55 protein-coding genes and 1 pseudogene (1 of these 56 only partly in view) are annotated in these 55,343 nt (G+C 71.9%); 18 read left to right on the top strand and 38 right to left on the bottom strand.

Annotated features, from left to right (window positions below; translation table 11 throughout):
* Positions 1–223: 223 nt before the first annotated feature.
* The 7 genes from cobT to H305_RS0117665 form a co-directional block, all read right to left on the bottom strand.
* Positions 224–3,955, bottom strand: coding sequence for a nicotinate-nucleotide--dimethylbenzimidazole phosphoribosyltransferase (gene cobT / locus H305_RS0117635; protein ID WP_028801523.1), 3,732 nt, complete (start codon positions 3,953–3,955; stop codon positions 224–226).
* 345 nt (positions 3,956–4,300) lie between these two features.
* Positions 4,301–5,512, bottom strand: a complete 1,212-nt coding sequence (cbiE, locus tag H305_RS0117640; RefSeq protein ID WP_028801524.1) for a precorrin-6y C5,15-methyltransferase (decarboxylating) subunit CbiE — start codon at positions 5,510–5,512, stop codon at positions 4,301–4,303.
* Positions 5,513–5,648: 136 nt separating this feature from the next.
* The gene (locus tag H305_RS0117645; RefSeq protein ID WP_028801525.1) at positions 5,649–6,284 is read right to left on the bottom strand and encodes a GNAT family N-acetyltransferase; all 636 of its coding nucleotides are present in this window, start codon (positions 6,282–6,284) and stop codon (positions 5,649–5,651) included.
* Between the two features lie 201 nt (positions 6,285–6,485).
* Positions 6,486–7,316 carry a MetQ/NlpA family ABC transporter substrate-binding protein gene (locus H305_RS0117650; protein WP_028801526.1) on the bottom strand — a complete coding sequence of 277 codons (831 nt, stop codon included), beginning with the start codon at positions 7,314–7,316 and terminating at the stop codon, positions 6,486–6,488.
* Positions 7,317–7,436: 120 nt separating this feature from the next.
* Positions 7,437–8,183 (bottom strand): methionine ABC transporter permease, encoded by a 747-nt coding sequence (locus H305_RS0117655; protein WP_028801527.1) that lies wholly within the window; start codon positions 8,181–8,183, stop codon positions 7,437–7,439.
* Positions 8,180–9,214 carry a methionine ABC transporter ATP-binding protein gene (locus tag H305_RS0117660; protein ID WP_028801528.1) on the bottom strand — a complete coding sequence of 345 codons (1,035 nt, stop codon included), beginning with the start codon at positions 9,212–9,214 and terminating at the stop codon, positions 8,180–8,182. The genes H305_RS0117655 and H305_RS0117660 overlap by 4 nt, the downstream gene beginning before the upstream one ends.
* Positions 9,215–9,585: 371 nt before the next feature.
* Entirely contained in the window at positions 9,586–10,227 is a 642-nt protein-coding gene (locus H305_RS0117665) for an HAD family hydrolase (RefSeq protein ID WP_028801529.1), read from the bottom strand.
* Between the two features lie 69 nt (positions 10,228–10,296).
* Here H305_RS0117665 and H305_RS0117670 point away from each other — a divergent pair, with 69 nt between their 5' ends.
* Together H305_RS0117670 and H305_RS0117675 are read left to right on the top strand one after the other, a co-directional pair.
* Complete coding sequence (locus H305_RS0117670; protein ID WP_028801530.1) at positions 10,297–10,656, top strand: hypothetical protein; 360 nt, start codon at positions 10,297–10,299, stop codon at positions 10,654–10,656.
* Between the two features lie 97 nt (positions 10,657–10,753).
* Positions 10,754–11,128 carry a hypothetical protein gene (locus H305_RS0117675; protein WP_107440055.1) on the top strand — a complete coding sequence of 125 codons (375 nt, stop codon included), beginning with the start codon at positions 10,754–10,756 and terminating at the stop codon, positions 11,126–11,128.
* A gap of 176 nt (positions 11,129–11,304) precedes the next feature.
* On the opposite strand, the gene H305_RS0117680 is transcribed toward H305_RS0117675, so the two are convergent.
* The 3 genes from H305_RS0117680 to H305_RS0117690 all read right to left on the bottom strand — a co-directional run bounded on the left by H305_RS0117680 (position 11,305) and on the right by H305_RS0117690 (position 13,599).
* Entirely contained in the window at positions 11,305–11,808 is a 504-nt protein-coding gene (locus H305_RS0117680; RefSeq protein WP_028801532.1) for a GNAT family N-acetyltransferase, read from the bottom strand.
* Positions 11,809–11,866: 58 nt separating this feature from the next.
* On the bottom strand, positions 11,867–12,361 hold the full coding sequence (locus H305_RS0117685) for a sigma-70 family RNA polymerase sigma factor (RefSeq protein ID WP_028801533.1): 495 nt from the start codon (positions 12,359–12,361) through the stop codon (positions 11,867–11,869).
* Between the two features lie 74 nt (positions 12,362–12,435).
* Positions 12,436–13,599: a glycerophosphodiester phosphodiesterase gene (locus H305_RS0117690; RefSeq protein ID WP_028801534.1), complete on the bottom strand. Its 1,164-nt coding sequence runs from the start codon at positions 13,597–13,599 to the stop codon at positions 12,436–12,438.
* 392 nt (positions 13,600–13,991) lie between these two features.
* On the opposite strand from H305_RS0117690, the gene H305_RS0117695 reads away from it, so the two are divergent.
* Positions 13,992–14,681 (top strand): lysophospholipid acyltransferase family protein, encoded by a 690-nt coding sequence (locus H305_RS0117695; RefSeq protein ID WP_078629110.1) that lies wholly within the window; start codon positions 13,992–13,994, stop codon positions 14,679–14,681.
* 80 nt (positions 14,682–14,761) lie between these two features.
* Here the strand turns inward: H305_RS0117695 and H305_RS0117700 are convergent, their stop codons facing one another.
* From H305_RS0117700 to H305_RS0117720, 5 genes are all read right to left on the bottom strand, one after another.
* Positions 14,762–16,279: an MFS transporter gene (locus H305_RS0117700; RefSeq protein ID WP_028801536.1), complete on the bottom strand. Its 1,518-nt coding sequence runs from the start codon at positions 16,277–16,279 to the stop codon at positions 14,762–14,764.
* Positions 16,276–16,827, bottom strand: coding sequence for a TetR/AcrR family transcriptional regulator (locus H305_RS0117705; protein ID WP_028801537.1), 552 nt, complete (start codon positions 16,825–16,827; stop codon positions 16,276–16,278). The genes H305_RS0117700 and H305_RS0117705 overlap by 4 nt, the downstream gene beginning before the upstream one ends.
* Positions 16,828–16,913: 86 nt before the next feature.
* Positions 16,914–17,885, bottom strand: a complete 972-nt coding sequence (locus H305_RS0117710; protein ID WP_028801538.1) for an aldo/keto reductase — start codon at positions 17,883–17,885, stop codon at positions 16,914–16,916.
* Positions 17,886–18,265: 380 nt separating this feature from the next.
* A complete protein-coding gene (argH, locus tag H305_RS0117715; RefSeq protein ID WP_028801539.1) occupies positions 18,266–19,705 on the bottom strand; it encodes an argininosuccinate lyase in 1,440 nt (479 codons plus the stop codon).
* 109 nt (positions 19,706–19,814) lie between these two features.
* A complete protein-coding gene (locus tag H305_RS0117720) occupies positions 19,815–21,008 on the bottom strand; it encodes an argininosuccinate synthase (protein WP_028801540.1) in 1,194 nt (397 codons plus the stop codon).
* A gap of 402 nt (positions 21,009–21,410) precedes the next feature.
* Here H305_RS0117720 and H305_RS0117725 point away from each other — a divergent pair, with 402 nt between their 5' ends.
* The 5 genes from H305_RS0117725 to H305_RS0117745 all read left to right on the top strand — a co-directional run bounded on the left by H305_RS0117725 (position 21,411) and on the right by H305_RS0117745 (position 25,803).
* Positions 21,411–21,998: a pyridoxamine 5'-phosphate oxidase family protein gene (locus tag H305_RS0117725; protein ID WP_028801541.1), complete on the top strand. Its 588-nt coding sequence runs from the start codon at positions 21,411–21,413 to the stop codon at positions 21,996–21,998.
* A gap of 3 nt (positions 21,999–22,001) precedes the next feature.
* Positions 22,002–22,691, top strand: coding sequence for a L,D-transpeptidase family protein (locus H305_RS0117730; protein WP_028801542.1), 690 nt, complete (start codon positions 22,002–22,004; stop codon positions 22,689–22,691).
* Positions 22,692–22,885: 194 nt separating this feature from the next.
* Positions 22,886–24,223, top strand: a complete 1,338-nt coding sequence (locus H305_RS0117735) for a ferric reductase-like transmembrane domain-containing protein (RefSeq protein WP_051370715.1) — start codon at positions 22,886–22,888, stop codon at positions 24,221–24,223.
* 19 nt (positions 24,224–24,242) lie between these two features.
* On the top strand, positions 24,243–25,022 hold the full coding sequence (locus H305_RS0117740) for an FMN-binding protein (RefSeq protein WP_028801544.1): 780 nt from the start codon (positions 24,243–24,245) through the stop codon (positions 25,020–25,022).
* On the top strand, positions 25,015–25,803 hold the full coding sequence (locus H305_RS0117745; RefSeq protein ID WP_028801545.1) for an FAD:protein FMN transferase: 789 nt from the start codon (positions 25,015–25,017) through the stop codon (positions 25,801–25,803). Before H305_RS0117740 ends, H305_RS0117745 begins: the two co-directional genes overlap by 8 nt.
* A gap of 125 nt (positions 25,804–25,928) precedes the next feature.
* On the opposite strand, the gene H305_RS0117750 is transcribed toward H305_RS0117745, so the two are convergent.
* From H305_RS0117750 to H305_RS0117775, 6 genes are all read right to left on the bottom strand, one after another.
* Positions 25,929–26,471: an arginine repressor gene (locus H305_RS0117750; protein ID WP_028801546.1), complete on the bottom strand. Its 543-nt coding sequence runs from the start codon at positions 26,469–26,471 to the stop codon at positions 25,929–25,931.
* A 17-nt stretch (positions 26,472–26,488) separates the two neighbouring features.
* Entirely contained in the window at positions 26,489–27,688 is a 1,200-nt protein-coding gene (locus tag H305_RS0117755) for an acetylornithine transaminase (protein ID WP_028801547.1), read from the bottom strand.
* Positions 27,685–28,593 (bottom strand): acetylglutamate kinase, encoded by a 909-nt coding sequence (argB, locus tag H305_RS0117760; RefSeq protein ID WP_028801548.1) that lies wholly within the window; start codon positions 28,591–28,593, stop codon positions 27,685–27,687. The genes H305_RS0117755 and argB overlap by 4 nt, the downstream gene beginning before the upstream one ends.
* On the bottom strand, positions 28,590–29,759 hold the full coding sequence (gene argJ / locus H305_RS0117765) for a bifunctional glutamate N-acetyltransferase/amino-acid acetyltransferase ArgJ (RefSeq protein ID WP_028801549.1): 1,170 nt from the start codon (positions 29,757–29,759) through the stop codon (positions 28,590–28,592). Before argJ ends, argB begins: the two co-directional genes overlap by 4 nt.
* Positions 29,756–30,784 (bottom strand): N-acetyl-gamma-glutamyl-phosphate reductase, encoded by a 1,029-nt coding sequence (gene argC / locus H305_RS0117770; protein WP_028801550.1) that lies wholly within the window; start codon positions 30,782–30,784, stop codon positions 29,756–29,758. The genes argJ and argC overlap by 4 nt, the downstream gene beginning before the upstream one ends.
* A 204-nt stretch (positions 30,785–30,988) precedes the next feature.
* Entirely contained in the window at positions 30,989–31,402 is a 414-nt protein-coding gene (locus H305_RS0117775; RefSeq protein WP_028801551.1) for a DUF5997 family protein, read from the bottom strand.
* 85 nt (positions 31,403–31,487) lie between these two features.
* Between H305_RS0117775 and H305_RS0117780 the strand changes: the two genes are divergently transcribed.
* From H305_RS0117780 to H305_RS46340, 3 genes are all read left to right on the top strand, one after another.
* Positions 31,488–32,294 (top strand): LysR family transcriptional regulator substrate-binding protein, encoded by an 807-nt coding sequence (locus H305_RS0117780; RefSeq protein ID WP_028801552.1) that lies wholly within the window; start codon positions 31,488–31,490, stop codon positions 32,292–32,294.
* A 130-nt stretch (positions 32,295–32,424) separates the two neighbouring features.
* A complete protein-coding gene (locus tag H305_RS0117785; RefSeq protein ID WP_028801553.1) occupies positions 32,425–32,844 on the top strand; it encodes a MerR family transcriptional regulator in 420 nt (139 codons plus the stop codon).
* Positions 32,841–33,278, top strand: coding sequence for a carboxymuconolactone decarboxylase family protein (locus H305_RS46340; protein ID WP_037764434.1), 438 nt, complete (start codon positions 32,841–32,843; stop codon positions 33,276–33,278). The genes H305_RS0117785 and H305_RS46340 overlap by 4 nt, the downstream gene beginning before the upstream one ends.
* On the opposite strand, the pseudogene H305_RS54855 reads toward H305_RS46340, so the two are convergent.
* Positions 33,268–33,513 (bottom strand): annotated as a pseudogene (locus tag H305_RS54855) (hypothetical protein); the annotation flags it as partial. The gene H305_RS46340 and the pseudogene H305_RS54855 overlap by 11 nt on opposite strands.
* Before the next feature lie 150 nt (positions 33,514–33,663).
* On the opposite strand from H305_RS54855, the gene H305_RS0117795 reads away from it, so the two are divergent.
* Positions 33,664–34,116, top strand: a complete 453-nt coding sequence (locus tag H305_RS0117795) for a DUF6314 family protein (protein ID WP_028801554.1) — start codon at positions 33,664–33,666, stop codon at positions 34,114–34,116.
* A 104-nt stretch (positions 34,117–34,220) separates the two neighbouring features.
* On the opposite strand, the gene H305_RS0117800 is transcribed toward H305_RS0117795, so the two are convergent.
* The 3 genes from H305_RS0117800 to H305_RS0117810 form a co-directional block, all read right to left on the bottom strand.
* Positions 34,221–34,805, bottom strand: coding sequence for a histidine phosphatase family protein (locus H305_RS0117800; RefSeq protein ID WP_028801555.1), 585 nt, complete (start codon positions 34,803–34,805; stop codon positions 34,221–34,223).
* A gap of 62 nt (positions 34,806–34,867) precedes the next feature.
* Positions 34,868–35,305 carry a GNAT family N-acetyltransferase gene (locus H305_RS0117805; protein ID WP_028801556.1) on the bottom strand — a complete coding sequence of 146 codons (438 nt, stop codon included), beginning with the start codon at positions 35,303–35,305 and terminating at the stop codon, positions 34,868–34,870.
* 117 nt (positions 35,306–35,422) lie between these two features.
* The gene (locus tag H305_RS0117810; protein WP_028801557.1) at positions 35,423–36,859 is read right to left on the bottom strand and encodes a PLP-dependent aminotransferase family protein; all 1,437 of its coding nucleotides are present in this window, start codon (positions 36,857–36,859) and stop codon (positions 35,423–35,425) included.
* Between H305_RS0117810 and H305_RS0117815 the strand changes: the two genes are divergently transcribed.
* Positions 36,858–38,021 (top strand): DMT family transporter, encoded by a 1,164-nt coding sequence (locus tag H305_RS0117815; protein WP_028801558.1) that lies wholly within the window; start codon positions 36,858–36,860, stop codon positions 38,019–38,021. The genes H305_RS0117810 and H305_RS0117815 overlap by 2 nt on opposite strands.
* A gap of 93 nt (positions 38,022–38,114) precedes the next feature.
* Positions 38,115–38,312 (top strand): DUF1918 domain-containing protein, encoded by a 198-nt coding sequence (locus H305_RS0117820; RefSeq protein ID WP_028801559.1) that lies wholly within the window; start codon positions 38,115–38,117, stop codon positions 38,310–38,312.
* A 10-nt stretch (positions 38,313–38,322) separates the two neighbouring features.
* On the opposite strand, the gene H305_RS0117825 is transcribed toward H305_RS0117820, so the two are convergent.
* On the bottom strand, positions 38,323–39,603 hold the full coding sequence (locus H305_RS0117825) for a glycoside hydrolase family 10 protein (protein WP_028801560.1): 1,281 nt from the start codon (positions 39,601–39,603) through the stop codon (positions 38,323–38,325).
* 145 nt (positions 39,604–39,748) lie between these two features.
* Here H305_RS0117825 and H305_RS0117830 point away from each other — a divergent pair, with 145 nt between their 5' ends.
* Both H305_RS0117830 and H305_RS0117835 read left to right on the top strand, forming a co-directional pair.
* The gene (locus H305_RS0117830; RefSeq protein ID WP_037764438.1) at positions 39,749–40,633 is read left to right on the top strand and encodes a 3-hydroxybutyryl-CoA dehydrogenase; all 885 of its coding nucleotides are present in this window, start codon (positions 39,749–39,751) and stop codon (positions 40,631–40,633) included.
* 239 nt (positions 40,634–40,872) lie between these two features.
* Complete coding sequence (locus tag H305_RS0117835) at positions 40,873–41,130, top strand: hypothetical protein (protein WP_028801562.1); 258 nt, start codon at positions 40,873–40,875, stop codon at positions 41,128–41,130.
* A gap of 26 nt (positions 41,131–41,156) precedes the next feature.
* Here the strand turns inward: H305_RS0117835 and H305_RS0117840 are convergent, their stop codons facing one another.
* The 9 genes from H305_RS0117840 to infC all read right to left on the bottom strand — a co-directional run bounded on the left by H305_RS0117840 (position 41,157) and on the right by infC (position 51,091).
* A complete protein-coding gene (locus H305_RS0117840) occupies positions 41,157–41,702 on the bottom strand; it encodes an NUDIX hydrolase (protein ID WP_028801563.1) in 546 nt (181 codons plus the stop codon).
* Between the two features lie 117 nt (positions 41,703–41,819).
* Positions 41,820–43,160 (bottom strand): hypothetical protein, encoded by a 1,341-nt coding sequence (locus H305_RS0117845; RefSeq protein ID WP_028801564.1) that lies wholly within the window; start codon positions 43,158–43,160, stop codon positions 41,820–41,822.
* A 342-nt stretch (positions 43,161–43,502) separates the two neighbouring features.
* Positions 43,503–46,007: a phenylalanine--tRNA ligase subunit beta gene (gene pheT / locus H305_RS0117850; RefSeq protein WP_028801565.1), complete on the bottom strand. Its 2,505-nt coding sequence runs from the start codon at positions 46,005–46,007 to the stop codon at positions 43,503–43,505.
* A complete protein-coding gene (gene pheS, locus H305_RS0117855) occupies positions 46,007–47,131 on the bottom strand; it encodes a phenylalanine--tRNA ligase subunit alpha (RefSeq protein ID WP_028801566.1) in 1,125 nt (374 codons plus the stop codon). Before pheS ends, pheT begins: the two co-directional genes overlap by 1 nt.
* 180 nt (positions 47,132–47,311) lie before the next feature.
* The gene (locus H305_RS0117860; protein WP_028801567.1) at positions 47,312–48,481 is read right to left on the bottom strand and encodes a sensor histidine kinase; all 1,170 of its coding nucleotides are present in this window, start codon (positions 48,479–48,481) and stop codon (positions 47,312–47,314) included.
* 51 nt (positions 48,482–48,532) lie between these two features.
* Positions 48,533–49,393: a TrmH family RNA methyltransferase gene (locus tag H305_RS0117865; protein ID WP_028801568.1), complete on the bottom strand. Its 861-nt coding sequence runs from the start codon at positions 49,391–49,393 to the stop codon at positions 48,533–48,535.
* Positions 49,394–49,589: 196 nt separating this feature from the next.
* Positions 49,590–49,973 (bottom strand): 50S ribosomal protein L20, encoded by a 384-nt coding sequence (gene rplT, locus H305_RS0117870; RefSeq protein WP_006141703.1) that lies wholly within the window; start codon positions 49,971–49,973, stop codon positions 49,590–49,592.
* A gap of 97 nt (positions 49,974–50,070) precedes the next feature.
* Positions 50,071–50,265, bottom strand: a complete 195-nt coding sequence (gene rpmI / locus H305_RS0117875) for a 50S ribosomal protein L35 (RefSeq protein ID WP_007829094.1) — start codon at positions 50,263–50,265, stop codon at positions 50,071–50,073.
* 151 nt (positions 50,266–50,416) lie between these two features.
* Entirely contained in the window at positions 50,417–51,091 is a 675-nt protein-coding gene (gene infC / locus H305_RS0117880) for a translation initiation factor IF-3 (RefSeq protein ID WP_078629111.1), read from the bottom strand.
* Between the two features lie 369 nt (positions 51,092–51,460).
* Between infC and H305_RS0117885 the strand changes: the two genes are divergently transcribed.
* The gene (locus tag H305_RS0117885; RefSeq protein WP_028801570.1) at positions 51,461–51,817 is read left to right on the top strand and encodes a DUF1844 domain-containing protein; all 357 of its coding nucleotides are present in this window, start codon (positions 51,461–51,463) and stop codon (positions 51,815–51,817) included.
* Positions 51,818–51,824: 7 nt separating this feature from the next.
* Here H305_RS0117885 and H305_RS0117890 read toward each other — a convergent pair whose 3' ends face one another.
* On the bottom strand, positions 51,825–52,556 hold the full coding sequence (locus tag H305_RS0117890; protein ID WP_028801571.1) for an SseB family protein: 732 nt from the start codon (positions 52,554–52,556) through the stop codon (positions 51,825–51,827).
* Between the two features lie 148 nt (positions 52,557–52,704).
* Between H305_RS0117890 and H305_RS0117895 the strand changes: the two genes are divergently transcribed.
* Entirely contained in the window at positions 52,705–53,673 is a 969-nt protein-coding gene (locus H305_RS0117895) for a serine hydrolase (protein ID WP_028801572.1), read from the top strand.
* Between the two features lie 301 nt (positions 53,674–53,974).
* Here the strand turns inward: H305_RS0117895 and mycP are convergent, their stop codons facing one another.
* Complete coding sequence (gene mycP, locus H305_RS46345) at positions 53,975–55,201, bottom strand: type VII secretion-associated serine protease mycosin (RefSeq protein WP_051370708.1); 1,227 nt, start codon at positions 55,199–55,201, stop codon at positions 53,975–53,977.
* Positions 55,198–55,343 carry the 3' end of a hypothetical protein gene (locus H305_RS54860; protein WP_234020942.1) on the bottom strand. The gene runs 1,651 nt beyond the window's last position, so the window shows 146 of its 1,797 coding nt (coding positions 1,652–1,797); the start codon falls outside the window, past its right edge; its stop codon occupies positions 55,198–55,200. Before H305_RS54860 ends, mycP begins: the two co-directional genes overlap by 4 nt.

Raw genomic sequence — 55,343 nt, forward strand, 5'->3', positions numbered from 1 at the left:
CGTGCAGGGCGTGCGGGGTGAGGCCGCTGCGGCGTTGGAGTGGCCCCTGACGTGCGGATTTTATGGTGCGGGCCGGTGAGCGGCGGGGCCGGGTGGGATTTTTCACGCGCCGGACCGTCCCTCCCGGACCGCGGGACCGCGCCCGGGGCTCCGCAGGTGCGGACGGGCGCGTGGTGCTGTCCGGGCGCTTCGCGCGAAGCGCCCGGACAGCACCGCCGATCGCCTACTTCTCAGTTACTCCCGCGGAGTCGAACGTCGCCACTTCGTGCATCGCGCGCGCCGCGCTCTGCACGACCGGCAGGGCGAGCAGGGCGCCGGTGCCCTCGCCGAGGCGCAGATCCAGGTCGACCAGCGGGCGCAGGCCCAGCTTGTTCAGGGCGGCCACATGGCCCGGCTCGGCGCTGCGGTGACCCGCGATGCAGGCGGCGAGGACCTCGGGGGCGACGGCGCGGGCCACCAGGGCGGCGGCGCCGGCGCTGACGCCGTCCAGGATCACCGGCGTGCGCAGGGACGCGCCGCCGAGGAGCAGCCCGACCATCGCGGCGTGTTCGAGGCCGCCGAGGGCCGCGAGCACACCGATGGGGTCGGCCGGGTCCGGCTGATGGAGCTCGATGGCGCGGCGCACGACCTCGGTCTTGCGGGCCAGGGTCTCGTCGTTGATGCCGGTGCCGCGGCCGGTCACCTCGGAGGGGTCGGTGTCCGTGAACACCGAGATGAGGGCGGCGGACGCGGTGGTGTTGGCGATGCCCATCTCACCGGTGAGCAGCGCCTTGTTGCCGGCCGCCACCAGGTCGCGGGCCGTCTCGATACCCACCTCGATGGCGGCGACGACCTCCTCGCGGGTCATCGCCGGGCCCGTCGTCATGTCGGCGGTGCCGGCACGGACCTTGCGGGGCAGCAGGCCCGGCGTGGCCGGCAGGTCGGAGGCGACGCCCACGTCGATGACGCAGACCTCGGCGCCCACCTGGTTGGCGAACGCGTTGCAGACGGCTCCGCCACCCAGGAAGTTGGCCACCATCTGCCCCGTGACCTCCTGCGGCCAGGGGGTGACGCCCTGGGCGTGCACGCCGTGGTCGCCCGCGAAGATGGCGACGGCGGCCGGCTCCGGGATGGGCGGCGGGCACATCCGGGACAGGCCCGACAGCTGCGCGGAGATGATCTCCAGCATGCCGAGCGCACCCGCGGGCTTGGTCATCCGCTTCTGGCGCTCCCACGCCTCGCCGAGCGCCTTGGCGTCCAGGGGGCGGATGTTGGAGACGGTCTCGGCGAGCAGGTCGTGCGGCTCCTCGCCGGGCAGCGCGCGACGGCCGTAGGTCTCCTCGTGCACGACCCAGGACAGCGGGCGGCGCTTGGACCATCCGGCCTGCATCAGCTCGGGCTCGTCCGGGAACTCGTCGACGTAGCCGACGCACAGGTAGGCGACGACTTCGAGGTGCTCCGGCAGGCCGAGGGCGCGGACCATCTCACGCTCGTCGAAGAAGCTGACCCAGCCGACGCCGAGGCCCTCGGCGCGGGCGGCGAGCCAGAGGTTCTCGACCGCGAGCGCGGAGGAGTACGGGGCCATCTGCGGCTGCGTGTGGCGGCCCAGGGTGTGGCGGCCGCCGCGGGTCGGGTCGGCGGTGACGACGATGTTCACCGGGGTGTCGAGGATGGCCTCGATCTTGAGTTCCTTGAACTGCTTGGCGCGCCCCTTGGGCAGCGACTTCGCGTACGCCTCGCGCTGACGGGCCGCCAGTTCGTGCATCGCGCGCCGGGTGTCCGCGGAGCGGATGACGACGAAGTCCCACGGCTGGGAGTGGCCGACGGAGGGTGCGGTGTGCGCGGCCTCCAGGACGCGCAGCAGCACGTCGTGCGGGATGGGGTCGCTGCGGAAGCCGTTGCGGATGTCGCGGCGTTCGCGCATCACGCGGAGCACCGCCTCGCGCTCGGCGTCGTCGTAGCCGGGGGCCGCCGGGCCGGTGGACTCTCGTACGTCTTCCACTGCGGCCGTGCTCTCTTCCTGATCGGCGACCTGCGTGTCCAGGTCATCCGCTTGCTGTGCGACTACGGGCTCCGGGTCCGCGGCGAGCGGCTCGGGTTCGGCGGCGGGCGCCTCGGCCGGGGCGTCGGCCCCGGTCTCGGGTTCGCCCTCGCGGGGCGCGGGGACGACGACCGGAGCGACGGTCTCCGGCTCGACGGCGGTGGCCTCGGCGGGGTCTGCGGCGGATTCCTCCACCGGCGTGGGCGCGGGCGCGACCACGATCATCTCGTCGGCCGGTTCCTCGGCCGCGGGCTGCTCCTCCTCGGGGAGCGGCGGCACGGTCATGGCGTGCGGCGGGGTCGGGGCCAGGTGCGGGGTCGTCGGCACGGTGCCCTCCACGGGCACGAACTGGCCGAGCGTGTGGTCCTCCTGGGCCTCCGGCGGGGTGCCGACCGGGAGACCGGCGCCACCGGCGCTCTCGCCGGAGAGGTACGGCTCTCCCTGCGGCCGGCCGGCCGACGCCCGGGGGATCTGCCCGTGGGCGGCCACACCCACCGGGACGCCGTGCAGCGACTCGGCGGGCTCGGCCTGCGCGAAAGCGGCGGGGTCCTCGAACCGCTGGGCCGCGACGGCTTCGAGGCCGGGGACCGGCTGCCCGTGCGAGGTGTCGGCGGAGAGCGCGTGCTGCACGGCCTCGGGGGCGTGCGCGACAGCCGCCGGGAACGTCTGCGCGGCCTCGGCGTGGGCGACGTCCGCGTACTGGACGGCCTGTTCCGGGTCGTGAAGTGCGGGAGCCCCCGGCTGGTCGGCCTGGGCCACCGGCTCGGCCACCGGAGCCTGGTCCTGGTCCTGCGGCGACGCCTGGTGCACCGCGTCGGCGGGTGCGAAGTCCTGGACGGGGGCGCCCTGGGCGGGGGTGAAGTGCTCGCCCTCGGACGGAAGCACGCCGTGCACGGCGATGTGGACGCCCGCGGTGTGCCCCGTCTCCTGCGGCACCGGCGGGAGGAGCGGAGCGTCCGTGAAGGTCATCGGCTCGGGAGCCTGCGCGACACGCGGGTCGTGGGCGACACGCGGGTCCTGCGGGGCCGAGGCGTCCTCGGCGTGGTGCGTCTCCGGGGCCGGCGGCGGCATGTGCGGGTCCTGCGGCCCGTCGGCGGCGGGTCCCTGCGCGTCCGGCAGGTTCTGGGCGACCGGCGCACCGTCCGCGGCCTGGACGACGTCCGGGTCCTGGATCCGGACGGGCACCTCGACGGCGTCCGGCACGGGAGCCTCGGCGGCCTCCGGGACCTGGTCCTGAGCCGGGATCCGGACCTCGGGGGCCTGGTCGAACCCTGGCGCCGGGATGCCTTCTGCGGCCTGCGGGGCCTGGGGCGTCCCGGTGCCCGGCACGGACTCCGGGAACGGCATCCGCGCCGCCTCCGGGACGGCCGTTTCAGCGGCACCCGCCTCCGGGGCCACCGGCGGAGCGCCCCACGGCACCGCGCCCTGCGGCGGGGTCTCGCCCAATTGCGGGACGTCGAGGTACTCGGGCCCGGCCGTCGGCGGACCGGCGTGCCGGACGGGCGGCGCGGGAGCGGAGGCGGCCATGGGGTTCACCGGCGAACCCGCGGGGCCGCGGTCGGCCAGCGAGCGCACCGGGCTCGCGGAGACGTCCGGGGTGGGTGGTCCGAGGTGCAGCGGGCGGCGCGGGGTCACCGGCTGCGGGGCGGACCCCGGCTCCTGCGCGCGGACGGCCCCGAGGTCGACCGCGCCGCTGTCCCGGCCGGAGGCCTCGTGCGGGCCGGGTTCGTGAACGAAGGGCATCGGCGCCGGGGGCGCCACTTCGTTGCCCCACGCGCCCTGCGCTCCCGGCATCAGGAGCAGGTCGTCGTCCTCGGCGGGGGTCTCGGAGGGGTCGAGGTAGGTGTACGCGCCCGGCGCGGAGACGCCCGGCTGCTCCACCATGCCTGCGCTCTCCGGCAGCCCGTCGCCCGGGACCTGGCCGGTGTCGGTCATGCGTACCCCTCGCCCATCGGTTAGTGCTTCCAAGTCCAGCTCGCCCGGAACGGCGCACCGACCGCCCCACAGTGAAGAACGAGCGTGCGTGCCCAGCGGCACGAACGACCGGCCAACAAAGACGACAAAGCCATTAACTGGCATTGTCCCGGTCGTTCCGCCCTCGCGACAGCGTGATCCGCGAGTGCCCGCTGTGGACTGCGCCACGTTGCGCGCCCTCCGGCTCTGCCGTACCACACACGCCTCAAAACGGGCGCGTTTTCCGGACATTGGCCTACGAAAGGCTGATCACCCGGGAGCGGTACAACGATCGGCCAGCCTACCGCGCGCAGTACGACAACAGGATCACGGGGCGCGATCCGGCAGACGGCCGCTGAGCAGGAACGCGACGCTCCGTTCCTTCTCCGTCCAGGCCCTCGTGTCGAGTTCGACGGACTGGATGAGCGCGCACTCGACCTCGTATCCGTGTTCGGTCAGATTCCGGCCGACGAGTTCGGCGTCGTCACGGGTCGCGGCGTGCGTCACGATGCACTGGGGACGCCGGTCGGCGACCGCCGAGACGACCGCCGCTCCCCCGCCACCGACGCGTACTACGTCGGGTTCGGGAAGGTTCTCCAGGACGTGCGGGGCGGTCCCGTGCACGATCTGCATCTGGACGCCGAAACGGCGGGCGGAACCCTCGGTGCGCGCGCAGGCGCCCGGACTGCGGTCGACCGCGATGACGGCGGCGCCGGTGCGCGCGGCCTCGGTGGCGAAGGCTCCGCTGCCGGAGCCGATGTCCCAGACGAGGTCGCCGACGCGCGGTCCCAGACGGGCGAGTTGGGCGGCACGGAGCAGATCCGTTTCGCCTTCGCCGAGCGCGCCGCCGTACGCCGCGGCGGGCAGTCCCCAGCCGCGCAGTCCCTGGGCGGGGTCGCGTCCGGCGATCCAGCCGCCGTCCTCGGCCGCGGCCACGAAGCCGCCGATGACGATGACGACATTGGGGTCGCGCCAGGTGTGGTCGGCGGCCTTGTCCGAGGTCAGGATCGTCACCTGTTCGCGGGCGGTGCCGAGTTCCTCGCAGATGACGAAGGTGCGGTGCACTCCTTCGAGGAGCAGGCCGAGTTCGGCGGGCCCGGCGCCCGGCGAGGTGAGTACGGCGACCTTGGTGTGGGCTCGACACACATTCACCGCGCGTCGCAGGGTGCGAGGGTGTGCGACGACCACCTGAGCGTCGTCCCAGGGCATGCCGGCCCGCGCGAATGCGGCGGCCACCGAGGAGACGGCGGGCACCACTTCGACCTCCAGGCCGAACTCGGGGGCCCGCAGGGTCCGTACGACGCCGAAGAAGCCCGGGTCGCCGTCGGCGAGGACCACGGCGGTGCCCCGGTGGTTCGCGATCCGGCGGGCGGCCAGGGCGACGCTGCCGAGGCGGATGCGCTCGGCGGCCCCGGGGACTTCGGGCAGCGCCAGATGGTGGGCCGCGCCGGCCACCAGCGTCGCGGCGCCGAGGGCGGAGCGCGCCGCGGCTGTCAGCGGCGAGCCGTCCCAGCCGATCACCGTGACCCGGTCGGCCATCGTCGTCAGTCTCCAGAGGGTCTTCGCAGGCAGTCGGGCAGCCCGAGGGCGGGCTCCGTGAGAGTACCTGGTGCTCCTCCGCCGGCGCCGCGAGGGTCCGGGCCGGTGGGAGCGGTCCCGCGGTCCGGGGCCGGTGTCAGTTCCAGTCGGAGAACGACGTGAATCCGTCGGCGTCGGCGAGCTGATCGGCCACGCCTTCGAGGTCCTCCGGCAGCAGGCTCCACACGATGAAGTCGCTACGGACGTCGGCCCAGCCGTCGTCCGTCCGCACGTGCACTATGCAGGCGTTGCGCAGGACGCCCTCGCTGATGCAGCCGATCTTCTGGGCGACCTGCTGGGAGGCGGTGTTGTCGGCCGCGGTGCGGATCTCGATGCGCTCGAACTTCTGGTCGCTGAACAGCCATTGGGCGGTGGCGAGCGCCGCCTCGGAGGCGTAGCCCTCGCCGCGGGCCCAGGGGGCGATGATGTACGACAGCTCGGTGGAGCGGATGTGCCAGTTCGTCTTGCCGAGCTGGACTAGTCCGACGAGGCGCTGGGTGAGGAACTCGGTGACGGCGAGGTCGAGGCCACGGCCCGCGGCGCGCTCGTCCGGCGCGTACTCGGTGACCCAGTTGCGGGCCCCGTCCTCACTGAAGGGCTGTGGCACGTCGGTCCAGGCCGCGACCTGCTCGTCGTTCATCATCTCGGCCAGCGCGGGGACGTCGTCCTCGTCGAGGGGACGCAGCACCAACCGCTCCGTGCTGATGGAGATGCTGGGGAAGGTGCTCGTCATGCGCCGCTCCGTAACCGTCGGGAACTTCGGGCCTTCAAAACCGCCGGGCCTGCTGAACTGCCCAGCATGCAGCATGAAAGCACCGAACCGCACCACGGGGTCCACCCCGGGCGGGGAGCGGACCCCGTGCGGTGACGGAGGTGCCGGACGACGGGGACGGCTCAGGGGCCGTCCCCGTGGCTCGGTGGCCGTGCGGGACGACTAGAACGACGGCAGGACGGAACCGGCGTACTTGTCCTCGATGAACTTCTTGACCTCGGGCGAGGTGAGGAGCCTGGCCAGCTTCTCGACGCGCGGGTCCTTCTCGTTGCCCTGCTTCACGGCGAGGACGTTGTTGTACGCGTTGTTCTTCGTGGACTCCAGGACGAGGGCGTCCTTGGCGGGCGAGAGACCGGCGCCGATGGCGTAGTTGCCGTTGATCACCGCGGCGTCGACGTCCTTCAGGGAGCGCGGCGTCTGGGCCGCCTCGATCTCCTTGAACTGAAGGTCCTTCGGGTTCTTCGCGATGTCCTGCGGGGTCGCGGTGCCCTCCGAGCCGCTCTTGAGCGTGATGATGCCGCCGGCCGCGAGGAAGCGGAGGGCTCGCGCTTCGTTGTCGGCGTCGTTCGGGAGGGCGACGGTGCCGCCCTTCTTCAGGTCGCCGGCCTTCTCGACCTTCTCGGAGTAGAGGCCGAGGGGCTCCAGGTGGACCGTGGCGACCGAGGCGAGGTGCGTGCCGTTCTTCTTGTTGAAGTCTTCCAGGTACGGCTGGGTCTGGAAGTAGTTGGCGTCCACTGACCCGTCCTCGGTCGCCGTGTTCGGCGTGACGTAGTCGGTGAACTCCTTGACCTCCAGCTTGAGGCCGGCCTTCTTCGCCAGGTGGTCCTTGACGTACTCGAGGATCTCGGCGTGCGGCACGGGGGTGGCCGCGACGACGAGGGGATCGGACGCCTTGGCCTTGGTGTCGGCCTTGTCCGAGCCGCAGGCGGTCAGGCCCAGGGTGAGGGCGCCGGTGGCGAGGACAGCCGCGGTGATCTTGGTGATGTTACGCACGAAAAGTGCCTTTCTCCATGGGTGGTGCAACCCGCCGGGTGGGACGGGGAGTCGGGGTTTCGGCGGCTCCTGGCCGGGATGCGCCGGCCGGGCCGCCGGGTGGGGCGGGAAGCCGCGTGCTCAGCGGGTCTTGGTGGGAGTGGCGCCGGCCGGGCCGCCGGGCAGGAATCCGGCGAGGACGCGGAAGCGGAGCGGCTCGCCGCCCTTGCCCGCGCGGCGGTGCAGGACGCGCGCGCCGGAGTCGCCGGCGAACTGGATGACGGCGATGACGACGGCGAGGACGGCCACGATGAGCCACATCAGTTCGGACTCGAAGCGCTGGTAGCCGTAGCGGATCGCGAGGTCGCCGAGGCCGCCCGCGCCGACGGTGCCGGCCATCGCGGAGTAGCCGATGATGGCGACGACCGTGGTCGTGGTGGCGGAGATCAGCGACGGCAGGGACTCGGGAACGAGCACCTTGCGGACGACGGTCCAGGTGTTGCCGCCCATCGACTGCACGGCTTCGACCAGACCGCCGTCGACCTCACGCACGGACGTCTCGACGAGCCGCGCGAAGAACGGGACGGCGCCGACGGCGAGCGGCACGATGGCGGCCTCGCGGCCGATGGTCGTACCGACGATCCAGCGGGTGAAGGACATCAGAGCGACCATCAGGATGATGAAGGGCATCGAGCGGACGATGTTCACGACCTGCCCGATGACCTTGTTCACCACGGTGTTCTGCACCAGGCCGCCGCGGTCCGTGAGGACCAGCAGGACACCCAGCGGAAGGCCGGCGAGGACGGCGATCAGCGTGGACCAGCCGACCATGTAGAGCGTGTCCCAGCACGCCTGGGACAGCAGCGGCTGCATCTCGGACCAGGTCACTTGGCACCTTCCTCGACCAGTACGGGCTCCTGGCCCAGGACGTCGATCTGCAGGCCCTGCTCGCGGAGGAAGCCGATCGGTACGACGTTGTCCTCGTAGCGGCCGGGCAGTTCGATGCGCATGCGGCCGACCTGCTTGCCGCCGACGGTGTCCATCGCGGCGCCGAGGATCGAGATGTCGATGTTGTACGTGCGGGCGAGCTGCGAGACGACGGGCTGGGTGGCCGACTCGCCGTGGAACGTGACGTCGACGACGGTGCGGTCGTCGCCGGAGGCGTCGCCGCTGACCGGGAAGAGCGCGGAGGCGAGCTCGGAGCCGGGCGTGGCGAGCAGTTCGCCGACGGTCCCGGACTCGACGATCCTGCCCTTGTCCATGAGCGCGGCGGAGTCGCAGATGCTCTTGACGACGTCCATCTCGTGGGTGATGAGCAGGACGGTCAGACCCAGCTGCCGGTTCAGGTCGCGCAGCAACTGGAGGATGGAGCGGGTGGTCTCCGGGTCGAGGGCGCTGGTCGCCTCGTCGGACAGGAGCACCTTGGGGTCGCCGGCGAGGGCACGGGCGATGCCGACGCGCTGTTTCTGGCCGCCGGAGAGCTGCGCCGGGTAGGCCTTGGCCTTGTCGGAGAGGCCGACCAGGTCGAGGAGTTCGAGGGCCTTGCGGCTGCGTTCCCTGCCGAAGACGCCGAGGATCTCGAGCGGCAGCTCGATGTTGTCCTGGACGGTGCGCGAGGACAGCAGGTTGAAGTGCTGGAAGACCATGCCGATGCCGCTGCGGGCCTGGCGCAGTTCCTTGCCGGCGCGGGGGCCGCGGCCGGCGAGTGCGGTGAGGTCCTGTCCGGCGACGGTGACCGTGCCGGAGGTGGGGCGCTCCAGGAGGTTGACGCAGCGGATGAGCGAGGACTTTCCGGCGCCGGACTGGCCGATGACGCCGTACACCTCGCCTTCGCGGACGTGCAGATCGACGCCGTCGACGGCGATGACCTCTCGGCCGCGCGATCGGTAGACCTTGGTGAGGCCCGTTGTCGTGATCACTGGGTTTCCGTCACTGTCGAGTGCAGGGCGTGGGTGTGCGCCGGGCACGGGTGCATGCGGTCGGGAACGCGGCACGGTTCTCGCGATGGCGAAGGAACCGGAAGGAGAACGTGTGCGCGGGGCAGCCGGAGTCACGTACGCGGTACGGACAGGGCGCGGCGGTCTCGCTTCGGGGCGCGAGACCAGGCGGTGGTGCGGGGGCCCTCTAGAAGGCGCACATTCGACACATACGACGAGCACCGGGCGTCATGGTCGCCTCGGTCGCAAGGATGCGGCTGCTCGTCGTGGTCATGGGTGCAAGTAAAGCAGACCCACAGGCGGGGCCTGCCACCGCTGTCCGAATAGCGGACAGCGGTGGACACGCTGTCGTGTCAGGCGGAGATCTCCACGCCGTGGTCGGTGACCAGTACGGACAAGGCGGAGAGGTCCCCGACCACCAGGTCGGCGTCCAGCTCGTGGCGGTGGTGCGTTGTGGTCAATGCCACTGTGGTCATTCCGGCCGCGCGGCCTGCCTGGAGACCGGCCGGGGCGTCCTCGAGGACGACGCAGCGCGCCGGGTCGACGCCCAGCTCACGGGCCGCGAGGAGGTAGGGCTCGGGGTCGGGCTTGCCGCGGGTGATGTCGTCGGCGGCGATCATCGTCTTGGGGCGGATGCCGACCTCTTCGAGCCGGGCCTCGGCCAGCCGGCGGGTGGCCGAGGTGACCACGGCCCAGCGCTCGGCGGGCAGCGCGTCGAGCAGCGCGAGGGTGCCGGGCAGCGCCACGACCCCGCCGGGCACGTCCTCGACCTCCAGCTGTTCGATGCGCGCGAGGGCCTCGGGCACGATGTCGGCGGGCAGCAGGTCGGCGACTATCTCGACGGCGGGGCGACCGTGCAGCTCGATCCGGGCGAAGTCGTCAGCCGTGATGCCGTACTCCGTCGCCCATCGCGTCCAGCAGCGGTTCACCGACTCGAGGGATGAGACGAGCGTTCCGTCGTTGTCGAACAGGAGGGCATCTGCATGGATCTTCATGCCGTCGACCCTACGGGGCACCCCGGGGGCGAGCGCATCGGGCCTTTTGGCCCGTAATAGGGTCACGGCATGCTTGATGCCCTGACGGTCGCCACCGCCGTCGCCGCGCTCGCGCTCGCCGCCTGGTGCGGCTGGGCCGCCTACCGTGATCAGCCCACCAAGGACTGGCACTTCATCGGCATGGCCGTGGTGTCACTGCTCGCCGTGGCCCAGCTGGTGATCGGCATCGTCCAGCTGGCACGCGGCGAGAAGCCGGAGCAGGGCACGACGATCTTCGTGGCGTACCTGCTCGGCGCCTTCGCGTGCATTCCGGCCACGGGCTTCATGTCGCTCGCCGAGCGCACCCGCTGGGGTTCGGTCACGGTGGCGGCCGGCGGAGTGGTCCTCGCCGTCCTCGAGGTGCGGCTCTATGACATCTGGGGAGGCTGAGATGACGGCCACGGACGAGAACGGCATCGTGCCCGGCGGGACAGGCGTGCCGGACGGGACGCCGAAGAAGCGGACACGGCTCATCAGCGGCCCCGGGATGCTGCTTTTGTGGCTGTACGCAGTGATGGTCGTCGGCGCCGTCTCGCGGTCCGCCGTGCAGATCTCCACGGAGTTCGACAAGGCTCCGCTCGCCTACTCGCTGTCCGCGGTGGCGGGTGTCGTGTACGGCTTCATCACGTACTCGCTGGTGCGCGGTGGCGAGACGGCCCGCAGGGCGGCGCTGGTGTGCTGCGCCGCCGAGCTCGCGGGCGTGCTGATCGTGGGGACCTGGACGCTGGTGGAACCCTCCGCCTTCCCCGACGCCACGGTGTGGTCGGACTACGGGATGGGCTACCTGTTCATCCCGGTGCTGCTGCCGCTCTCGGCGATGTACTGGCTGCGCAAGGCCCGCGCGACGGCACGGCCGGCCTGACCGCCGAACAGGCCTGACCGCTGGACCGGCAGGCCACCGAGTCCGACAGGCCGCCCCACGGCGGGAGTCGGGCGCACCGGAGAGCCGGCCTCTCGCCGGCCCGAGTCGCGGTGACACCCATCCGTCCGCGGGTCGGGCCGCGATGGCCCCGGTCGGCGACCGGGGCCCGGAGCCGGTCAGGCGCTGGTCGCGTACGCGCTCGCGTCGGCGCCTTTCGCCAGTGTCACCAGCGTGAGCCGCTCGTCGACGCGCTCTGTGGAGACGGGCGCGTAACCGTGCTTGCGGTACAGGCGCAGATTGCGGTCGCTGCGGTGCCCGGTGAAGAGCTGGAAGGACTTGGCCGTGCCGTCCGCGCCGAGCTGTGCCTCGATCGCGGCGAGCAGCCGTCCGCCGAGCCCGTGCCGCTGCATGCGCGGGTGGACGATGAGCTTGTTGATGCGGGCCGTGCCGTCCTCGTCCACCGCGCCGCGGACCGAGGCCACCACCTCCGCCCCGAGCCGCGCCACGAGGACGGTGCCACTGCCGAGTTCCGCCCTGAGGGAGTCGAGCGGCTGGGTGAGCGGCTCGATTCCGTAGTCGCCGTAGAGCTCGGCCTCGCTCTGGTAGCAGAGGTACTGCAGCTTGAGGATCTGTTCGGCGTCCTCTTCGGTCGCCGCCGAGATGGTCACGCTCATGCCCATGTGTGCATGCCTCCCGCTCACCTGTTCCACCGGTAGTCCCTCACTCCTATCCCCGCCGTCAGCGACCCGCAACCTCCACCGTCAGCAATCGCCGCAGACATCCCAGGCATCTGGAACGTTCCGGCCCCAGACTGCCCTGTGAGATACCCAACTCCCCCGCGATCTCCCGGTATGTGAGGTCTTTCGGCGAGAGCAGCGCCGCCATGAGCCCCGGGCAGCGGCCCGGCAGCCGGCGCACGGCGTCGTGCAGCGCGCGCCGCCGTTCGGACGTCATCGCCTGCTGCTCGGGCCCGGGCCCGCCGAGGTCCGCGGGCTCGGCGGCGTAGGGCTGTTCGACACGGGCGGTGCGGCGGCTGCGGCGGGCCTCGGAGCGCACGGCGCGGCGCAGCCAGCCCTGCGGGTCCTCGGGCGGACCGCCCGCGTCGAGGCGCTCCAGCAGGCGGAGCCAGACGGCCTGTTCGAGGTCTCCCTGCTCGGCGCCACAGGCGTACGCCTCGGCCGAGGCCTCGGCGGCGAGGAGCGGGCGCAGGGTGGAAACCATCTCGTGGGTCATGTGCGGCACGACGCGGCCGCCCCGGCGTCAAGTTGCCGGGGCGGCCGTCTGTCACCCCATCCGGGGTGGCCGGGTCATCCGTTGACGAAGTCGGCGCGGGCCAGCAGCGCGGTGTCCGCGTTGTCGGAGAAGACGCCGTCGATGCCCGTCTCGAAGTACGTCCTGAAGGCCCCGAACGCGTCGCCGTAGGCGGTCGGGTCGGTGCCCTTCCGGAAGCTCGCGGGGAGGAAGGGGTTCTCGTTGCGCATGGTGTAGGGGTGCAGGATCAGGCCCGCCTCGTGCGCGTCGGCGACGAGCGTGGTCGGCGTGGTGAGGTTGCCGCTCGCGTCCTTGGGGATGACCAGGTCGAGCGTGGGGCCGATGCCCTGCGCGTACGAGGCGATCCACTTCAGGCCCTCGGGCCTGACCAGGTCGGCGACCGTGCGCGGGTCGCCCGCCTCGACGAAGTCCCAGGGACGGCTGCTCGCGCCGGACAGCAGCACGACGAGCGGGTTGTCCACCAGCTTGTTCAGCCGCTGCATGCTGCTCGGCTCGAAGGACTGGAGGATGACCGGCGCGTTCCTCCCGTCCTTGCCGTACTTGCGCAGCAGCTTGGCGACCCGCTCCTCCAGCCCGAGACCGAGTTTGCGGAAGTAGGTGGGGTGCTTGGTCTCGGGGTAGATCCAGACCTGCTTGCCGCGCTTGCGGGTCTGCTCGTCCTGCCAGCGGAGCACCTCCTCGAAGGTCGGTATCTCCCAGCGGCCGTCGTAGAGCGTGTTGTGCGGACGGTTGGCGGGAATGCGCTCGACGGCCCGCAGCGTCTTCAGCTCGGCGAGGGTGAAGTCCTCGGTGAACCAGCCGGTGGTGGCGACGCCGTCGAGCGTCTTCGTGGTCCTGCGGCCGGCGAACTCGGGGTGTGCCGCGACGTCCGTGGTCCCGCCGATCTCCGGTTCGTGCCGGCACACCAGGTGGCCGTCCTTGGTGGGCACCAGGTCGCCCGCCTCGACGACGTCGGCTCCCATGTCGAGGGCCAGCTGGTACGAGCCGAAGGTGTGCTCCGGCCGGTAACCACTCGCCCCGCGATGTCCGATGACGGTCGGTTTGGGCAGGCTACGGTAGCCGCCCGAGCCCTGCCGCCCGTCCGCTCTCGCCGTTCCCGTCGCACCGAGGACGGCTCCACCCGCCCCGAGCACCGCCGCACCGAGCAGCGCGCGCCGCGCCGTGCCCCGTCCCTGTCCGTCCGACTCCTGCGCCACCATGAGCGCTCCTCCCGCTGTAGGGCCCCCGCCTGTCGAAAGCGGGACGATCGTAGGTGCCGCGGTGTGACCGGAGGGAGGCCTGCGGTCGAACACGTGGGTGACCCTGGATGTCGTACGGGATGCGGAAGATGACGGTCCGTCGGCTTCATCGCGGCAGCGGTGGGTAGGCGGGAAGGCAGTGGCGGAGGACGGCCGACCGCGACACGTTCACTCGTTCGCCGCCGCGACGCGCGATGTCCGTCACATCATGTCGACCGCGTGACAGCCGCCCGTTGAGGCGGCACCGCAGGTAAACAGGCGTCAACAGTGCGTATCCACTCGGTGAACCCGATGTGCAATCACCGGGGGGCCGCGAGTATCGTCCTCACCTGCACAGACTTCATACCGATCCCTTGACACCGGAGGGCCCGTTGTCCCGCTTCGCGCTCATCAAGGCAGTGCTCGGACCGATCATGCGCCTGATGTTCCGCCCACGGGTGGAAGGCGTGGAGAACATCCCGGGCGACGGCCCCGTGATCCTGGCCGGCAACCACCTCACGTTCATCGACTCGATGATCATGCCGCTGTTCTGCGACCGCCAGGTCTTCTTCATCGGCAAGGACGAGTACGTCACCGGCAAGGGCATCAAGGGCAAGGTGATGGCCTGGTTCTTCACCGGCGTCGGCATGATCCCGGTCGACCGGGACGGTGGCCGCGGCGGTGTGGCGGCGCTGATGACCGGCCGCCGCGTGCTGGAGGAGGGCAAGGTCTTCAGCATCTACCCGGAGGGCACCCGCTCCCCCGACGGTCGGCTCTACCGGGGACGCACGGGCATCGCACGTCTGACCCTGATGACCGGTGCTCCCGTCGTCCCCTTCGCCATCATCGGCACCGACAAGATCCAGCCGGGCGGCGCCGGCATCCCGCGCCCCGGACGGGTCACGGTCCGCTTCGGCGAGGCCATGGAGTTCTCCCGGTACGAGGGCATGGACCGCGACCGCTACGTCCTGCGGGCGGTGACCGACTCCGTGATGACCGAGGTCATGCGGCTGTCCGGCCAGGAGTACGTGGACATGTACGCCACGAAGGCGAAGGCCGCCTGACGCCTCGCACGAGGCACCGCGATTCTCACGGGTGAGCCCCGACCGGCGACTGCCGGGCGGGGCTCACCCGTTTCGTACGGTCACGCCTCCAGCTTCTGCCCGCGCAGCAGGAACCACGCGGCCACCGCCGTGGCGAGCAGCACCAGCGCTCCGGCGCCCGCCGCGATCGCGAGGCCGTCGACGAACGCGGTACGGGCCGAGTCCATCAGTGCCGCCGCGGCGTCGGCCGGCAGCTCCGCGGCCGACTCGACGGCGCCGCCGAGCGATTCGTGAGCCGCGGCCGGTGTGCCCGCGGGACCCGCGAAGCCGGCGTAGACGCTCGTCACGATGGAGCCGAGCAGGGCGATGCCCAGTGCGGCGCCGAGCTCGTACGCCGTCTCGGAGACCGCGGAGGCGGCACCCGCCTCCTCCTTCGGGACGCTGGAGAGGATGACGTCGGCGGTGACGGTGAAGGAGAAGCCCGCACCGACTCCGACCACCAGCAGGGCGGCGCCCAGCAGCGGATAGCCGGTCCACTGGCTCAGCAGGGTCAGCGAGCCCAGCGCGAGGCCCACCGCGGCGAGACCGCCGGAGACCACCGCGCGCACCGAGAAGCGCCGGGCGACGCTGCCCGCGACCAGACCGGCCGCGACCGCGCCCACGGCGGCCGGGATCTCGGCGAGCCCGGCCTCGAACGGACCCCTGCCCTGCACGAGTTGCAGGTACTGGGAGAGGAAGAAGACGAGCCCCGACATGCCGAGGACGGTCAGCAGGTCGGCGAGCACGGCTCCCGAGAAGCCGCGGTTGCGGAACAGCCTGACGTCCAGCAGCGGTGTGGGCAACGTGAGCTGGCGGCGCACGAACCGGTGGAGGGCGGCGGCGCCCAGCAGGCCCGCGGCGGCCGACTCCGTGGACAGCCCGTGCGCGGCGGCCTCCTTGACGGCGTAGACGACGCCGATCACGCCGACGAGCGAGAGGACGACGCTGGACAGGTCCCAGGGCCCGTGGTCCGGGTTCCTCGACTCGGGCAGCAGCTTGATGCCGACGAGGACGAGGACGACCATCACCGGCAGGTTGATGAGGAAGACGGAGCCCCACCAGAAGTGTTCGAGCAGGAACCCGCCGACGACGGGGCCGACCGCCGTACCGGCGGAGGCCGTCGCGCCCCAGATGCCGACGGCGAGGCTGCGCTCGCGCGGGTCGTGGAAGAGGTTGCGGATCAGGGCCAGCGTGGCGGGCATCAGGGTCGCGCCGGCGACTCCGAGGAGCGCCCGCGCCAGGATCATCGTCTCCGGTGTCGTGGCGTAGGCGTTGAGCACCGATATCAGGCCGAACACCGTGGCACCGACGAGCAGCAGCCTCTTGCGGCCGATGCGGTCGCCCAGGCTGCCCATGGAGACGAGCAGTCCGGCGATGACGAAGGAGTAGACGTCGCCGATCCACAGGAGCTGGGTGCCCGAGGGCCTCAGGTCCTCGCTGATGTACGGGGTGGCCAGGCCGAGGACGGTCGCGTCGACGGCCACCAGCAGCACGGCCAGGACGAGGACGCAGAGCGCGAGCCAGCGGCCCGGACGCTTCTCCGCCTCCGCCGTGCACGCCGGCTGCAGGGTGCTGGTCATGGTTCCTCTCTCCGTAGGGCGCCGCCGAGCAGCAGCTCGGCGATCATGTGGTGGAAGTCCTTGGCGGCGACCCGGCCCTCGGCCACGGCCCAGGCCGCCGAGGCCATGAGTCCGTAGAGCGCCTCGGTGAGCCAGGCCGGGGTGAGGTCGATGCGGAACTCGCCGCTGTCCTGGCCGCGCCGGAACAGCGCGGCGATCCGGGCGTCGAGCCGGGCCCAGCCCTCGTTCTGTCCGTCGCCCTCGAAGAGCTGGTTCTCGGTGTAGAGGAAGGCGAGCAGGCCTGCCGCCGTCTCGAGCTCCTTGACCAGGCGGCTCACGGCCTCCTGAGCGGTGCCCTCGTCGAGACGCGCGGCGTCCAGAGCCGCCTCGCACTCGGCGATGCCGAGTGACTCCAGCGCGCGCACGAGCGCGTCCCGGCCCGCGAACTGGCGGTGCAGGGTGGCGCGGCTGATCCCGGCCGCCTTGGCGACCTCGTCCATGGTGGCGGTGGATTTGCGGGTGAGCAGGGCGGCTGCGCTGCGCAGCACGTGTTCACGGTCGACGGCCATGAGACAAGAGTAACGCACATGAGACACAGCCGTCTCATCAGATATGCGAACGTCTCACCGATGTGTGCGAGTGGGACGCCCGCCGCTCAGTGCCAGGGCAGCCGGCCGCGCCGCTCCCAGTAGGCCTGCGGGCCCTCGACGAGGCCCTCGAGGCGGGCGAGCTGGTCGTCGTCGAGGTCGACGACCGCGGCGTGCAGGTTCGACGCGAGCTGGTTCGCGGTGACCGCGCCGGAGAGGACGACCCCGGCCCAGGGCTGCCGCAGGACCCAGGCGAGGGCGACGGCGTCCGTGCCCAGGGAGGCCTCGGCGGCGACGGACTTCAGCTCCTCCGGCGCGTTCGGGTCGGCCAGCCGGCCGTTCCCCAGGCCTTCCTTGACGATCACCGTCAGCCCCGCGTCGTGGGCCTCGGCGAGCGCGGGGGCGGCGGAGGTCTCCAGGAGGTTGTACGTCGACTGGACGGTACGGAAGAGGGGCTCGCCGTCGACCGTCACGGCGAGAGCGGCGCGGATGGCGTCCGCCTGGGCGGGCCCGCTGGTGGAGAAGCCGACGGTGACGCCCGCCGCGGCGGCCTCGGCCAGCCTGGCGTGCAGTTCCTTGTCGGTGAGGGCCGGACTGTCCGGGGTCACCGAATGGATCTGGTAGAGGTCGAGCCGGTCGCCGAGCAGCTCGGCGGTCTCCGCGCGCTGGCGCTCGTACGTCGCCGCGCTGTGGTCCTTCACCTCGTGGTGCTCGGCCTCGATGGTCCAGCCCGCAGTGTAGGTGTAGCCCCATTTGCTGCCGACCACCACGTCGTCGATGTCCGGCCGCTCGTTCAGCCACTCGGCGAGGAACTCCTCCGAACGGCCGTAGGAGCGGGCGACGTCGAAATAGCGCACGCCCTGCGCGTAGGCGGCGTCGAGGAGCTCGTGGGTGCGGGCGCGCAGGACGTCGACGCTGCGCACGGAGGGCAGGTCGGCCTCGCGGCCGAGGTTGATGTAGCCGGGGCGGCCCACGGCGGCGAGCCCCAGACCGATGTGACAGGTGGGAGTCGTCGCAGTGGCGAGACGGGCGAAGGGCATCGCTGGCTCCGTTTCGGTCGGCTCCGGTACGGCTCATGACCAACGTAACCGCGATGACGGCGCTTCACGCGTGGGTCCGGCCCGCGAATGCCGTGCGGCTGCCCACGACGGCACCCGGCGGGCGCCCGCCCCACGGCCGGCACGCGCGTGCGGTCCGCGGCGGGCACGCGCGCGTGCGGTCCGCTGTGGGCACGCGTGCGGTCCGCGACCGGCGCACGCGCACGGGGTCACCGAAGGGAACGTCTCGTGCGGCCCGCGAACACCCACCCGTACGGGTCCGGCGAGCGGCATGCGCTCATGGGGTCCGCGAACACCCGTACGAGCAAGGCGAACGGCACGCGCGAGGGGCCCGTGAACCGCACGCGCGCGTGCCGACCGTCTCAGCCCTGCTTCGCGTCCTTCGCCGTGGCCCACGCGTGCTGGGCCGCCACGTCCGTCTTGAGCTCGGCGAGCTGGACGGCGACCGCCTCGGGTGCCGTACCACCTCGGCCGTTGCGCGAGGCGAGGGCGCCCGGCACGTTCAGGACGGAGCGCACCTCGGGGGTGAGGTGGGCGGAGATCTTCGCGAACTGCTCGTCGGTCAGGCCGTCCAGCTCCTTGCCCTCGGCCTCGGCGACCTTCACGCACTCGCCGGCGACCTCGTGCGCGACCCGGAAGGGCACGCCCTGCTTGACCAGCCACTCGGCGATGTCGGTGGCGAGCGAGAAGCCGGCCGGGGCCAGCTCCTCCATGCGCTCGCGGTGGACGGTGAGCGTGGCCATCATGCCGGTGAAGGCCGGGAGCAGGACCTCCAGCTGGTCGCAGGAGTCGAAGACCGGCTCCTTGTCCTCCTGGAGATCGCGGTTGTACGCGAGCGGGAGTGCCTTGAGGGTCGCCATCAGGCCGGTCAGATTGCCGATCAGACGGCCGGACTTGCCGCGCGCCAGTTCGGCGATGTCCGGGTTCTTCTTCTGCGGCATGATCGACGAGCCGGTCGAGAACGCGTCGTGGAGGGTGACGAAGGAGAACTCCTTCGTGTTCCAGATGATGACCTCCTCGGCGAGCCGGGAGAGGTTCACGCCGATCATCGCGGTGATGAACGCGAACTCGGCCACGAAGTCGCGGGAGGCCGTGCCGTCGATGGAGTTGGCGGCGCTGCCGTGCTCGAAGCCGAGGTCCTTCGCCACCGCCTCCGGGTCCAGGCCGAGGGAGGAGCCGGCCAGGGCGCCCGAGCCATAGGGCGACACGGCCGTCCGCTCGTCCCACTGGCGCAGCCGCTCCGCGTCCCGGGACAGGGACTGGACGTGGGCGAGGACGTGGTGCGCGAAGAGGACCGGCTGGGCGTGCTGGAGGTGGGTGCGGCCCGGCATGGCCACGTCCGGGTGGGCTTCCGCCAGGCCGATCAGCGCGTCCTGGAGCTCGGCGACGAGTCCGCCGATGGTCCGGGCGTGGTCGCGCAGATACATACGGAAGAGGGTCGCTACCTGGTCGTTGCGGGAGCGGCCGGCGCGCAGCTTGCCGCCGAGATCGGGGCCGAGGCGCTCCAGCAGGCCGCGCTCCAGGGCGGTGTGCACGTCCTCGTCGGCGATGGTGCCGACGAAGGAGCCGTCGGCGACGTCGGCCTCGAGCCGGTCGAGTCCCGCGATCATGCGCGTGAGCTCGTCCTCGGTGAGCAGACCCGCCTGGTTCAGCACGCGCGCGTGGGCACGCGAACCGGCGATGTCGTACGGCGCCAGACGCCAGTCGAAGTGGACCGACGCGGACAGCTTGGCCAGGGCCTCGGCGGGACCGTCGGCGAAACGGCCGCCCCAGAGCCGTACGTCACCGCTGTTGCTGCTCACTTGCGTTGCTCCTAGGAAGGTCTGGATGTGCCGCCGCCTCCCCACCCAGGAGTGAGGAGGCGGTTGTCAGGCTAGTGCGTGTGAGGTGTCTCGCAGGCCGTGCCGGGCCCTAGCCGAGGTCCCGCTTCGCGGCGATCTTCGACGACAGGCTGTAGATGTCGATGAAGCCCTTGGCCGCGGCCTGGTCGAAGGTGTCACCCGTGTCGTACGTCGCGAGGTTGAAGTCGTAGAGCGACGACTCGGAACGCCGGCCGGTGACGACGGCGCGACCGCCGTGCAGGGTCATCCGGACGTCGCCGTCGACGTGCTGGTTGGCCTCGTCGATGAAGCCGTCCAGGGCGCGCTTGAGCGGGGAGAACCACTGGCCGTCGTAGACCAGTTCGCCCCAGCGCTGCTCGACCTGCCGCTTGTAGCGGGCCAGTTCGCGCTCGACGGTGACGTTCTCCAGCTCCTGGTGGGCGGTGATCAGCGCGATCGCGCCCGGAGCCTCGTACACCTCGCGGGACTTGATGCCCACGAGCCGGTCCTCGACCATGTCGATCCGGCCGATGCCCTGGGCGCCGGCACGCTCGTTGAGCTGCTGGATGGCCTGCAGGACGCTGACGGCCTTGCCGTCGATGGCGACCGGGACGCCGTGCTTGAAGGTGATGATCACCTCGTCGGCCTCACGGAGTTCGGCCGGGTTCGAGGTGTACTCGTAGATGTCCTCGATCGGGGCGTTCCAGATGTCCTCCAGGAAGCCCGTCTCGACGGCACGCCCGAAGACGTTCTGGTCGATGGAGTACGGGGACTTCTTGGTGGTGGCGATCGGGAGCTGCTTCTCCTCGCAGAAGGCGATCGCCTTGTCCCGGGTCATCGCGTAGTCACGGACCGGGGCGATGCACTTGAGGTCGGGGGCGAGGGCGACGATGCCGGCCTCGAAGCGGACCTGGTCGTTGCCCTTGCCGGTGCAGCCGTGGGCGACCGTGCTGGCACCGTGCTTCTGGGCGGCGGCGACCAGATGCTTGACGATGGTCGGCCGCGACAGGGCGGAGACGAGCGGGTAGCGGTCCATGTAGAGGGCGTTGGCCTTGATCGCCGGGAGGCAGTACTCGTCGGCGAACTCGTCCTTGGCGTCGGCGACCTCGGCCTCGACGGCACCGCAGGCGAGCGCGCGCTTGCGGATGACGTCCAGGTCCTCGCCGCCCTGGCCGACATCCACGGCGACGGCGATGACCTCGGCGCCCGTCTCCTCGGCGATCCAGCCGATGGCGACGGAGGTGTCCAGGCCGCCCGAGTAGGCGAGTACGACGCGCTCGGTCACGGGTTTCTCCTCACAGTGCATTCGCTGACATGCATGAGTATGCAGGTGTCTGCATGGTTCGTCAATCCGGGCGGGTCGGACGCACCGGTCCGGACGGCGGAGGCAATCCGCGAGGGATGCCGGAAGGCCAGGTCAGGCGGGCATGCGCGGGCCGACGACCCCACGGCGAGGGCGCGGCGGGATGCGCCGCACGGGTGACGGCCCGGACGCACCGGACCCGCCGCCCGGGCACCGGCTCGACGGCCGGGCCGGCGCCTCGCCCCCGCGCCGCCCGCACACTCACGAAGCGACTGCGCCGGGCACCGTGGCCGCCCCGCGGAGCGCCGGTCGGGGCGGCCTCGGACCATCGGAACGCGCAATTCCCTTAGACAGACGAAAGACTTTCCCCGATAATCGTTAGACATGGGAAAGACCTATGAGCGCATAGACGGCCGCCTGCGCACCTTCATCGAGGCGCAGCCCCTCTTCTTCACCGCGACCGCACCCCTGTCCGGGGACGGCACGATCAATCTCTCCCCCAAGGGACTCAGCGGATCGTTCGCCGTCCTCGACGAGCTGACCGTGGCCTATCTGGACTTCGCGGGCAGCAACGCCGAGACCATCGCGCACCTGCGCGAGAACGGCCGTATCACCCTCATGTGGTGCGCCTTCCAGGGGCCGCCGAACATCGTCCGGGTGCACGGCCACGGCGAACCGGTCTTCCGCGACGACCCGCGCTTCGGCGAACTGCTCGGGCACTTCCCGGACATCGACCCGGCCTCGCACGGCCTGCGCGCGATCATCGTCGTGAGCGCCGAGCTCGTCCGGGACACCTGCGGCTACGCGGTGCCCTTCATGGCGTACGAGTCGGACCGCGATCTGCACGGGAAGCGCTTCGCCCGCGAGGACGACGCCTCGCTGAGCGCCTACTTCACCAAGAAGGAGCACATCGCGAGCAGCCTCGACGGCCTTCCCGGGCTGCCGTTGCCGCTGCCGCCCAGTACGTTCTGAATCATGCGCCTCGGAGCCGTCGCCCTCGCGTCCGTGTCCTTACTCTCCATGGCTCCGGGCGGTCCGCCGCTCCTTCCCGAGCGGATGGCGGACACGGGCGGCGGCACCCAGCTGATCACCGCCGAGGCGTCCCGCGCCGACGCCACGTCGGGCACGGTCACCTGGTGGGACCTGCGGGACCGGCACTGGGTGAAGTCCGGTTCGGCGGCGGCCCGCTTCGGCGCGAAGGGGCTGACCGAGGGCGGATCACGCCGCCAGGGCACGAACACCACCCCCACGGGGCTGTACGACCTCCCGTACGCCTTCGGCGTCGGGCCCGCGCCGGACGGGACGCGGGCCTCGTACCGCCCGGTGCACCAGGACTCCTGGTGGTGCCAGGACAACGACTCCCACTCGTACAACCGCTGGACCGAGCCCCGGCCCGCCGACTGCCGCGCCGCCGAGTCCGAGCACCTGATCGCGTACCCGACGCAGTACGAGCACGCCTTCGTGATCGGCTTCAACTACGCGCGGCCCGTGCACGGGCGCGGCGCCGGAATCTTCCTGCACGTGGGCGGGCGCGACGCGACGGCCGGTTGCGTGTCGGTGTCCCGGGATGCGATGCGGCGCGTACTCGCGTGGGCCGATCCGGCGCGCGACCCGCACATCGCGATCGGAACGGCGGACGGCCCCACGGCGATCACCAAGTACTAGCCCCGCGCGGCACCGACACCGACACCGGCGGCACGGGGCTCCGGTCGGCAGGTCCTCGGCGGTCCGCTGAACACACGGCGGTCGTGGGCCGTATCTCTGGGCCAGGGGGCCACTCCCCTCGCCCCGTCCCCACGGACGCACACGGAGGAACCGTGTCCACGATCGCCGGTGGTCGCGCCGCGCGGCGCCAGACCATGCGCCGAATCCGCCCACGTCGCTCGCCCGCCGTCCCCTTGCTCGTCGCCGTCTGGGCGGGTGCTGCAGGAGTCGTCTGGCTGTGGTGGAACAACACCCCGTCCATCGCGGACGACAACAGCAGGATCCTGAACGCGGGCCGGATCACCGGGCTGCTCGCCGGCTATCTGATGGCGCTGGTGGTGCTCCAGATGGCGCGGGTGCCCGCCCTGGAACGGCGGGTGGGCTCGGACCGGGTCGCCCGCTGGCACGCCATGAGCGGCCGGTACACGATCTGCCTGGTCCTCGCCCACCTCTTCCTGACGATGTGGGGCTACGCCCTGCAGTCCGGCAAGGGACTCGGCGGGATCGTGCAGCAGACGGTCGACTCCGTCAACCAGTTGCCCGACATGGGCAAGGCGGCGATCGGCACGGGCCTGCTGGTGCTCATCGCGTTCATCTCGATCGGCGGTGTCCGCCGCCTGATCCCGTACGACACCTGGTACCACGTCCACCTGCTGACGTACGCGGCCGTGTTCCTGACGTTCTGGCACCAGCTGTCCACCGGGAACGACTTCGCCGTCGAGCCGGCCGCCAAGACCGTCTGGTACGGGCTGTACGGATCGGTGACCGCGCTCGTGTTCTGGTACCGGATCCTGGCGCCGATCCGCCTCAACCTGAAGCACCGGCTGCGGGTCGAGGCGGTGATCGAGGAGACGCCCGGGATCGTGTCGGTGCTGATCAGCGGGCGCAAACTGCACCGGATGGGCGCGGAGGCGGGACAGTTCTTCCGCTGGCGCTTCCTGGCGCCCGGGATGCGGCTGAGCTCCCACCCGTACTCGCTGTCCGCGGCGCCCCGGCCCACCATGCTGCGGATCACCGTCAAGGCCATCGGCGACCACAGCGAGGCGCTGCGCGACCTGGAGCCCGGCACCCGGGTGTGGGCCGAGGGCCCGTACGGGGCGCTGACGGCGTCCAGGCGCAGCCGCGGCAAGGTGCTCCTGGTGGCGGGCGGCGTCGGCATCACGCCGATGCGGGCGCTGTTCGAGACGCTGCCCGGCGCGTCCGGCGACCTGACACTCCTGTACCGGGCCAACAGCACGCAGGACCTGGCCCTGTGGGACGAGCTGGCCGCCATCGCCAAGGAGCGCGGGGCCCGCCTCATGTACGCGGTGAACAGTCCCGAGGGTGAGCGTCCGGACATCTCGCCCGACAGCCTCCGCCGCAAACTGCCGGACATCGAGCGCCACGACGTGTTCCTGTGCGGGCCGCCCGGCTTCGCACAGCAGGTCTACGAAGCACTGCGCGGGGCGGGCGTTCCCGCCCGCCGCATCCATCACGAGTCGTTCGAGATGTGAGCGACGGGAGTCAGGAGCGATGAAGAAGAGCCACCCCATTCGGCGCGTCGTGCTCGCCACCGCCGCCACCGTGTCCGGGATCGTCCTGCTGCTGTCGCTGAAGCCCGCGTCCGACCCGGCGTCCGCGTCGGCGGCGGGCGGGGCGGCACCGCAGCAGAGCGCCGCGGCCCAGGAATCGCCCCAGGGAGGCGCCTCGAACGCACAGTCCGGCAGCGTCACCGGAGACGTGGTGAAGACGCAGTACGGGCCCGTCCAGGTCCGCATCACCATGAGCGGCGGGAAGATCACCAAGGCCGAGGCCGTGCAGGCGCCGAGCGGCGGGACCAGCGACCAGAAGACCGAGCTGGCCGTGCCCAGGCTCAACCGGGCGGCGGTGACGGCACAGAGCGCGGACATCGACGCGGTCTCGGGAGCCACCTACACCAGCGGCGGCTACAAGCAGTCCCTCCAGTCCGCCCTGGACAAGGCCGGGGCGGCGGGCGGCAAAGCGCCGTCCTCCCCCGCGGGCGGCGGTGCCGCGGCGCAGGCGAGGACGGTCACCGGAGACGTGGCGAGAACCCAGTACGGGCCCGTCCAGGTCCGCATCACCATGAGCGGCGGGAAGATCACCAAGTCGGAGGCCGTGCAGGCCCCGAGCGGCGGACGCAGCAGCGAGGTGACGAACAATGCCGTACCGAAGCTCGACCAGGAGGCCGTCGCCGCCGGCAGCGCGGACATCGACGCGGTCTCCGGAGCCACCTACACCAGCGGCGGCTACAAGCAGTCCCTCCAGTCCGCCCTGGACAAAGCCGGTGGCTGAGCCGGCCGGGGCGCCGCCCGCCCTGCGCCACGCCGAGGAGGTCATGGGCACGGTCTTCTCCTTCGACGTACGGGGAGGCGAGCCGCAGGCCGTGCGGACGGCGCTGGAGGAGGCGGTCGCCGGACTCCACCGGGTGGACGAGGTGTTCAGCACCTACCGCGACGACAGCCAGATCACCCGGCTCGTACGCGGTGAGCTGGGCGTCGAGGAGTGCGACCCGGAGGTGGCCGAGGTGCTCCGCCTCGGCGCCGAGGCGGAGCGGCTGAGCGACGGCTGGTTCAGCACGACGTACGAGGGACGGCTGGATCCGACGGGGATCGTCAAGGGCTGGGCCACCGAGCGTGCGGCGGAGCGTCTCGTCGCGGCCGGGGCGAGCGGGGTGAGTGTCAACGGCGGCGGTGACGTCCAGCTGTTCGGCGTTCCCGGGCCGCACCGCCCGTGGCGGGTCGGGGTGTCGGACCCGTTGCGGCCCGGGTCGCTCGCCGCGGTGGTCTCCGCGGCCGGCGTCGCCGAGCTGGCCGTGGCCACGTCCGGGACCGCCGAGCGCGGCGCCCACATCGTCGACCCGCGCACCGGCAGGTCCGCCGTCACCGATCTCGTCGCGGTGACCGTGGTGGGCCCCCGGCTCACCTGGGTGGACGCCTGGGCCACGGCGGCCTTCGCGATGGGCTCGCGGCAGGCTCTGGACTGGCTGGAATCGCTCCCCGACGTCGAGGCGCTGCTCATCACGGCGGGCGACGAGGTCAGGTGCACGGGCGGTCTCGCCCACCGCCTGGGGTGACCACAGGAGCCCGCAGGCCGTGCGGCCCGGCGCCGCGTGGGCGCCGACGGCCCGCGGCCGGGATCACGAACGCGGGAGGCGGAGGGGTGCCCCCTGTCCGGGGGCGCCCCTCCGCCTCTCGCGGATCAGTGCCCGTTGCCGTTCTGGGCCAGCCGCAGCAGGTGGTCGGCCAGTGCCTGACCGCCCGTGGGATCGCGGCTGATCAGGAGCAGCGTGTCGTCACCGGCGATGGTGCCGAGGATGTCGTGCAGTTCGGCCTGGTCGATCGCGGAGGCCAGGAACTGCGCGGCCCCTGGCGGGGTGCGCAGGACCACGAGGTTCGCGGACGCCTCGGCGGAGATCAGCAGCTCCGCGGAGAGGCGCCGCATCCGCTCCTCCTTCGCCGACTCGCCCAGCGGGGCGCGCGGGGTGCGGAAACCGCCCTCGCTCGGCACCGCGTAGATGAGGTCGCCGTCGTTGTTGCGGATCTTCACCGCGTTCAGCTCGTCCAGGTCCCGGGAGAGCGTCGCCTGGGTGACGCTCAGTCCGTCGTCGGCGAGGAGTTTCGCCAACTGGCTCTGGGAGCGCACCGGTTGCCGGTTGAGGATGTCCACGATCCGGCGGTGGCGTGCGGTGCGGGTCTGCGGCACGGCAGGCCCGACGGGCTCGTGGTCGTGCGCCTGACTCATCGTCGTCGTCCCATTTCTCAGGATCCGTCCCCGTTGGCTGCGTCGAGGACGCCGGGAAGGACCTGGAGAAACGCGTCCACCTCGTCGTCGCCGAGGTTCAGCGGTGGCATCAGCCGTACGACATCGGGGGCGGGCGCGTTCACCAGGAAACCGGCGTCCTGAGCCGCCTGCTGCACCTGGGGCGCGAGCGGCTCGGTGAGCACGATACCCAGGAGCAGCCCCGCACCCCGGACATGGTCGACCAACGGGTGGCCGAGGGACTCGATCGAGCCGCGCAGCTTCTCGCTCTGCCGCTTCACGTTGTCGAGCAGGCCCTCGCCCGCGATCGTGTCGAGCACGGCGAGCCCGGCGGCGCAGACGACCGGGTTGCCGCCGAAGGTCGTGCCGTGGTGGCCGGGCTTGAGCAGGGCGGCGGCCCGGCCGAAGGCGACGGTGGCGCCCAGGGGCAGCCCGCCGCCGAGGCCCTTGGCGAGCGTGACGACGTCGGGCAGGACGCCCTCGTGTGCCTGGTACTCGAACCAGTGGCCGGTCCGTCCGATGCCGGTCTGCACCTCGTCGAGGACGAGGAGGGCTCCGGTGGCGGCGGTGATCGCGCGGGCGGCCTTGAGGTAGCCGGCCGGCGGCACGACGACGCCGTTCTCACCCTGGACGGGCTCGATGATCACCAGCGCGGTGTCCTCGGTGACCGCTTCGGCGAGTGCCTGCGCGTCGCCGTAGGGGACGTGCGTGACGTCGCCGGGCAGCGGCAGGAACGGCTCCTGCTTGGCCGGCTGCCCGGTGAGCGCGAGGGCGCCCATCGTCCGGCCGTGGAAGCCGCCCGTGGTGGCGACCATGTGGGTGCGGCCGGTGAGCCGGCCGATCTTGAAGGCGCCCTCGTTGGCCTCGGCGCCCGAGTTGCAGAAGTAGACCTTGCCGTCGCGGCCGAAGAGCTGGAGGAGCCGTTCGGCGAGGGCGACGGGCGGTTCGGCGATGAACAGGTTGGAGACGTGGCCGAGGGAGGCGATCTGCCTGCCGACGGCCTCGACGACCGCGGGGTGGGCGTGGCCGAGCGCGTTGACCGCGATGCCGCCGACGAAGTCGACGTACTGCTTGCCGTCGGCGTCCCAGAGCTTCGCGCCCTCGCCGCGCACCAGGGGCAGCCGCGGAGTGCCGTAGTTGTCCATCAGCGCGCCCTGCCACCGCTGGGTGAGTTCGGCGTTCGTCGCGTCGCCGGTCATACGGCGTCCCCCTCTGCGTCGGGCACGACCATCGTGCCGATGCCCTCGTCGGTGAAGATCTCCAGCAGGATCGAGTGCTGGACCCGGCCGTCGATGACGCGGGCCGTGGTGACGCCGTTGCGGACGGCGTGCAGACAGCCCTGCATCTTCGGCACCATGCCGCTGGCCAGCTCGGGCAGCAGCTTCTCCAGCTGGGAGGCGGTGAGGCGGCTGATCACCTCGTCGCTGTCGGGCCAGTCCTCGTAGAGACCCTCGACGTCCGTGAGGACCATGAGGGTTTCGGCGCCAAGTGCCGCAGCGAGAGCCGCAGCCGCCGTATCAGCATTGACGTTGTAGACATGTCCGTCGTCCTGGGAGCGGGCGATCGAGGAGACGACCGGGATCCGGCCGTCGGCGAGCAGGGCCTCGATGGCGCCGGTGTCGATGTCGGTGATCTCGCCGACCCGTCCGATGTCGACGCGTTCGCCGTCGATCTCGGGCCGGTGCTTGGTGGCGGTGATGGTGTGGGCGTCCTCGCCGGTCAGTCCGACCGCGAGCGGTCCGTGCTGGTTGAGCAGTCCGACGAGCTCCCGCTGCACCCGTCCGGCGAGCACCATCCGTACGACGTCCATGGCGTCCTCGGTGGTGACGCGCAGGCCGGCCTTGAACTCGCTCACGATGCCGTGCCGGTCGAGGGCTGCGCTGATCTGCGGGCCGCCGCCGTGCACCACGACGGGCTTGAGGCCCGCGTGCCGCAGGAAGACGACGTCCTGGGCGAAGGCGGCCTTCAGCTCGTCGTCGACCATGGCGTTGCCGCCGAACTTGATGACGACGGTCTTGCCGTGGTGCCGGGTCAGCCAGGGCAGCGCCTCGATGAGGGTCTGCGCCTTGGGCAGGGCGGTGTGCTTCCGGGTCACGTTCGTCATGAGGAGTACGCGCTGTTCTCGTGGACGTAGTCAGCGGTGAGGTCGTTGGTCCAGATCGTGGCGGTCTCGGCGCCCGCGGCGAGGTCGGCGACGATGTGGACCTCGCGGTAGCGCATGTCGACGAGTTCGCGGTCCTCGCCCACGCCGCCGTTCTTGCAGACCCAGACGCCGTTGATGGCGACGTTCAGCTGCTCGGGTTCGAATGCGGCGCCGGTGGTGCCGATCGCGGAGAGCACCCGGCCCCAGTTGGGGTCCTCGCCGTGGATCGCGCACTTGAGGAGGTTGTTGCGGGCGATCGAGCGGCCCACCTCGACGGCGTCGGCCTCGCTCGCCGCGTTGACCACCTCGACCCTGATGTCCTTGCTGGCCCCTTCCGCGTCGTGGATGAGCTGCCGGCCGAGGTCGTCGCAGACGGTGCGCACGGCCTCGGCGAACTCCGCGTGGCCGGGGGTGACGCCGGAGGCGCCGGAGGCGAGCAGCAGCACCGTGTCGTTGGTGGACATGCAGCCGTCGGAGTCGATCCGGTCGAAGGTGACCCGGGTCGCGTCGCGCAGCACCTGGTCCAGGGTCGGGCTGTCGACGTCGGCGTCCGTGGTGAGGACGACGAGCATGGTGGCGAGTCCGGGGGCGAGCATGCCCGCGCCCTTGGCCATGCCGCCCACCGTCCAGCCGTCCTTCGTCACCACGGACGTCTTGTGGACGGTGTCGGTGGTCTTGATGGCGATGGCGGCCTTCTCGCCGCCGTGCGCGCTGAGGTGGGCGACGGCCCGGTCGACGCCCGGCAGGAGCTTGTCCATGGGCAGCAGGACGCCGATCAGGCCGGTCGAGCACACGGCGACCGTGCCCGCGCCCACCTCGCCGGTGCCCGCGGCGGTGAGGGACTCGGCGACCTTCTCGGCGGTGGCGTGCGTGTCCTGGAAGCCCTTCGGTCCGGTGCACGCGTTGGCGCCCCCGGAGTTGAGGACGACGGCGGTCAGCTCGCCGCCCCCGAGGACCTGCTGCGACCAGAGCACCGGCGCGGCCTTCACGCGGTTCGAGGTGAAGACGCCCGCGGCGGCGCGGCGCGGACCGTCGTTGACCACGAGGGCCAGGTCCGGGTTGCCGTTCTCCTTGATCCCGGCGGCGATGCCCGCCGCCTGGAATCCCTTGGCTGCCGTGACGCTCACGGTGCGACTCCGATCGTGGAAAGCCCTGTGGTCTCGTCGAGACCGAGGGCGATGTTCATGCTCTGGACGGCACCGCCCGCGGTGCCCTTGGTCAGGTTGTCGATGGCGCTGATCGCGATGATGCGGTGCGCGGCGGCGTCGTACGCGACCTGGACCTGAACGGCGTTGGAACCGTGGACGGACGCCGTGGCGGGCCACTGTCCCTCGGGCAGCAGGTGCACGAACGGCTCGTCGGCGAACGCCTTCTCGTACGCGGTCCGCACGGACTCGGCGGTGACGCCGTCCCGCGCCTTGGCGCTGCACGTGGCGAGGATGCCGCGGGGCATCGGCGCCAGGGTGGGCGTGAAGGACACGGTGACCGGCTCGCCGGCCGTCCCGCCGAGGTTCTGGATCATCTCGGGGGTGTGCCGGTGGACGCCGCCGACGCCGTACGGCGACATGGAGCCCATGACCTCGCTGCCGAGGAGGTGCGCCTTGGGTGCCTTGCCGGCACCGGACGTGCCGGACGCGGCGACGATCACGGCCTCGGGCTCGGCGAGCCCGGCCGCGTACGCCGGGAAGAGTGCGAGCGTGGCGGCCGTGGGGTAGCAACCGGGCACCGCGATGCGCTTGGACCCCTCCAGCGCAGCGCGGGCACCCGGCAGTTCGGGGAGGCCGTAGGGCCAGGTCCCGGCGTGCGCGGAGCCGTAGAACCGTTCCCAGTCGGCCGGATCCTTCAGCCGGAAGTCGGCACCCATGTCGACCACGAGGACGTCCGGGCCGAGCTGCTCGGCGACGGCGGCGGACTGTCCGTGCGGGAGGGCGAGGAACACGACGTCGTGACCGCCGAGCACGTCGGTGATGGTCTCCTGCAGCACGCGGTCCGCGAGCGGCAGCAGGTGCGGCTGGAGCGCGCCCAGACGCTGGCCCGCGTTGGAGTTGCCGGTCAGGGCGCCGATCTCGATGCCGGGGTGGACGAGGAGCAGGCGCAGCAGCTCTCCGCCCGCGTACCCGCTCGCTCCCGCCACTGCCGCTCGTACCGTCATGGAACCCTCCTCCTGGATGGCATGACTATACGTTTCGGCGCACGTTTATGCAATCCGCTGCATGGATACGCAGGAGCCTTATTCATGTCCATGACAATCATGGGACCTGGAGGTCCGCCTCCCACTCGGGGCACGGCGGCGCGGGGCGTGCTCGGACGACGGGACGGGGCGCGCGGGCGCCGACGCCCCGTCGACGGCAACGGATCAGGAACGCGAGTCGCCGGATCCCGCGGCGCGGGCCACCTGCTCCGCCTTCTTCTCCTTGATCCGGGCGGCCTCCTTGCGGACGTCCGCCTGCGTGGCGCGCTCGCGCCGCAGCCACTCCGGGTCCTGTGCCTTCAGCGCCTCGATCTGCTCGGTGGTGAGCGCCTCGGTGACCCCGCCCCGGGCGAGACCGGCGATGGAGACGCCCAGCCTGGACGCGACCACCGGCCGCGGGTGCGGGCCGTCCCGGCGCAGGTCTCGCAGCCATTGCGGCGGGTCGGACTGCAGCGCACTCAGCTCGGCACGCGAGACGACACCCTCCCGGAACTCGGCGGGGGTGGCCTCGAGGTACACACCCAGCTTCTTGGCCGCGGTGGCGGGCTTCATCGTCTGGGTGGTCTGGTGCGACGTCATGCGTCAAGGGTAACGAGCGTGCGAGGCGCCGCCGACCAGAACCGCTGCCCGCCGCCACGGTCCTCACGACCGGTAACCTGACCAGGTGACTGGCTCCGAAGCACCCCCCTCGTTCCGGCTCGCCTACGTTCCGGGGGTCACACCCGCCAAGTGGGTGCGGATCTGGAACGAGCGGCTTCCCGACATCCCCCTGACCCTGGTCGCGGTGACCGCCGCCGATGCGTTCGGGCTGCTACGCGACAGGGGCGCCGACGCGGGCCTCGTCCGCCTGCCGGTCGACCGGACCGACCTCAGCGCGATCCCCCTCTACACCGAGACCACGGTGGTCGTGGTCCCCAAGGACCACGTCGTGGCGGCCGTCGACGAGGTCACCACGGAGGATCTCGCCGACGACATCGTGCTGCACCCCCTGGACGACACCCTCGAATGGGAGCGTCTGCCGGGGAAGCCCGCCTTCGAGCGGCCGGCCACCACGGCGGACGCCGTCGAACTGGTGGCGGCGGGCATCGGCGTCCTCGTCGTGCCGCAGTCGCTCGCCCGTCTCCACCACCGCAAGGACCTCACCTACCGGCCGGTCACGGACGCGCCGGAGTCCCGCGTCGCCCTGTCCTGGCCGGCGGACGAGACCACCGACATGGTGGAGGACTTCATCGGGATCGTCCGCGGCCGCACCGTGAACAGCTCGCGCGGGCGTACTCCGGCCGCCGCCCGGTCGAAGGCCGAGTCCGCCGCCAGGACGTCGGCCAAGCGGTCCGGCACCGGTGGCGGCACTCGGCAGAAGTCCACCGGCGGCACGGCGGGCGGGCAGGGCCGGCGCGGCGGCAGCGCCAAGGGTGGGGCCGGCGGCGCGAAGGGCGGAGCACGGCGGGGCAAGCCGCGTCGCCGCTCCTGACCCGGGCGGTCGCGAAGAGGGCCGGCGCCCAGCACGCGCCCGCCCGTTCGGGAGCCTTGCGACCGGCCCGCCGGAAGTGATCCCCGACGGCGCTTGACCTGGAGCGCGCTCCAGGTTCTACGGTCTTGTCATGACCAGCGGACAGCCTCTCCCGGGCGGCCAGGAGCCGACGCTCACGATCTCCGAGGTCGTGGAGCGCACCGGCCTCTCGCACGACACGCTGCGGTACTACGAGAAGGCCGGCCTCATCGAACGGGTCGGCCGGACGACCGGGAACCAGCGGCGCTACGCGGCGGCCGACCTGGCGTGGCTGGAATTCCTGATCCGGCTGCGCGAAACGGGCATGTCGATCGCGGACATGCAGCGGTTCGCCGAGCTGCGCTCGCGGGGCGGGATCAGCGTCCCCGACCGGCTGGCGATGCTCCGCGCGCACCGCGCCGACCTCGCGGACCGCATGCGCGCGCTGCGCCGCAACGCGACCGCCCTCGACGACAAGATCGACCACTACGAACGGCTGCTCGGTCAGCCGGGAACGGACGACGAGACATGAGCGACGCCACCACCCGCGAAGAGCGTTTCGAGCACGGCATGGACGTCCTGAAGCGGGTCGACGGCGAGGTCGGGCAGCGGGTCGTCGACTCGCTCAGCGACATCAGCCCCGAACTCGGCCACCAGATCGTCGCGTGGGCCTTCGGCGACATCTACGACCGGCCCGGACTCGTCGCGCGTGACCGCCAGTTGGTGACGCTCGGCATGCTCACCGCCCTGGGCGGCTGCGAGCCCCAGCTCGAAGTGCACGTCAACGCGGCGTTGAACGTGGGGCTTTCGCCCGAGCAGATCGTCGAGGCGATGCTGCACTCGGTGGTGTACTGCGGGATACCGAAGGCGATGAACGCGACGCTGGTCGCGAAGAAGGTGTTCGCCGAGCGTGGGCTGCTGCCCGACGGGCGGCAGCCCACGCCGGCCGCCGCTGCCTCCGCCTGATCCGCAGGAAGGTGACGGAGTTCGCCGGGAAGGTGCACGTGAACCTGTCGGCGACCCCTTGGAGGGTGGACGGCATCGGAGCCACCGGTGCGGCCGTCTCGGTGTTCACCGGCTCGGGCGCGGCCGCAAGAGTGGTCACCCGGGCCTTGGGGGCGGACTTCGTGCCACCGAGGTCGATCGCCGTACGGACCGCCCGCGCCTGGGCGTTGACCACTCTCACGACGAGGTCGCCGCTGTTCACGCGATCACCGTCCACCCCGAGCGGTCCGGCGCGAAGATCGACGACACCATGTACGGCGTCCTCTTCGACCACGGCGGCGTACGACGAGGGCAGGAGCGCGTCGATGGGGCGCGCGACATCGCACGGGACGGAGAGCGGGACACCATGGGCGAGTTCTGGCCAGTGCCGGATGTGCTCTCGTACCTGGCCGGGAGCTGGCGGGTGAGCCGCACCGTGCGCGACCTCGCGAGCGGCGCGGAGGGGCACTTCACCGGTACGACGGTCTTCGCACCGCCGCAGGGTGCGGAGCAAACGGGGCTGCTGCACCACGAGTCGGGCACGTTCACCTGGCAGGGCGTCACCCGGCCCGCCGAGCGGACACTGCGGTTCCTGCCGGGGGCGGTCCCGGCTGCCGCCCTCGTGCAGTTCTCCGACGGCCGTCCCTTCCACGACCTGGATCTGACGACCGGCCGGCACATCGCCGACCATCCCTGCTCGGCCGACCTCTACCGGGGCGAGTTCTCGGTGTACGCGCAGGACCGCTGGCGCACGGTGTGGCGGGTCGGGGGGCCGGCCAAGAATCTGGTCCTGACCACGGACTACGGGCGCGGGGACTGACCGGCCGGGGTCGGGGCGCCGGGCTTCGGCGAACCGACAGGGCCGACGGCCCCGCGGGCACACGAGAACGCGGGGGTCTCCCCGGCCGGGGGGCGGTGCGAGCGCTACACGCGTTGCTCCGCCGACTCCAGCCGCAGGTTCCAGCGACGGTTGTTGCCGGTGAGGGTGACGGTCGACAGGGGGCGCACGTCGATGTTCCAGTACGTCGACGGCTGGGCCCTGAGCGCGTAGACGAGGGCGGCGCGCACCACCGACGGCTCCGCCACGGCGACGATGCGGCTCCCGTCGTCGACGGGCCGGGTGTCGAGCCATCCGCCGACGCGCTGGATGAAGCCCAGCAGGGACTCGCCGCCGTGCGGGGCGGAGCGCGGGTCGGCGAGCCAGGCGTCCACGGCGTCGGGCTCGCGGGCCATCGCCTCGCCGAGCGTGAAGCCGCGCCACCGGCCCATGTCGCAGTCGCGCAGCGCGAGCTGCACGAGGGGCGCGTAGCCGAGGGCGTCGCCGGTGGCCCTGCTGCGGGGGGTCGGCGAGCAGTAGCGCAGCTCGGACGCCGCCAGCGGGACCAGTCCGGCGGCCGAGCGCTGCACCTCGTCCCAGCCCGCCTGGTCCAACGGCCTGTCGTCCTCGAAGCGCTCCGCGAGCAGCGAGGAGCTGCGCGCGGCGGCGACGAACGTGACCCGAAGATGCATGGGCAGATCGTGGAACGCGGGACTCCGCAGGTCAAGGGGCGTTACGCAAGGTATACCCGGACTTACCGAAGCATCAGCGCCATCCACTGGTCCGGCCGGTCGAGCGGCGTGAAACCCAGCTTCTCGTAAACGCCGTGCGCGTCGTGCGTGGCGAGCAGGACGCGGCGCAGCCCGAGCGGGCCGAGGTGGTCGCGGACCGCGGCGACCAGCGCGGTGCCCAGTCCCCTGCCGCGCGCCGAGGGGGCGACGTAGACGTCGCAGAGCCACGCGAAGGTGGCCTCGTCGGTCACCACCCGGGCGTAGGCGACCTGCTCGCCGGACGCCTCCTCGTACCCACCGAAGTTGAGCGACCCCGCGATCGCGCGGTCCTGCTTCTCACGGGGGCGGCCGAGCGCCCAGTACGCGTCCGCGGACAGCCACCGGTGAACACGGTCGACGTCGATCCGGGCGGTGTCGGCGGATATCTCGTAGCCCTCGGGGAGGGGGTGCACATCGCTCATGACGGGGAGGGTCGCAGTCACGGGCCCGGGGCGTCGAGGCGTTTTCGCCTCCCGACCGGATGCCCGCAGACCCCCGAGGCTCCGTTCCACCCGGTCGGCGCGGGCCCGCGCGGGCCGTCAGCCGAGCACCTCGTCGCAGGCGGCCCGCAGCCTGCGCACGCCCTCGGCGATCTCCTCCGCGTTCGCGACCGCCGCGAAGCTCAACCGGAGGTGCGCGGCCGGAGGTTCGGCGCTGAAGTACGGACGGCCGGGCGTGAGCGCCACGCCGCTGCGCAGGGCCGCGGCCACCAGCGTGGCCTCGTCCATGCCGTCGGGCAGCCGCAGCCAGAGGTGGTAGCCGCCGGACGGGACATGGGGCAGCGCTAGTTCGGGCAGTCGCAGCCGCAGCGCGGCTGTCATCGTGTCGCGGCGCGCCTTCAACTCGGCCGACAGGGAGCGCAGATGACGCGGCCAGGCGGGCGAGCCGACGAGTTCGAGCGCGGCCTCCTGGAACGGGCGCGGCACGAAGAAGCTGTCGACGATCTGGATGGCGCGCAACCGCTCCAGGACCGGGCCGCGCGCCACGAGCGCGGCGACCCGGAAGCTCGGCGAGGTCGCCTTGGTCAGGGACCCGACGTGCACGACGACCCCGTCGGGGTCCTCGGCTGCCATCGGGCGCGGCAGCGGACCGCTGTCCGCGTGCACCAGGCGCCGCACGAAGTCGTCCTCGACGACGAAGGCGCCCGCGTCGCGCGCGATGCGCACCACCTCGCCCCGGCGCTCGGGGGCGAGGACGGCTCCGGTCGGGTTCTGGAACAGCGGCTGGCAGACGAAGACCCGCGCGCCGGTCGCGGCGAAGGCGTCGGCGAGCAGGGTGGGCTTCACGCCGTCCGCGTCGACGGGCACCGGCACGGGCCGCAGCCCGGCCGCGCGGGCGATCGCCAGCATGCCCGGATAGGTGGGTGACTCGACGAGCACGGGCGCGCCGGGCGGTGCGAGCGCGCGCAGGGCGGTGGTCAGCGCCGACTGGCCGCCGGCGGTGACGAGCACCTCGGCCGCGGTGATCGCGCCGCCGATGCCCCGCGCGAACCATTCACGCAGGTCCGCGAGTCCCTCCATGGGCGGCCTCGACCAGGCGCCGGGGCGGCGCCCCGCCCGGGACAGGGCCGCGCCCATCGCCCGCTCGGGCTGGAGCGAGGGGTGCAGATAGCCGCCGTTGAACTCGACGACGCCGGGCGCCGGGGCGTCCAGGGAGACCAGTACGCCGGACGCGTCCACCGTGCGCGGTACGAGTTCGGCGGCGGCGTCGGCGCTGAGCGCCACCTCCTGCCAGGAGGTGTCCCCGGCGGGCTCTGCGGCGACGCGCGGCCGGGCGCGGAACGCCCCCGCGCCGGGGCGGGTGACGACGAGCCCTTCGACGGCGAGCTGTGCCAGTGCCCGTGAGACGGTCACCGGGCTGACGCGGAACCGCTCGACGAGTGCGCGACTCGACGGCAGCTTTCCACCTGGCGAGTAGCGGTCGAGTTCTCGCCGCAGCTGATTCGCCAGCTCGGCCACACTGCTACGCTCTTGCATGAGAGCACAGGATAGCGCTACTGACGGAACCCCGATAGCGGTCAGCACCGCCGGGACCGGCGCCACCGGAGACGGCCCCCAGCCCCTGGACAGCGGCGCAGCGACCGCCCGCGACGACCGCCGCGCCGGTCTCGTCGCCACGGCACGCACCACCGCCGACGCCGGGAGCGCGTCCGTCGCCACCGCCACCGCCGGGAGCGCGTCCGTCGCCGAGGGCCGAACCCAGGGGCCGGACGGAACCGACGCGCGCCGCACGCCCACGGACCGCGGCGCACCCCCCGCAGGCGGCGGAGCCGGCCGCGCGGCCCGCCGCGCGGGCACCCTCCAGGCCGCCCTCGGCGTCACCGCCTTCTCCCTCACCTTTCCGGCCACCGCCTGGGGCCTGGAGGGCTTCGGCCCCTGGTCCCTGGTGGCCGTCCGCAGCGTGCTGGCGGCGGCGATCGCCGGCGGCTGCCTGGCGGCACTGCGGGTGCCGGTGCCGGGCCGCCGCCACTGGGCGGGGCTCGCCGTCGTGGCCGCGGGCGTCGTGCTCGGCTTCCCCCTGCTGACGACCCTCGCCCTGGAGACCTCGACCACCGCGCACGCCGCGGTGGTGGTGGGGCTGCTGCCGCTGACGACGGCGCTGTTCTCCACGCTGCGCACCGGCGCACGGCCCTCGCGGATGTTCTGGTTCGCGGCCCTCGCGGGAGCGGCGGCGGTGATCGCGTTCACCGTGCAGCAGAGCGGCGGCGCCCTGACCGGTGCGGACGCCTATCTCTTCGGCGCGCTGCTGGTCTGCGCGGCGGGCTACACGGAGGGCGGCCGGCTCTCCCGGGCCATGCCGGGCTGGCAGGTCGTCGGCTGGGCGCTGGTCCTGTGCCTGCCGCTCACCGTGCCGGGCATGCTGGTCGCGCTGTCCCACGAGCCGGTCCGGCTGACCGCGCACAGCGTGACGGGTCTGCTGTGGGTGGCGGCCGGTTCGCAGTTCCTCGGCCTGGTCGTCTGGTACCGGGGCATGGCGTCCATCGGCATTCCGAAGGCCAGCCAGTTGCAGCTGGCGCAGCCGCTGCTCACACTGGTGTGGTCGGTACTGCTCCTGGGCGAGCAGCTCACACCGGCCGCACCCCTGACGGCCGCCGCCGTTCTGGTCTGCATCGCGCTCACCCAGCGGGCGCGCGGCTGACCGGCACGCACGGGCCGGTCCAACCGGCGCCACCAGCCGTAGACTTGCGGCCACGGACCGCACACTCCCGTACACGACGAGGAGACCGTTCAGATGCGTGCAAACAAGGGCGACCAGCTTGTGCAGCACGGCAGGGTTGTCGGTCAGCACGACAAGGTCGCGGAGATCACCGAGGTGATGGGGGCGCAGGGCGCTCCACCGTACCGCGTGCGATTCGAGGACGGGCACGAGGCCGTGTGCTCACCGGGCCCCGACTCCGAGATCCGCCACAAGGACATGAGGCAGCAGTGACCATCGGCTCTCACGCTCGGCGCGCTCGGCGCGGAGGTGTCGCCGGCCGCTGGTAGTGGTCGGCGACGACCCGCGCCATCGCGCCGATGCGGTCGGAGCCGGCCTCCGTCGCCGAGAAGAAGGCATGCCCGCGCACCTCGGCGCAGTCGCCGGCGAGGGTGAGGTGACGGGAGAGTTCGGCCGGGTCCCGCCAGGCTTCGGGCTGCCCCGGTGCGCCGGCCTTGTACAGCGCCTCCCCGACGTAGAGCCGCACGCGCGTGTCCCGGGTGACGTCCGCCCACCAGGGCAGCAGTTCGGCGTAGTCCGCGTCGGCGAAGCCGATGTTCCAGTAGAGCTGCGGACAGATGTAGTCGATCCACTGCTCCCTGACCCACTTCCTGGTGTCGGCGTGCAGGTCGTCGTACGTCTGGACGTGGGCCGCCGTCGCCGATCCGAGCGGGTCGGTCGCCGTGTTGCGCCACACCCCGAAGGGGCTGATCCCGAAAGACGCGGCGGGCCGGGTGCGCGCGAGGGCCTGCGACATCTCCAGCACCAGCCGGTCGATGTTGTGCCGCCGCCAGGAGGCCCGGTCCGGGAAGCCGGCACCGTGTTCCTCGTAGGCCGCGTCGTCGTCGAAGGCCTCGCCGTCGACGGGATACGGGTAGAAGTAGTCGTCCCAGTGGACGGCGTCGACCGGATACCTGCGCACCGCGTCGAGCATCGCGTCCTGCACGAAGGCCCGGACCTGCGGCAGTCCGGGGTTGTAATAGAGCCGTCCGCCGTACGGCACGATCCAGTCGGGGTGTCTGCGGGCCGGGTGCGCGGGGGCCAGCCGGGCGGGGTCGGTGTGATTCGCGACGCGGTACGGGTTGAACCAGGCGTGCAGCTCCAGTCCGCGTGCGTGCGCCTCGCGGACCGCGGTGTCCAGCGGGTCCCAGCCGGGGTCCTGGCCCTGGACGCCGGTGAGCACCTCGGACCACGGCTCGTACGGCGAGGGCCACAGAGCGTCGGCAGCGGGGCGCACCTGGAACATCACCGTGTTCAGTCTCAGCCGTACGGCCGTGTCGAGACGGTCGAGGAGCTCGGCGCGCTGCCGGTCGGGGCTCAGTCCGCCGCGCGAGGGCCAGTCGCGGCAGGAGACCGTGGCCAGCCACATGCCGCGGAACTCGCCCGCCGTCCGGTGAGGCCGCGCCGGAGCCGGCGCAGGGTCCGGGGCCGGGTCCGCGCCCGCCCCGGCGTCGCCCTGGGCGGCCAGTCCCGACAGGGCCGCCACCGCGGTCGCAGCGAACGTCCGGCGTGACAGCAGCCCCATCTCCGCGTCCCTTCACGCACCCGGTCCGCGCCGTCACGGACCGCCATTTCGCCCCAGGATGCCGGACCCCGGCGATCGATCATCGATACTTGGCGGTAACGTGCACGTTCGGAGCAGGCACCGAAACACGGAGGTCCTGCCGGCCGTGCAGATCAGCGAAGGGGACGATGTGACCGACATCGAGCGCGTCGGAGTGGTGGGCTGCGGGCAGATGGGTGCGGGCATTGCCGAGGTGTGCGCCCGCGCCGGTCTGGACGTCAAGGTCGCCGAGACCACCGGCGAAGCCCTGGAGATCGGCCGTACCCGGCTCTTCAACTCCCTCTCCAAGGCCGCCGAGCGCGGGAAGATCTCCGAGGAGGAGCTCAAGGTCACCCAGGACCGGCTCAGCTTCACCACGGACCTCGGCGAGTTCGCCGACCGCGACCTGGTGATCGAGGCCGTCGTCGAGAACGAGCAGGTCAAGACCGAGATCTTCCAGGTCCTCGACCAGGTGGTGACACGGCCCGACGCGATCCTGGCCTCCAACACCTCCTCGATTCCGCTGGTCAAGCTCGCGGTCGCCACCTCGCGGCCCGACCAGGTCATCGGCATCCACTTCTTCAACCCGGCGCCGGTCCAGAAGCTCGTCGAGCTGATCCCGGCGCTGACCACCTCCGAGGGCACCCTCAGCCGGGCCCAGCTGTTCGCCGAGAAGGCGGTCGGCAAGCACGCCATCCGCGCCCAGGACCGCTCGGGCTTCGTGGTCAACGCGCTGCTCATCCCGTACCTCCTGTCGGCGATCCGGATGTTCGAGTCGGGCATCGCGAGCCGCGAGGACATCGACAACGGCATGGAGCTCGGCTGCGCCCACCCGATGGGCCCGCTCAAGCTGTCCGACCTGATCGGCCTCGACACGGTCGCCTCGGTCGCCCACTCGATGTACGAGGAGTACAAGGAGCCGCTGTACGCCGCTCCCCCGCTGCTCCAGCGCATGGTGGACGCGGGTCGCCTGGGCCGGAAGTCGGGATCGGGCTTCTACACCTACGGCTGACACCCTGACTGCACGCTCCACGGCCGGCACCCCTGGCCGACTACGGATCGTGAGCTGATCACGAGCATCGGCTCGCGCGGGCCCGGCACCCTTTTCGGTGCCGGGCCCGCGCCATTCACACACCGTGTGCGCGCCGGGCCCGCATATGCCCGTCGCACACGCTCCCCACGCGTCCACCAGGCGAGTTGACTTTCCGTGCGCATGTAAGGGATGGCACGACTACGGAAAGGAGCGGACTCGTGACCGCCGACCCCGAGCATCCCGTGGTCCCAGGGGAACTCGCAGAGTTACGCCGGTCCCTCGAAGTGGGGCTCACTCGCATAGAGGGGGGACTGGCACTGCTCACTCAGCGCGACGACCAGACCGCCAAGGATCTCGACGACCTGAGCGCACGGGTCGTCGCCCTCGAACACACCCGCTGGCCACTGCCCACCCTCGCCGTCCTCGCGGCCGTGGGCGCGCTGGCCGTGGCGGTCTGGCAGGCTCTGGGCCACTAGGTCCCCGGACGCCGTGGGGGGAGGGATCAGGGCAAGGCGTCCTGCCCGAGCCTGAGATGGTGCAGAAGGAGCAGTGCGGCAGCCATGTTGGCGGCCGGGACCTCGCCGCGGGCGACCATGTCGGGGACGAGCTTCAGGGGAACCCATTCCCGACGGTCGGACTCGAAGTCGTCCACGGGGTGTCCGATGTACGTACCCTCGTCGGCCCAGAAGATGTGGTGCCGGGCGTCGGTGAGCCCGTTGGAGGGCTCGACGCTCATCAGATGCCTCAGGGGTCCCGGCCGCCAGCCGGTCTCCTCCTCCAGTTCGCGGGCCGCCGCGACGGCGATGTCCTCGCCGTCCTCGACGACACCCGCCGCAAGCTCCCATCCCCAGCTGTCGGTGATGAAGCGGTGCCGCCACAGGAGCAGCACTTCGTTGGCCTCATTCACCACAGTGGCCACGGCCACGGGCCGCAGCCGTATCAAAAAGTGATCGAGGTGCCGACCGTCCGGCAGCTCCACATCTGCGAGATTGACGCTGAACCAGCGGTTTGCGTACACAGTTTGTTCGTTCTGTTTCGTCCACTGCACGGTTCTGCCACCTTCCGCCGAGTAGATGGCAATATCGCAGCAGGAGCGTCCTGACAGCAGGCTCACAGCGGTCGGGGCACGGTGCAGCGGCGGTCGAACCTTTTCGTGGCGCCTTCCCTACAGCGGTACGCGCAATGCCCCGTCGATGAGCTCGGCGGCCTCGGCCGTGCCCGCGCAGCCGCTGCCCACCAGGTGCTCGCGCACCGCGCGCAGTCTGTCGCGCAGCCGCTGGGACTCCATCCCCCGCGCCTGTTCGGCCATTTGAACGGCGGTGGCCACCGCCTTGTCGGCGTTGCCCCGGCGCAGCTCGATCTGGCTGAGCATCGCCAGCCGGTGCACCCTCCCCCGGTCGTGCGCCGGGTTGTCGACGGCGGCCTCGGCGTGCTCCCCCGCCGCCACCAGGTCGCCGAGGCTGAGCAGGGCCTCCGCCACCTGCACATTGACCAGGCCCGGCTGGACATAGCCGGTCTCGTCGGGCTCGTACCCGCGCCGGATGCGCTCGGCGGCCTGCTCGGCACGCCGTATGCAGGACAGCGCACTGCTGCCGTCGCCGAGGTGTGCGTACGCCTTGGCCTGCATCGCGTAGAGGTCGGAGGCGAGCGCCGGCGTGATGTGCCGCCCGGCGGCGCGCAGCGCGGCCTCGGCGAAGGCCACGGCCTGCCGGTACTCGCGCATGAACAGCGACTGGTTGACCAGCAGGGCTATGACGTAGGCACCGAGTCCCCTGTCCCCGCTGGCCTTCGCCAGGCGCAGCGCCTGGTGGAAGTAGCGCTGGGCGAGTCCGTGCGCGTCGGAGTCGTAGGCGCAGATGCCCGCGATGGCGACCAGGCCGCCCGTGGCGCGGTGCAGCTGGCGGCCGGTGGCATCGGTGTAGCTGCCGCGCAGCAGCGGCGCCGTCTCGGAGTTGAGGAACCCGACGATCCGGGTGCGGGTCGCGATGCCGCCCGCCTTGCGGTACATCTGCTCGTAGTGGGCGCGGGCCGCCCGCAGCATGTCGATGTCCGCCATGCTGACGCGGTGCCGTCCGCCGCGCGAGACATCCACGTCCTCGGGCGGGTTCTCCCACTCCCATACCGGCATCACGGCGGGCGTACCGGTGACGGCGGGCGCGCCGAGTATGTGCGGGCGCTGCTGCTCGTCGGAGCGCCACAGGGCGGTGGCCCGCTCCACGAAGCCGGACAGCGAGGTGCCGTGCGGGGTGGCAGGTTCACCGGGCACGCCCAGTCCGATGTCGTCGAGCGTGACGGGGCGGTGCAGCCGCCCCGCGAGCACCTCGCAGATCAGGTCGGGTACCTGGCCGCGGGGGCGCTGCCCCTTCAACCAGCGCGCCACGGCCGTGTGTTCGTACCGCAGCGCGAGTCCACGTGCTCTGCCCGCCTGATTGACATGGGCGGCGAGTCCCGCGTGCGAGATGCCGGCCTCGTCGAGTATCGCGTCGAGCAGTGTGTTGGGCTGCATGGAGGCCCCCCGGGTGGCTCGGTGCCGTCAGAGTAGTGCGTCCGCTTTCACACGGGGTGTGAAAGGAATGCCCGTATCCGGGCAGTGCGTGCGCTGTCGCAGAGCGTTTCTGGCCGGTTGACTGAAATGCCTCGCAAGAGGCCGGCCGGGCCGCCGGCTCCCCCTCGTACAGTGCGGCGGCCCGCTTCCGCGCCGTCCGCCCAGCTGCCTGCCCGACACTCCGTGGCGGGGCGGACGGCGCACGCCGCGGCGTCAGGTCACCTGGAGTTGTCACCCCAAAGAGTGAGGGGTACATCCGGACTGCCGGATGTACCCCTCGTCACGCCCTCGGCTGTGCCGGGCTCACGCCCCGCGCAGCACCGCCCCGGTGCGCTCGGCCGCCAGGGCGACGGCCGCGTCGCGGGCCGCGGAGGCCTCGTCGACGGTCAGGGTGCGGTCGGCGGCACGGAACCGCAGCGCGTAGGCGAGGGACTTCTTGTCCTCGCCGAGCTGCTCGCTCTCGTAGACGTCGAAGAGCCGGATGGACTCGAGGAGCTCACCCGCGCCCTCGCGCAGCGCGGCTTCGACGGCGGCGTGCGGGATGTCGCGGGAGACCACCAGTGCGACGTCCTGCGTGGCGACCGGGAAGGTGGAGATCTTCGGGCCCCTGGGCAGGCCCGCGCCCGCCTCCTCCAGCGCGTCCAGATCCAGCTCCATCGCGCAGGTACGCGGGGCCAGGCCCAGGGTCTTCAGAACGCCGGGGTGCAGTTCGCCGGCGTATCCGATGACCTTCTCCGTGCCGTCGACGAGCACGGCGAGCTCGGCGCAGCGGCCCGGGTGCCACGGCCCGTACTGGCCGGAGCGGACGAGGAGTTCGGTCCCCGCTTCGCGGGCCAGGATGCGCGCGGCCTCGACGGCGTCCGCCCAGTCGGCCGGGCGGCCCTTGCCCCACCAGCCGGCCTGCTCGCGGGCGCCCGCGAGGACCACGGCGGCGTGCCGGGGCTGGACGGGCAGAGCGGCGGTGAGCGACGCGATCTCCTCGTCCGTGGGACGGCGGTCGACCGGCAGCCGTCCCGCGACGCGCAGCTCCCGCTGCGGGTGGAAGACCAGGCCCGTCTCGAAGAGCGCCAGGTCGTGGCTGCCGCGGCCGTCGTTGCGGCGCAGCGCGCCGAGCAGGCCCGGCAGCAGCGTCGTACGGAGCGCGGGCTCCTCGTCGGAGAGCGGGTTGACCAGCTTGACGACCTTGCGCTTCGGGTCGTCGGCGGCGAGGCCGAACTGGTCGAAGACGTGCTCGCCGATGAACGGGTAGTTCAGCGCCTCGACGTATCCGGCACCCGCCAGGGCGCGACCGATACGCCGGTGCAGGCGCTGCCGGCCGGTGAGGCCGAGGCCCGCGGGGGGCCTGGGCAGCGTGGAGGGCAGGTTCTCGTAGCCCTCGAGCCGGATGACCTCTTCGGCCAGGTCGTTCGGGTCGGTCAGGTCGGGCCGCCAGGACGGCACGGTGACGATCAGCTCGTCCTGCCCGTAGACGTCGCAGCCGACCTGCTGGAGACGGCGGACGACGGTCTCGCGGCCGTAGTCGACGCCCGCGACCTTGTCCGGGTGGTTCGCCGGGATGGTGATGGTGTGCGGCGCGGACGGCGCGATGACCTCGGTGACGCCGGCGTCGGCGGTACCGCCGGCCAGCAGCACGAGCAGGTCGACGGTCCGCTGGGCCGCGGCGGACGCGGCCTGCGGGTCGACACCGCGCTCGAAGCGCTTGGACGCCTCGGAGGCCAGCTTGTGACGGCGGGCCGTCCGCGCGATCGAGATCGCGTCGAAGTGCGCGGCCTCGACGACGACCTCGGTGGTGGTGCCCTCGGTGTCGTCGATCTCCGTGTTGGCCCCGCCCATCACGCCCGCGAGGCCGATGGGACCGCGGTCGTCGATGATGACCAGGTCCTCGGCGTCGAGGGTGCGCTTGACGCCGTCGAGGGTGGTGAGCTTCTCCCCCTGCTCGGCGCGGCGCACACCGATCGCGCCCTGGACGCGGGAGCGGTCGTAGGCGTGCAGGGGCTGGCCGAGCTCCAGCATCACGTAGTTGGTGATGTCGACGGCGAGCGAGATCGGGCGCATGCCCGCCTTCTGCAGGCGGCGCCGGAGCCAGATCGGGGAACGGGCCTCGGGGTCGAGGCCGGTCACCGTGCGCGCCGTGAAGCGGTCGCAGCCGGCCGGGTCACCGACCTGCACCGGGTAGCCGAACGCGTTCGGGGCCGGTACGTCGAGGAGCGCCGGGTCGCGCAGCGGCAGGCCGTACGCGATGGCGGCCTCGCGGGCGATGCCGCGCAGCGAGAGGCAGTAACCGCGGTCGGGGGTGACCGCGATGTCGAGGACCTCGTCGACGAGCTGGAGCAGCTCGATCGCGTCGGTGCCGATCTCGACCTCGGGCGGCAGCACGATGATGCCGCCGCTGCCGTCGTCGCCCATGCCCAGCTCGTCGCCGGAGCAGATCATGCCGTGCGAGGTCTTGCCGTACGTCTTGCGCGCGGCGATGGCGAAGTTGCCGGGCAGGACAGCGCCCGGCAGCACCACGACGACCTTGTCGCCGACCGCGAAGTTGCGGGCGCCGCAGACGATCTCCTGGGGCTCACCGGTGCCGTTGGCCGTGCCGACGTCGACGGTGCAGAAGCGGATGGGCTTCTTGAAGCCCTCCAGTTCCTCGATGGTCAGCACCTGGCCGACGACCAGGGGGCCCTTGAGGTCGGCGCCGAGCTGCTCGACGGTCTCGACCTCCAGGCCTGCCGAAATGAGCTTGGCCTGGACGTCGCGCCCGGTCTCCGTCGCCGGCAGGTCGACGTACTCCCGCAGCCAAGAAAGCGGGACCCGCATCAGATCTCCATCCCGAACGGCCGGGTGAACCGGACGTCACCCTCGACCATGTCTCGCATGTCTTCGACGTTGTGGCGGAACATCAGCATCCGCTCGATGCCGAACCCGAAGGCGAATCCGCTGTACTTCACCGGGTCGACGCCGCAGGCGACGAGCACCCGCGGGTTGACCATGCCGCAGCCGCCGAGCTCGATCCAGCCCTCGGAGGAGCAGGTCCGGCAGGGGCGGTCGGGGTTGCCGACGGACTCGCCCTTGCAGACGTAGCAGAGCATGTCCATCTCGGCGGACGGCTCGGTGAAGGGGAAGTAGTTCGGGCGCAGCCGGGTCTTCATGTCCGAGCCGAAGAGCGACTGGACCATGTGGTCCAGGGTGCCCTTGAGGTCGGCCATGGTCAGGCCCTCGTCGATGGCCAGCAGCTCGATCTGGTGGAAGACCGGCGTGTGCGTGGCGTCGAGCTCGTCCGTGCGGTACACGCGGCCGGGGCAGACGATGTAGACGGGCGGCTCGCGGTCGAGCATGGCGCGGGCCTGCACGGGCGACGTGTGCGTCCGCAGGACGACACCGGACTCGCCGTGGTCACCCTTGGGGCCCTCGACGAAGAAGGTGTCCTGCATCTGCCGGGCCGGGTGGTCCGGGCCGAAGTTCAGGGCGTCGAAGTTGAACCACTCCGCCTCGACCTCGGGGCCCTCGGCGACCTCGTATCCCATGGACACGAAGACGTCGGCGACCCGCTCCATCATGGTGGTCAGCGGGTGGCGGGCGCCGGCCGGCACGCGGTCGTAGGGCAGTGTGACGTCCACCGCCTCCTCGACCAGGACGCGGGCGTCGCGCTCGGCCTCCAGCTCGGCCTGACGCGCGGCGAGGGCCTTGTTCACGGCGCCGCGGGCCTGGCCCACACGCTTGCCGGCGTCGGCCTTGGCGTGCGGGGGCAGGGCGCCGATCTCGCGGTTGGCGAGGGCCAGCGGCGAGGTGCCGCCGGTGTGGGCGACCTTGGCCTCCTGGAGCGCGTCGAGGTCACCGGCGGCCGCGAAGGCGGCGAGCGCCTCGTCCCGCATGCGCTCGATCTCTTCCGGTTTCAAGGCCTCGACCTCTACAGGGTCGTACGACTTATTCGGTGCCGACATCTCTTCCCGTGCTTCCGGTTGGCTGGCTGAGGGTCCCCGTCCCGACTCGGGGGACGCGTCGTCCCTGAAACGGGGACGCAAAGGTGCCAAAGGCCGAGTCTAACGGGGTGGGAGACAGCCTTGGACGCGCAGTCCAAGGGGTGGCTCCCTCATGCGTGCGCCCGTGGGGCCTCTTCGGCGTCAGAGGAGATGCGCCGGGGTGCCCACGGGCAACGTAAATCGGAACTGGGCGCCGCCGCCGGGGGCGCGGCCGACCGTGATGGTGCCGCCGTGGGCTTCGACGATGCCCTTGACGATGTAGAGCCCGAGGCCGGTGCCGCCGCGCTTGCTGCCCCGCCAGAAGCGGGTGAAGACGCGGTTCATGGACTCCTCCGGGATGCCGGTGCCCTCGTCGCTCACCGTGACCGACGTGATGGTGTTCTCGCCGTCCTCCCGCTCGTGCGGGGACACCGAGGATGCCAGATCAATGGTGACGGTTCCCTCGCCGTGACGCACGGCATTTTCGAGCAGGTTGCTGAGCACCTGGTCGATCTTGTCCGGGTCGGCCCACAGGGCGGGCAGCGGCTGCTCGATGCGCAGCAGGAAGCGGTCGGCCGACTGTCCCGAGGCGACGTACGCCTGGATGTGCCGGCCTACGGCGGCACCGATGTCGACGGGCTGGCGGCGCACCTCGAGACGGCCCGAGTCGATGCGGGAGATGTCGAGCAGTTCGGCGATGAGCCGGGTGACCCGGTTCGCGTCGGCGTCGACCGTCTCCAGCATGAGCTTCTTCTGGTCGTCCGTGAACCTCTCCCACTTCGCCAGCAGCGTCGCGGTGAAGCCCTTGACGGAGGTCAGCGGCGAACGCAGCTCGTGGGCGACCGTCGCGATCAGTTCGGCGTGGCTGCGCTCGGTGCGACGGCGGGCCTCGGTGTCACGGAGGGAGACGACGACGCGGTGAACGGGGCCGGTGGGACGCGTCCGCACATAGCGCGCGGAGACGAGGACCTCGCGCGCCCCGGGCAGCAGCAGATTGCGCTCGGGCTGGGCGTTGCGGATCGCGAGACCGCCGTACGGGTCGGTCAGCTGCCACCATCTGCGGCCCTCCAGGTCCTCCAGCGGGAGCACCGTGTCGAGTCCGCGTCCGAGGGCGTCGTCGGCGGGGACCGCGGTGATCCGGGCCGCGGCGGCGTTGAAGCAGATCACCACGCCGTGCTCGTCGGCCACGACGAGCCCGTCGGGCAGGTCGTCGGGGTCGATGCCGAGGTCGGCCGGGACACGTCCGGTGGTGTCGCCGTGCCGGGACGTGGGTGTGCCGCGCACCTCCCGTGCTCGCGGCGCCTTCTGCGCACCGCTCGTGCCGACACTCATCCCCGTACCCCACCTCTCGTCTGGCGCAGGGCCCCCGAGCCCGTCACCCTACTAGCTGTCGGTGACGGAGCGGCACCCTCCGGAGGCGCGCTGTGCACGGGCGGACGCGTAGAGACATACGGCGGCGGCCGTGGCGAGGTTCAGGCTCTCGGCCTTTCCGTGGATGGGCACGCGCACGACGGCGTCGGCCAGCGCCCGGGTCTCCTCCGGAAGCCCCCAGGCCTCGTTCCCGAACACCCAGGCGGTGGGGCCGCCCATGGTGCCCTTGTCCAGCTCGTCGTCGAGGTCGTCGTCGCCCGCGCCGTCCGCGGCGAGAATCCGCACTCCGGCGTCCTTGAGGCCCTGCACGGCCCTCTCCACGGGCACGCCGACCGCGACGGGGAGATGGAACAGCGAGCCGACCGAGGCGCGCACGGCCTTGGGGTTGTACAGGTCCACGGAGGCGTCGGTCAGGACGACGGCCTCGGCGCCGGCGGCGTCGGCGCACCGCAGCACGGTGCCGGCGTTCCCGGGGTCCCGGACGTGGGCGAGGACGGCGACGAGCCTGGGCCGGGCTTCGAGGATGTCCTCGAAGGGGGTGTCGAGGAACCGGCAGACGCCGACGACCCCCTGCGGGGTCACGGTGGTCGAGATGTCGGCGATCACCGTCTCGTCCGCGAGGTGCACACGGGCGCCGGCGTCCCGGGCCTCACCGATGATGTCGGAGTACCGCTGCGCCGCCTCGACGGTCGCGAAGAGCTCCACGAGGGTGGCCCGACCGTGCGCCCGGTGGGCCGCCGCCTCCCGCACGGCCTGCGGGCCCTCGGCGAGGAACAGCTGCTCCTTGCCCCGGAAGTTCCGCTTGGCCAGCCGCCGCGCGGCGAAGACGCGGGGCGAACGCGGGGAGATCAGCTCGGGGGCGGCAAAGGGCATGGCTCACCTTCGGAAGTTCACGGGTACTTGTCGGGCGCGGCCCGCGGTCGACGGGTACGTGCCGGGATGCGGGCCGCCGTGTGCACGACGTGTCCGGCCGCCCGCGCGCGGTCCGCCGCCCGTCCGGACACAGCAGGACCCGCAGGCCTCGGGCCTGCGGGTCCTCCGGTCGCACCGGCCTAGAACCGGTGCAGCGTCACGCGGCCTTCGGCGCGTTGACGTCCGACGGCAGCGCCTTCTGCGCGACCTCGACGAGCGCGGCGAACGCGTTGGCGTCGTTGACGGCCAGCTCCGCGAGGATCTTGCGGTCGACCTCGACGTTCGCGGCCTTCAGACCCTGGATGAAGCGGTTGTACGTGATGCCGTTGGCGCGGGCAGCGGCGTTGATGCGCTGGATCCACAGCTGACGGAAGTCGCCCTTGCGCTTCTTGCGGTCGTTGTAGTTGTAGACCAGCGAGTGGGTGACCTGCTCCTTGGCCTTGCGGTACAGGCGCGAACGCTGACCGCGGTAACCGGAGGCCTGCTCCAGGATCGCCCGGCGCTTCTTGTGGGCGTTGACTGCCCGCTTGACGCGTGCCACTTTGTTTAACTCCTTGTAGCGGGGCCATGGTGGTCGTCACACGGCCCGAAATCGATTGGGTCCCGGTCCAGACGCGCGGCGCCGAGGCGCCGGTGCGTCACTTGCCGAGAAGCTTCTTGATCTTCTTGGCGTCGCCCGGGGCCATCTCGGCGTTGCCGGTGAGACGACGCGTCAGACGGGACGACTTGTGCTCAAGCAGGTGGCGCTTGCCGGCGCGCTCACGGAGCACCTTGCCGGAGCCGGTGACCTTGAAGCGCTTGCTGGCACCGCTGTGCGACTTGTTCTTCGGCATAGCGCCGTTATCTCCTCGTCAGTGGCGTTCCGGTGCCCGGTCGTGAAACCGGGCACTGTGGAACGTCATATGTATCGATTGACATCCCCGGACTGCTGTCCCGGGCGCCGGGACGATGTCCTCGACGTCCCCGGGGCGTGGGGTCCTGGGATCAGGCCTCGGCGGAAGCCTCGGCCGGGGCCTCGGCCTCGGTCTCGACCTCGGCGGCGTTCTGCGAGCGACCGGGGTTGGCCTTCGCTTCCGCCTTGCGGGCCGCCTGGGCCTCACGGGCCTCGGCCATCGCCTCGGTCTTCTTCTTGTGCGGACCGAGAACCATGATCATGTTCCGGCCGTCCTGCTTCGGGTTCGACTCGACGAAACCGAGGTCCTGGACGTCCTCCGCGAGACGCTGCAGCAGTCGGTAGCCCAGCTCGGGCCGGGACTGCTCGCGACCACGGAACATGATCGTGATCTTGACCTTGTCGCCCTGCTTGAGGAACCGGACGACGTGACCCTTCTTCGTGTCATAGTCGTGCGGGTCGATCTTCGGCCGGAGCTTCATCTCCTTGATGACCGTGTGCGCCTGGTTCTTGCGCGCCTCACGGGCCTTCATGGCCGACTCGTACTTGAACTTCCCGTAGTCCATGAGCTTGCAGACGGGCGGGCGAGCGTTCGCCGCCACCTCGACCAGGTCGAGGTCGTACTCCTGAGCAAGCTCAAGGGCCTTGGCAAGCGGAACAATCCCGACCTGCTCGCCGCTGGGACCGACAAGTCGCACTTCGGGAACGCGAATCCGGTCGTTGATGCGGGGCTCGGCGCTGATGGATCCTCCTCGGTAGCACCACACGGCGGTCTGGCGGACAGCCGCGTATGTCTCTGATGACACGTGGACCAACCACCGCGGGACATGAAAAATGCCCCGGGACGGTACACAGGCGGGGCTCCATGACTACCGGAGCACCGCCGCGGTGAACCGCGGGGCGCACTTTCGGGCGACTCCACCGTCCGTACGGAACGGTGGTGGCCGCCTGACCGGGTGACCCGCCGCCCCGGAGGACGGTCAGGTGGGAGATCGGAGCCTCCACTTGTGGGTCGAGCACATACGTGTCCGACCGGTCGTTACACAAGGTTAGCAGCTCCCCGGGGCCCGCGCGAACCGGGCGCCTCGGGCTCCCCCGCGCGGACGGCCGCGCACCTGGGACCTATCGTGTCGGGTATGAGTGACACCCCTCCCCAGACTCCCGACTACGACACCATGGCCCGCGACATCGCCGAGGTCCCGGCGGTCGAGGTGATCGTGACGGTCGCCGTGAACCTGATGAGCGCCGCCGCCGTGAAGCTCGGTCTGACCGAGGAGGGGGACGAGCACAAGGACCTGGACGAGGCGCGCAAGCTGGTCACCGCGCTGGCCGGGCTGCTCGACGCGAGCGCGACCGAGATCAGCTCCTTCCACGCGGCGCCGCTGCGCGACGGTCTGAAGTCGCTCCAGCTGGCGTTCCGCGAGGCGTCGATCGTCCCGGACGAGCCGGGCCAGGGTCCGGGCGAGAAGTACACGGGCCCGGTCTACGGCTGACCTTCACTCACCGACGTACGTACAGGGGCTCGCCCGGCGGCGTCGCCTCGGCCGGCAGCAGCGCCAGGTCGAGGCCGCGCACCAGGCGGGCCCTCAGTGTCTCGTCGGCCGCGAGCCGCTCGGCGACCGAGCGGGCCACCTCGGCCGGGGCGGCGGCCGGGTCGAGCACGAGGGCGAGGGTGCCGTCGGCGCGGCCGGGCCCGAGGTGGGCTCGCAGGACCAGCGGCTCGGCGGCGACCGCGGCCCGCACCGCGGCCACGACGGCCGGGTCGGCGAGCGGGTCGGTCGAGGTACGTCCCTCGGCGAGCGCGAGCAGCGCCGGGCCCGTCAGCTCGTAGGGCACGGGCCCCGCCATGTCCAGGACGACCGTGTCGGCCTTCTCGTGCGCGGCGGCCTGCAGCGCCTGGTGCAGGGGTACGGCGACGGGGCGGGCCGCGGGGTCCCAGCGGGCCAGCGACTCCGTGGACGTGAAGGCGGGCAGCGCCGTGCGGTGGCCGGCCTTCAGAGTCGGCACCGCCATGTCGCTGGTCTTCTCGTGCCGCAGTCCGTTCTCGTCCTCCTCGACCTCGCCGAGGACGGCCACCACGGGCACGAGCAGCCGGGCGCCCTTGAGCGCCTCCAGGACGGGCCCGACCGCGGTGCGGTCCTCGGCCCAGCCCGCGAGCGCCGCGCTGAGCTTCGGGTCGGCGCTGCCGTCGTCGTCGGAGAAGCCGGAGTCGGGAATGTTCTTGTTCGCCACGGTCCCGACCCTATCGGGGTGATGCTGCTGCGCTTGTGCGGCCCCGGTAACCCGGTGGTGACGGGGCTCATGCGTTTCTCAGCCTTCCCTGACACACATCTCACATGCGTCTAACCACGGGCACAGCCCCGGCGCCCAGCATCGCGGGATGGACCGTCACAGAGCCCGAGGGCGCCGCGCCCGCACCGCCCGACGCACGCCGCTGCTGTCCGCCCTGGTGGCCTCCGCCGTACTGGTGGGCGGTACCACCGCAGGCACCTTCTATATGAAGGCCCAGGCGCACGACGGCTCCGGGCCCGTATCCTCGCCCGGGTCCCCGGCGGCGTCCTCGGCGTCGCCCGCCGTCAGCGAGGAGGCGTCGGTGGAGCCCGTGGCGGAGCCCTCGGTCGATCGTGAGGCGCTGCTCGCCGCGGCGATGAGGTCGGTGACGGCGGAGAACGGGGCCAGGGTGTCGGTCGCGGTCCTCGACCTCACGTCCGGCGAGAGCTCCGTGTACGGCGACGGCTCCTTCGACACCGCGAGCATTGTGAAGGTCGACATCCTGGCGGCGCTGCTGCTCCAGGTCCAGGACGCGGACCGGCGTCTCACGGCCCAGGAGAAGGCGTACGCCACCGCGATGATCGAGAACAGCGACAACGCGGCGGCGTCCGCGCTGTGGGACGAGATCGGGCGGGCGGACGGCCTGGACTCCGCGAACGCCCGCTTCGGACTGTCCGGCACGCAGGGCGGCGACGGTGCGCTGTGGGGGCTGACGCAGACCACGGCGGCCGATCAACTCACTCTGCTCCGGCAGGTGTTCGGCGTCGGCGTCGGCGAGCTCTCGAAGAGCTCACGTGCCTATGTGCAGGGGCTCATGGGCGGGGTCGCGGCCGGCCAGCACTGGGGGGTGTCGGCGGTGGCGGACGGCTCGGCGTGGGCCCTGAAGAACGGGTGGCTGGCGCGCAGCACGACCGGGCTGTGGGACATCAACAGCATCGGGCGGGTCACCGCCGACGGACGCTCCTACCTGGTGGCGACCCTGTCGAACGGCAACTCCACGCAGGCGAAGGGCATTTCGCTCGTGGAGGCGGCGGCGCGGGCGGCGGTGTCGGCTTTCCGGGACACGGACGCGGGCTGAGGCCCCGGTCGCTCGAGGTGCTGCCGGGGCGCATGCGCCGCAACACCCGTACCGCCTGCACGGCTTGCCCAGGACCCACGGTGCCCGACCGGGCCTGCCGGTGAGCACCGGCAGGCCCGGTTCCGTTCGGGTCCCGCCACCAGGCGCGTGCGGCCAGGCGTCACCGTAGCGCCCCGGAGCCCGCCGACCAGCGCGTGCGGCCAGGCGTCGCCGAACCGGCCCGGAGCCCGCCGACCAGCGCGTGCGGCCAGGCGCCAGGCGTCGCCGTACCCTCCCAGCTCCCGCCGACCGGCGCGTGCGGCTAGGCGTCGCCGTACCGGCCCGGGTCACGGCGGCCGCGCCACAGCACGACCGCCGCCGCCAGCAGGGCCGCGCCGAGGCCGCCCGCGAGCGGGCCCGCCCAGCCCGAGGAGCCGTCGTCGCCCTCGGCGGTGTCGGGACCCGGGCCGAAGTACTTCCCTCCGTACGCCTGCGAGTGGAGCCCTTCGGGCTTGAGCCGGCCGCCCGCCTTGATGGCGGCGGCGGGGTCGACGAAACCGAATCCGCGGGAGTCGTCGTGACCGCCGGCCGGGGCGTTCCGGGCGGTGTCCTCCAGGAGCTGTTTGATCTGCGCCGGGGACAGACCGGGGTGGGCCGCCTTGATGAGCGCGACCGCGCCGGAGACGAAGGCCGACGCCGCGCTCGTGCCCCAGCCCTCGTAGTAGCGGTCGTCCGGGTCGGCGATGACGACGTCGACGCCGGGCGCGCTCACCGTGGCGTACCAGCGGCGGGTGGAGAAGGAGGCGCGGGTGCCGTAGCGGTCCACGGCGGTCGCCGCGATCACACCCGGGTAGGCGGCCGGGTAGGAGATGTGGTCGCCCTTCTCGCCCCCGTTGCCGGCCGAGGCGACGACGACGGCGCCCTTGCGCAGGGCGTACTGGACGGCCTCGTCCTCCGCCGGTTCGGGGTGGGCGGACTTGGAGTCGTCGCCGAGGGAGAGGTTGATGACGTCGGCGCCGTGGTCGGTGGCCCAGCGGATGCCCTCGGCGAGTGCGTTGCCCCGGGTGCTGCGTGCCTTCGTCCGGGCGGAGTCGCCGTCCTCCAGGATGACGCGGACCGGGAGGACCTTTGCCTCCGGGGCGATGCCCATGACGCCGTCGTCGTCGCCCGGGCCGTGACCGTGCCCGGCGATGATGCCCGCCATGGCCGTGCCGTGCCTGGCCCACGCCCGGTCGCCGCGGCTCGCCCCGAAGCCGACCATGTCCTTGCCGGTGAGGACGTTCCCGTCGAGGTCCGGGTGCCGGGCGTCGACGCCCGTGTCGAGGACGGCGACGGTGATGCCCTTGCCCTTGGTGGTTCGCCAGGCCTCCTGTGTGTGCATCGCGTCCAGGGCCCACTGCTTGGCGCGTATGCCGTCGGCGTACGCGGTGGTGGACGGCACCAGGACGAGGGAGCCGGCCAGCAGGACACCGAGCAGCCCGGCCCGGCGGGTCGCCCCGGTCGGGCGGGCCCGCCCCGCGGTGCGGGCCGGTCCGGCCTTGCGGATCATGACGGCTTCTCCGTGGCCGAGGTGACGGTCTTGCGAAAGCCCCGCTCGACGCGGTCGGCGAGGCCCTGTGCCTCGTGGCCGAGGCCCGCCTGCGCCGGGGTCGTGGTCGCGCCGGGCTCGATGGCGTCCTCGGTCGCCTGCG

It is taken from the genome of Streptomyces sp. 142MFCol3.1, from assembly GCF_000424945.1.
GTDB lineage: Bacteria > Actinomycetota > Actinomycetes > Streptomycetales > Streptomycetaceae > Streptomyces > Streptomyces siamensis.

Excerpts from the sequence above, each read along its gene's own strand:
- cobT (WP_028801523.1), bottom strand. The coding sequence starts at position 3,955 with ATGACCGACACCGGCCAGGTCCCGGGCGACGGGCTGCCGGAGAGCGCA.
- cbiE (WP_028801524.1), bottom strand. The coding sequence starts at position 5,512 with ATGGCCGACCGGGTCACGGTGATCGGCTGGGACGGCTCGCCGCTGACA.
- H305_RS0117645 (WP_028801525.1), bottom strand. The coding sequence starts at position 6,284 with ATGACGAGCACCTTCCCCAGCATCTCCATCAGCACGGAGCGGTTGGTG.
- H305_RS0117665 (WP_028801529.1), bottom strand. The coding sequence starts at position 10,227 with ATGAAGATCCATGCAGATGCCCTCCTGTTCGACAACGACGGAACGCTC.
- H305_RS0117670 (WP_028801530.1), top strand. The coding sequence starts at position 10,297 with ATGCTTGATGCCCTGACGGTCGCCACCGCCGTCGCCGCGCTCGCGCTC.
- H305_RS0117675 (WP_107440055.1), top strand. The coding sequence starts at position 10,754 with ATGCTGCTTTTGTGGCTGTACGCAGTGATGGTCGTCGGCGCCGTCTCG.
- H305_RS0117680 (WP_028801532.1), bottom strand. The coding sequence starts at position 11,808 with ATGGGCATGAGCGTGACCATCTCGGCGGCGACCGAAGAGGACGCCGAA.
- H305_RS0117685 (WP_028801533.1), bottom strand. The coding sequence starts at position 12,361 with ATGACCCACGAGATGGTTTCCACCCTGCGCCCGCTCCTCGCCGCCGAG.
- H305_RS0117690 (WP_028801534.1), bottom strand. The coding sequence starts at position 13,599 with ATGGTGGCGCAGGAGTCGGACGGACAGGGACGGGGCACGGCGCGGCGC.
- H305_RS0117700 (WP_028801536.1), bottom strand. The coding sequence starts at position 16,279 with ATGACCAGCACCCTGCAGCCGGCGTGCACGGCGGAGGCGGAGAAGCGT.
- H305_RS0117705 (WP_028801537.1), bottom strand. The coding sequence starts at position 16,827 with ATGGCCGTCGACCGTGAACACGTGCTGCGCAGCGCAGCCGCCCTGCTC.
- H305_RS0117710 (WP_028801538.1), bottom strand. The coding sequence starts at position 17,885 with ATGCCCTTCGCCCGTCTCGCCACTGCGACGACTCCCACCTGTCACATC.
- H305_RS0117725 (WP_028801541.1), top strand. The coding sequence starts at position 21,411 with ATGGGAAAGACCTATGAGCGCATAGACGGCCGCCTGCGCACCTTCATC.
- H305_RS0117730 (WP_028801542.1), top strand. The coding sequence starts at position 22,002 with ATGCGCCTCGGAGCCGTCGCCCTCGCGTCCGTGTCCTTACTCTCCATG.
- H305_RS0117735 (WP_051370715.1), top strand. The coding sequence starts at position 22,886 with ATGCGCCGAATCCGCCCACGTCGCTCGCCCGCCGTCCCCTTGCTCGTC.
- H305_RS0117740 (WP_028801544.1), top strand. The coding sequence starts at position 24,243 with ATGAAGAAGAGCCACCCCATTCGGCGCGTCGTGCTCGCCACCGCCGCC.
- H305_RS0117750 (WP_028801546.1), bottom strand. The coding sequence starts at position 26,471 with ATGAGTCAGGCGCACGACCACGAGCCCGTCGGGCCTGCCGTGCCGCAG.
- H305_RS0117755 (WP_028801547.1), bottom strand. The coding sequence starts at position 27,688 with ATGACCGGCGACGCGACGAACGCCGAACTCACCCAGCGGTGGCAGGGC.
- argB (WP_028801548.1), bottom strand. The coding sequence starts at position 28,593 with ATGACGAACGTGACCCGGAAGCACACCGCCCTGCCCAAGGCGCAGACC.
- argC (WP_028801550.1), bottom strand. The coding sequence starts at position 30,784 with ATGACGGTACGAGCGGCAGTGGCGGGAGCGAGCGGGTACGCGGGCGGA.
- H305_RS0117775 (WP_028801551.1), bottom strand. The coding sequence starts at position 31,402 with ATGACGTCGCACCAGACCACCCAGACGATGAAGCCCGCCACCGCGGCC.
- H305_RS0117785 (WP_028801553.1), top strand. The coding sequence starts at position 32,425 with ATGACCAGCGGACAGCCTCTCCCGGGCGGCCAGGAGCCGACGCTCACG.
- H305_RS46340 (WP_037764434.1), top strand. The coding sequence starts at position 32,841 with ATGAGCGACGCCACCACCCGCGAAGAGCGTTTCGAGCACGGCATGGAC.
- H305_RS0117795 (WP_028801554.1), top strand. The coding sequence starts at position 33,664 with ATGGGCGAGTTCTGGCCAGTGCCGGATGTGCTCTCGTACCTGGCCGGG.
- H305_RS0117800 (WP_028801555.1), bottom strand. The coding sequence starts at position 34,805 with ATGCATCTTCGGGTCACGTTCGTCGCCGCCGCGCGCAGCTCCTCGCTG.
- H305_RS0117805 (WP_028801556.1), bottom strand. The coding sequence starts at position 35,305 with ATGAGCGATGTGCACCCCCTCCCCGAGGGCTACGAGATATCCGCCGAC.
- H305_RS0117815 (WP_028801558.1), top strand. The coding sequence starts at position 36,858 with ATGAGAGCACAGGATAGCGCTACTGACGGAACCCCGATAGCGGTCAGC.
- H305_RS0117810 (WP_028801557.1), bottom strand. The coding sequence starts at position 36,859 with ATGCAAGAGCGTAGCAGTGTGGCCGAGCTGGCGAATCAGCTGCGGCGA.
- H305_RS0117820 (WP_028801559.1), top strand. The coding sequence starts at position 38,115 with ATGCGTGCAAACAAGGGCGACCAGCTTGTGCAGCACGGCAGGGTTGTC.
- H305_RS0117825 (WP_028801560.1), bottom strand. The coding sequence starts at position 39,603 with ATGGGGCTGCTGTCACGCCGGACGTTCGCTGCGACCGCGGTGGCGGCC.
- H305_RS0117845 (WP_028801564.1), bottom strand. The coding sequence starts at position 43,160 with ATGCAGCCCAACACACTGCTCGACGCGATACTCGACGAGGCCGGCATC.
- pheT (WP_028801565.1), bottom strand. The coding sequence starts at position 46,007 with ATGCGGGTCCCGCTTTCTTGGCTGCGGGAGTACGTCGACCTGCCGGCG.
- pheS (WP_028801566.1), bottom strand. The coding sequence starts at position 47,131 with ATGTCGGCACCGAATAAGTCGTACGACCCTGTAGAGGTCGAGGCCTTG.
- H305_RS0117860 (WP_028801567.1), bottom strand. The coding sequence starts at position 48,481 with ATGAGTGTCGGCACGAGCGGTGCGCAGAAGGCGCCGCGAGCACGGGAG.
- H305_RS0117865 (WP_028801568.1), bottom strand. The coding sequence starts at position 49,393 with ATGCCCTTTGCCGCCCCCGAGCTGATCTCCCCGCGTTCGCCCCGCGTC.
- rpmI (WP_007829094.1), bottom strand. The coding sequence starts at position 50,265 with ATGCCGAAGAACAAGTCGCACAGCGGTGCCAGCAAGCGCTTCAAGGTC.
- H305_RS0117885 (WP_028801570.1), top strand. The coding sequence starts at position 51,461 with ATGAGTGACACCCCTCCCCAGACTCCCGACTACGACACCATGGCCCGC.
- H305_RS0117895 (WP_028801572.1), top strand. The coding sequence starts at position 52,705 with ATGGACCGTCACAGAGCCCGAGGGCGCCGCGCCCGCACCGCCCGACGC.
- mycP (WP_051370708.1), bottom strand. The coding sequence starts at position 55,201 with ATGATCCGCAAGGCCGGACCGGCCCGCACCGCGGGGCGGGCCCGCCCG.